Raw genomic sequence first — 56864 nt, forward strand, 5'->3', positions numbered from 1 at the left:
CTGTATGATTAGCACGGCAAATTTTGATAAACGCAGCTTGTTTCTAAATGAGGAAGTAGACGTGGCCATTGATGATGCCGGCTTTACTGCACACGTAGAGGAAAAAATTCGAGAGCACATGGAAGTGTCTGAGCTTATGACAGAGGAGAAATTGACCCAGCGTCCGCTTTTGTCACGTCCGCTGGAATGGGTTGGCGCCATGTTCTCGTACTTTTTATAAAGGAGATGACCTATGCGTTATCGATTTGGTTATGTATCCAATGCCGTCACCTTGTGGGAAGCTTCTCCTGCCAAGTCGCTGACCTTTGCAAGATACAGTAAGCTCTCAAAGGAAGAGAGAGAAGAGGCTTTATTGCGAATAACGAAAGCCAATCTCGTGAATACATTAAGAACGCTCTATTTCGCCATTGCCCATGATATCCCGCTTTACCGTTTTTCAAGTTCGATCGTCCCGCTCGCGACCCATCCCGATGTGCGCTGGGACTTTGTGACACCTTTTCAAAAGGAGTTTCTTGAAATTGGCGAGTTGGTGAAACGGCATGGGCTACGTGTGAGCTTTCACCCTAATCAATTTACCTTGTTTACTAGCCCAAAGCCTTCAATCACAGAAAATGCCGTGATCGATATGGCGTACCATTATCAAATGCTTGAAGCGATGAAGCTCGAAAAGGAAGGCTATATGAACATTCATGTGGGCGGTGCGTACGGTGATAAAGAATCGGCGCTTCAACGTTTTGATGACAATATCCAAAAGCTTCCGGCGCATATCAAGGCGAGAATGACGCTTGAGAATGATGACAAAACGTATACGTCGTTAGAAACCCTTGGTGTATGTGAAAAGCACGGTATTCCATTTGTTTTTGATTACCATCATCACGTTGCCAATAAAGATGACGATGCCGCGCTTGAAGACATCCTGCCAAGAATGTTCGACACTTGGACGAGCACTGGCATTCCGCCTAAAATCCATTTATCCTCACCTAAATCAGAAAAAGCCATACGCAGTCATGCAGATGGTGTAGATATGTCCTTTGTCTTACCGCTTTTTCATGCATTAAAACCGTATGGGCGTGATGTAGATTTTATGATTGAGGCGAAGTTAAAGGATCAGGCACTGCTCCGACTTGTCGAAGAGCTGTCTGCGATAAGAGGCAATAAGCGAACGGGCGGAGGAACCTTTGAGTGGAAATCATAGAGAAAGGTTTATCCCTATGCAAACAGGGGTAACAAAGCTATTGTGAGAAAGTAATTAACAGGAGGATATGAAGATGTCTCAAATCTATTCAATCCAAATCGCTGCGAAAGCATTGAATTTACATAAGCTTATTTCTCTTTATCAAAAATGCCACCAGGCTCAACATCGTCTATATGTGTATTCTAAAAAAACAATGTGCAACATCAAGAACATCGTAGAGCTTGAAACCTTCAGGCTCACTCATTTAGAGTCTGACTACTTAATTGTCGTAGAGGGAAAAAAAGCGCAAGATCTCTTGCAGCCATTTGAAAAAGAGCAGGTTTCATAAAAAAGAGCAGCCCTCAGGCCGCTCTTTTGTTATATCCACTCTTTTGTCAACCAAACTTGTTTTGAAGCTGCATCCATTTTCACTTGTGCCCCGATTGGCATCGTAAGCATCGGGTGTGTATGGGCACAGTCAAAATCTGCGATGAGCGGTCTCTTTGTCTCTCCAAGCACCTCAAGTAAAATCTCGTAAGGTTCTTTTCCCGTTCCCTCATCATCAAACAGCTCATGTTTTCCCAAAAGAATACCTGATACCCGCTCAAACACTCCATTTACTTTCAATAAAGAGAAGTTTTTTTCTACAACCGAAGCGGTTTTCATGCAATCTTCAATAAGGAGGACGTCTCCGTTTTGAATGGCTGGCATGAACTCACTTCCCCATATGCCGTACATGGCATTCAGATTCCCGCCGATCAATCTGCCTTCTGCCTGTCCCTCTATGACGCACAGCCAATCGTTTGGACGCTGCTTTTTATCACGCATCTTTTCTTCCCAATTGATTCGTTCATCCGTCCAAAAAGGTGGTTTTTTGACCTGATAAGGAATGGTTTGAGGCTGCATCAGGATGTCTTCGAACGACTGATATGTATAAGCGGCGAACGGTTCAAACTCTCCAAAAGATGGGACAAGCGCCGGTCCGTAGAATACAGGCAGTCCCGTTTTTTCGTAAGCGGCTAAAAGAATTGCTGTCGCATCTGAATAACCGATCATGATTTTCGGATGTTGCTTCAGCAGCGCAAAATCAAGATAAGGCAGCAAACTATTTGAATTTGTCCCGCCAATCATTGACATGACACACGCCAAGTCCTCTCTAGCCATTAGCTCATTCAGCTCATCGGCTCGTTCTTTAATTGTACCTGAACGGTAGTGATCCTCTTTCCCTGTTAATGATCCTGGTACCACAATGAATCCTTTTTGCTCAAGCCACTTCTTCGCCCGCTGATACCTAAGAGGCGAGGTCGCTGATGCAGGACTTGAAGGTGAAAAAATACCGATCTTATCTCCCTTTTGTAATCGCCGAAGCCCCTTCATTCCATCAGATCCTTCCTACACGAGTTTTTTCTATCCTAACAAAAAAAGCCCTTTATCAAAAGGGCTTTCAGATTTTTGACAAAGGGCTATAATGATCTTTATTTTAGTCCTTTATCTTTTTTCAGCGTGATAGAAAACCTTTGCAGTCTAGGAAGGACGAGCACTGGAGCGGAGCGAATTGAACATTCGTGAGCACCAGAGCGCAGGATTGACAACGAATGCGAGGGTTTGTCTACACGCTGAAAGCCCTTTATCAAAAGGGCTTTCTCTTTCTTCTTAATGACCAAACTGCGCTTCGTGCAGTCTGCTGTATACGCCGCCCATTTGGATTAAGTCTTGGTGGCGGCCTTGTTCTTGAATGCCTTCCTCTGTCACGACGATGATACGGTCGGCGTGTTTAATTGTCGCAAGGCGGTGGGCAATGACGAGCGTTGTCCGTCCGACAGCTAGTTCGCTCAGTGCATCCTGTATGGCTTTTTCTGTTTCTGTATCAAGTGCTGATGTGGCTTCATCTAGAATGAGAATGGACGGGTTTTTCAGGAACATCCGCGCAATCGACAGACGCTGCTTTTGACCACCTGATAGTTTGACGCCGCGCTCACCTATCACGGTATTTAACCCTTCTGGGAAACGCTGAACGAGTTCCTCTAAATGCGCACTTCTTACAGCCTCCCAAATCTCTGCATCACTGGCTTCTAGGTTGCCGTACGCAATGTTTTCACGAATGGTGCCCGAGAATAAAAAGACATCCTGCTGCACAATACCGATCTGCTGCCTTAAAGAAGACAATGTCATAGACTTTGTGCTTACACCATCAATCGTGATCTCCCCTTCATCCACATCATAAAAACGAGGCAGCAGACTGCAAATGGTCGATTTCCCCGCTCCTGAAGGCCCGACAAACGCAACCGTTTCTCCTTGTTTGATCTTTAAATCGATATCCTTTAGCACATGGCTGTGTTCATCGTAGCCAAATGTCACGTTTCGATATTCAATTTCACCTTTCAGTCCGTATACATCACGTGCTCCCTCTGTATCCTTCACATCCGGCTCTGTTTCTAGTAAATCGACATAGCTTTTAAAGCCCGCAATGCCTTTTGGATACATTTCAATGACCGTGTTGATTTTATCAATCGGTCTAAATAAAACATTTGTGATCAGAACAAACGCGATAAAGCCACCTGCCGTTAATTGACCTTGCAGGACAAACCATGTACCTGCGAGAAGGACAAACAGTGTCACAAGACGTGTGAGAATGTAACTGATCGATCCATTGACCGACATAATTTTATAAGAAAGAAGCTTCGCTTTCCGAAAACGGTTGTTGTTTTCAGCAAAACGCTTTTTCTCGAAATGTTCATTGGCAAAGGCTTGAACAAGTCGAATGCCCCCGATATTGTTTTCAACCCTTGCATGAAAGTCTCCAATGTCATTATTGAGCTGTGTAATCGCCTTCGTCATCTTCTTATTAAAATGAAGGGCGAGCCAAATGATGACAGGCATGATGAGAAAGGTTAAAATGGCCAGCTGCCAGTTAATCATCAGCATGACTGCAAAGGCACCGAGAATCGTCATAATCGCTATAAACAAATCTTCAGGACCATGATGCGCCACTTCTCCAATGTACATGAGGTCGTTTGTCATCCGTGACATGAGCTTACCTGTTTTGTTGTTGTCAAAGAATTTAAAGGATAGGCGCTGGAAGTGATCAAACAGCTTCTTCCTCATATCTGTTTCAATATTAATGCCAAGCATATGCCCCCAATACGACACAATAAATTGCATAACTGAGCTGAGGGCATAAATGACAAACAGTGCAAGTGCCGTCCAGACAATGACTGTCCAGTTCCCTGTTGGCAACAAAGTATCAATGAAGTAGTTCACGATAAGCGGGAATCCCAGTTCCATCAATCCAACGGCAACAGCGCAAAAGAAATCTAAAAAGAACAGACCTCGATAGGGCCTGTAATAGGCGAAAAAGCGTTTTAGCATATGTAAAAGAACCTCATTTCCTCTATAATTGATAACCATTTTCAATTATAGAGGAATCCTCTTCAAAATACTAGATTAGGAAATGATTTCTTCGACTGGAAAGCCTCATAGCACACCAGAAAACAACCGAGCAAATGATTCCTTTAATCGCTCTTTTAAGCCTCTTTTATAAAAATGAACAGGCCCCATTTGCTCACATTCTTTCATATCTTCTTCATAATGGGCCATCAGCTGCTCAATGGGCTTTTTCGCGGCTGTAAAGACATTGACCTCAAAATTGAGCTGAAAGCTTCTCATATCCACATTTGCGGTACCGACAGAGGCAAGTTCTCCATCTGCGATCATCACTTTTTGATGCATGAAGCCCTTTTGATAGTGATACACTTTGATGCCCTCTTTTAGGAGCTCAGAAAAATAGGATCGTGTGGCGTATTGTGTGAGAAAGCCGTCATTGATCTCCGGAACCATCACCCGGACATCCACTCCTCTTGTCGCAGCAATTTTTAATGCTGTACGAAGGGATTCATTTGGGACAAAATAAGGTGTCGCAATCCAGACAAATTGTTTCGCATTTGAGATGAGTGCATCATATAAATCACTCATACTTTCTTTCATATCGGGTCCAGTCGGTACAACCTGAATGACATCCTCTCCCGTCACAGAGTGCGGCGTATGATACTTCGGATCATCAATTAATACTTCATCTGATACATACTCCCAGTCGAGCATAAAAACAGAGTGAAGGGTTTGAACAGCCTCACCCTTTAACATGGTATGCGTATCACGCCAAAAACCGATATTTTCATCACGTCCGACATATTCTTTTCCGACATTTAACCCGCCGACAAACCCTGTCTTCCCATCAATGATCACGATTTTGCGGTGATTTCGGAAATTGAATTTTTGATTAAAAAAACCATATTTTAAAGGCAGAAAAGGAGCGACCTTTACTCCTTCCTGCTTCAAGCGTTTAATATCTTTTCGGGAGAAGCGAATGCTGCCAGCCGCATCATAGATGAAGCGAACCTCTACCCCTTCTTTCGCTTTTTCTATCAGAATCTCCATCATCCGGTGCCCGAGGAAATCTGATTTGAACATGTAGTATTCTATATGGATGAACGATTTTGCCTTTTTTAATTCTTCAAATATACGGGGAAAAGTCTCCTCCCCATTCTTTAAAATGTCCATATCACTATTTGTGTTCACATGCATGCCTGTTGCTTTTTCTGTGTAATGAAAAAAAGTCCGCTGATTTTCGGTTAGACGCGATTCATCCGGCTTGCTCTCAAGCTCAGATATTCTGCGTAACTTTTCACGGTTGTACATTCTCTTTGATTTGAATAAATGACCTTTCACATAGAGCTGTCCTGAGAACAAATAAAACATATAGCCAATGATCGGGAAAAAGATCAGCACATACATCCATAACAACGTGTGCTGTGATGTACGGTTTTCTAGCATGAGTGAGATGATACTAAATAAAATAATGGCGATATAAACTGCCGCGTACAGCTGAATGCTCCACGCTGGCACAGGCCACCAATATACCACATATGCCCCGAATATCATAAAATATAAAAATAAAAATTCCAGTCTCCTCTTTTTCACATTCTCCGCCCTCATTCGTTTCTGTCTTTTTCTCTTCCATACCCTTTGCACAGCTTGTATGAAACGCACGGCCTATGCCTTTCTCCTAGCTTTTACAGACTTGGACCATTTGATCCGATATAATGGAGAAATATGTGATGGAAAGGAAGATTTGTTTATGCATACACCCTCTCCTTTAAAAAAGGGCGATCATATTCGTGTCATTGCTCCAAGCCGAAGTGCCAGCATTTTATCAGAAGATGGAATCTCTCAATCAAAAAAACGTTTAGAGACCTTAGGTTTCACTGTCTCTTTTGGAAAACACGCGTTTGAATGTGATCTTCATTCCTCGTTATCCATTGAACACCGCTTGTCTGATCTGCATGAGGCGTTCACAGATGATGAAGTCGACGGTATTTTGACAGCCATCGGAGGCTTCAATTGCAATGAACTCTTGCCTTACATTGATTACGACTTAATTCGTCAGCATCCTAAAGTTCTTTGCGGCTACAGTGATATCACCGCACTCGCAAGCGCCATTACCGCCAAATGTGATATGGTGACATACTCTGGACCCCATTTCTCCAGCTTCCAAATGGAGCAGGGGCAAGAGGAGCAGACCGCTATGTTTCAAGCCTGCTTGATGAGCGGCGGTGAGCCATTTGATGTGATCCCTTCGACAAAATGGAGTGATGATGCATGGTATCTTGATCAAGCGAACAGGCAGTTTCATCCGACGAAATGGGGAATCTATCAGGAAGGAACGGCTGAAGGCACCTTGTTTGGCGGAAACCTTTGTACACTGAACTTACTGCAAGGGACATCGTTTATGCCTCAAATCAAGGATGCCATCTTATTTGTAGAGGATGATGAGTTGGTCTTCCCTGAAATGTTCGCCAGAGACCTCACCTCCCTCATGCAGCATGCAGAATCAATCAAAGGGTTGATCATCGGACGCTTCCAAAAGAAATCCGAGATGACAGAGGAACATTTGAGGTTCATTTTAGATAAACATCCAATGCTCAAACACATCCCAGTGATCTACGATGTCGATATCGGACATACGCAGCCGGTCTTCACCTTACCGATTGGCGGAGACGTGAAGCTAGCGTGTAAAGATGGAGCCGTGCAGCTGCGCATTCTATCATAAAACAGAGCCAAAAAAGCACCCAAATAAACGGTGCTTTTTTCTATGCCACGATCTTTTATAAAATTTTTTCAGAAAAAAGTGATCCAACCCTCCATCCCCTTCGTTAAGTAGATGTAAAAAGAAAAGAGAGGAGGGGGCAACATGTTCTCTGATGTACTTAGTCAATTATTCGATTCTATTTCTAACATTATTAATACGCTTGGGTAATGTTCAACACCTGCTGTCCTTAGAAGATAGCGGGTGTTTTCTTATAAAAAAGCCCCACTCCTATAGTAGAGCGGGGCTTTTTTGTATTACATCTTTTCCGGTGCAGATACGCCAATTAGTTTTAATGCATTAGCAAGCGTGATTTGTGTTGCTTTCATGAGTGAAAGACGTGCTGTTGTTTTTGTTTCGTTTTCTACATCAATAACCTTCTCGGCATTGTAGAAGCTGTGAAGGGCTGATGCAAGGTCATAAATATAGTTCGTCACGCGGTGCGGAATGCGCTTTTCAGCTGCTTCTGCTACAACTTCTGGGAAGCTGCCAATGATTTTGAGAAGATCGTATTCTTTTTCCGATTGAATGTGAGAGAAATCTGCTTTTTCAAGGCTCGGCTCGTAGCCTTTTTCTTCACCTTGACGCAGCATGCTGCAAATTCTCGCATGTGCATATTGTGCGTAGTACACAGGGTTTTCGTTAGACGTAGAGATGGCTAAGTCTAGGTCAAAGTCCATGTGTGTCGCCGCACTTCTCATCGCAAAGAAATAACGAGTGGCATCTAAGCCTACTTCTTCAATCAGGTCACGCATGGTGACAGCTTTTCCTGTACGCTTACTCATTTTCATCTTTTCACCGTTTTTGTAAAGGTGAACGAGCTGAATGATTTCTACTTCGAGCTTGCCAGCTGGATATCCAAGTGCTTGAATCGCCGCTTTCATTCGGGGGATATAGCCGTGATGGTCCGCTCCCCAAATGTTAATGAGCTGGTCAAAGCCTCTGTCTAGTTTGTCTTTATGGTATGCGATGTCTGGAAGCAGGTAAGTGAAGCTGCCGTCTTTTTTAATCAGCACACGGTCCTTGTCATCACCAAAATCAGTTGAACGCAGCCATGTTGCACCGTCTTCTTCAAAGACATAGCCTTTTTCACGAAGTGTTTCCAGCGCTGGTTCGATTTTTCCGTTTTCATATAAAGAGGTTTCTGAATACCATACATCAAATGGAACACGGAAATTCTCAAGGTCTACACGCAATTTCTCTAATTCGTATTTTAATCCGTATTCACGGAAGAACTTCATCCGCTCTTCTTCTGGCTCATGCACGAAACGGTCACCAAATTCATCCGCAAGCTTTTGCCCGATGCCTTTGATGTCTTCTCCTCTGTAGCCGTCTTCAGGCATCTCTTTTTCAAGACCGAGTGCCTCAAAGTAACGTACTTCTACAGATAAAGCGAGGTTATTGATTTGATTCCCTGCATCGTTGATATAGTATTCACGGCTCACATCGAACCCTGCTTTATCAAGGATGTTGCAAAGGGAATCACCTACAGCTGCTCCGCGGGCATGTCCAAGGTGAAGGTCACCTGTTGGGTTGGCTGAGACGAATTCGACTTGCACCTTTTGGCCGCCGCCTGTATTCGTTTCGCCATATGCCTCTTTTGCTTCAAGGACAGCTGGGATGAGCTTTGTTAAATACTGATTGTTCATATAAAAGTTAATGAATCCTGGACCTGCGATATCCAGTTTTTCAATAGAAGCTTTCCCTTTATCAAACGCTTTGACAATGTCCTCTGCGATTTGGCGAGGTGCTTTTTTCGCAATGCGGGCAAGCTGCATCGCCATGTTGGTGGAGTAATCACCATGAGTTTTGTCTTTCGGCACTTCTAAAAGGACATCTGGTACCTGGCTTTCATCAGCAAGTCCTGCTTTGACGACTGCCGCAATGATTTCTTCTTTTAACGCATCTTTGACCTGTTCTGCGATATTCATGAACGTAAATCCTCCTTATACGAAATCGATAATGTATGTAAATGCTTTTGATCTTCCCCTGTCAGCATATCGTACGTAATGTGCAGCAGTCCCTTGTCCACATCGAGATCAATGCCATGTGTGTGTACATCAAGCTGTAGTGTACCGAATGGCATCGTGTAATGTGTGACGGTCGTTTCTCCGATGAGAAAGCGCTGCTTCATTTGAATGGCCCCTGATCTCATGACAAAAATTTCTTTTTCACTCATTTTCACAACGGTTTTTACTTGACCCATTTCATGTTCTTCATGGTAAGTGAGATACGTTTTGTCATCCTTCTCTTGATACGTTCCAGTCGTGCGGAATTCGGTCGTTTCAGCCGGCTCCGTCTCTGGTTTCATCACTGACTTGACATGAATTGAAATTTGGTTTTGCGTCATTTTGCACTTCCTTTGCTAAGACCCGTTTAACTAAAATAGTATACCATATTCATGATCGCCTATCATACCATCATTTCTCTTCTTCACGGCGATTAAACTTCGTTTTTGATCTTCCGCCATCCCTTTAGAAAAAAAGAAACAGGACACTCACTAATACCACCAATCCAGCCTTTACGCCCAAGTCTTTTCTGTTGATTAAATAAAAAAGAGCTTGTACGCCTGAACTTGCCAAAAATACCTAAAAAAAATCAAATGGCACGATTTGCGTCTGCTTACATACCACCTGCATGAATAACGCAATGGCCGTCAGATAGAAAAAGCCTCGATCCTGAAACAGCCCCAACATCTCTTCCTTTGCTTCTTTTTTCGAAGCAAAAACGGGCGGCTCAGCTTTGAGCTCTCGTTTCAGCGTGAGAATGCCTGCCGCTAACACACATAAAGCGAGAAGCACCATCAATATAGAAGAAAACATGAACTGCCTCCTTTTCCATGTAAAAAAAGAGCTTGTCCACATGAGATGACAAGCTCCTCTATCAAGGTGTTATTTCACAAATCCAAGCAGCATTTCGCGTAAAAGCTTGCTCGCTGTATTCGCTGTTTGGTCAGAATGATCATATACAGGTGCTACCTCAACAAGGTCTGCACCGACTACTTGGACATCAGAACCTGCAATCGCATGAATAGATGCAAGCAGCTCTTTTGATGTAATACCGCCAGCATCCACCGTGCCTGTACCAGGTGCATGAGCCGGGTCTAATACATCAATGTCGATCGTCACATAAACTGGACGCCCCTTCAGCTTTGGCAATACTTGCTTCAATGGCTCCAGCACTTCAAATTTAGAAATGTGCATGCCCGCTTCTTTTGCCCATTCAAATTCTTCCTTCATCCCAGAACGAATCCCGAAAGAGAACACATTCTCAGGTCCAATAAGTCCTGTTACTTTACGAATCGGTGTTGAATGAGACAGCGGCTCACCCTCATATTCCTCACGAAGATCCGTATGTGCGTCCATATGAATAATCGCCAAATCAGGGTATTTCTTATGCATCGCACGGAAAACCGGCCAAGACACAAGATGCTCACCGCCCATTCCTAATGGAAACTTCCCTTTTTCTAAAATGCTGTCGACATACTCTTCAATTAAGTCTAAGCTTTTCTGTGCATTTCCAAAAGGAAGTGGAATGTCACCGGCATCAAAGAATGGCACCTCGTGAAGCTCACGATCTAAATAAGGGCTGTACTCCTCTAAACCGATCGATACTTCACGAATGCGGTTCGGACCGAAACGTGAGCCTGGGCGGTAACTGACGGTCCAGTCCATCGGCATGCCGTATAAAATGACTTTTGCATCTTCCCATGTCGGATGACTTCCAATAAACACTTTTCCTGAATAAGCCTCGTCGAATCTCATGCAAGATTCCTCCTTTTACGCTTCAAAAAATGCGCAAACTGTCATTTGCGCATTTCCACTTCGCTTGATTTATTTGATTAAGTCACTCACAAATTTCGGCAGAACGAATGCCGCTTTGTGCAATTCTTTTGTGTAATATTTAGTCTCAATATCAAAGAAACGGCTGTCTTCTACAGCAAGTGGATCATATTTTTTTGAACCGATGGTAAATGTCCAAAGACCACTTGGATACGTTGGAATATTCGCTGTGTAAAGCTTCGTGATTGGGAAAATCTCTTTCACATCGCGCTGTACATTTGTAATTAGCTCAGGTGTGAACCAAGGGTTGTCCGTTTGTGCCACGAAAATACCGTCTTCTTTGAGTGCTTTTGAAATTCCTGCGTAAAATCCTTTAGAGAACAGGTTCACAGCTGGTCCAACTGGTTCAGTTGAGTCCACCATGATGACATCATACTCATTGTCAGCTTCAGCAATGTGCATAAAGCCGTCTCCGACTTTAACATCTACACGAGGATCGTCTAGTTTCCCAGCAATAGAAGGAAGGAATTTCTTCGAGTATTCGATGACTTTGCCATCAATATCAACAAGTGTCGCTTTTTTCACACTTGGATGCTTCAGGATTTCACGAATGACACCGCCGTCTCCTCCGCCTACGACAAGAACATTTTCCGGGTTTGGATGAGTGAAAAGAGGAACATGTGCCACCATTTCGTGGTATACAAACTCATCTTTCTCAGATGTCATCACCATACCGTCTAAAAACAGCATATTGCCAAACTCTTCTGTTTCCACCATTTCTAAATGCTGAAAATCTGTTTGTTCTGTGTGAAGGGTTTTGTTCACCTTCAATGTAATACCAAAATTCTTCGTTTGCTTCTCTGTATACCAAAGTTCGCTCATTGTCCATCTTCCTCTCATCCAATAATAAACAAACATCTATTGTTAGCGCCTTTATCGGCTATGACTATATCGATTGTCCAAGAAAAAAGTATAGTGGATTCATATCAAATTGTAAAGAACCGCATGAGTTCTCTTCAATTTTAATGCACGCTCTTGCAATCATTTGTTTAAAACGGTTTTCTTTGTTCCATACTGATAAAAAACCGTCAAAATGGGGGCTTTGCATGGACACAATCATGAGTAATAAAAAAATCCGCATGACCGTGAAAACGATTCGAGCCTGTTTTTTTATCGGCTTGCTCGCTTTTCTATTTGCAGGCACTGTCTTTTTGACGATTCTTTTAATAGCCAAATGGCAAGGTGCCCCTTCTGTTCAAGTTCCCCAATCCACGACCATTTATGCATCTGATGGTTCAAAGCTTGGAGAATCCAGCTTTGGAGAAAAGAGATATTGGGTGCCATTAAAGGACATGTCCCCTCATATTAGGCAGGCAGCTGTAGCTGTTGAGGATAAAACTTTTTATGAGCATCATGGCTTTGATGTGAAACGGATGGCAGGTGCTGCAGTGGCTGATATTCGTGCCATGGCTAAGGTACAAGGAGCCAGCACGATCACCCAGCAATATGCACGAAATTTGTATTTAGATCATGATAAAACGTGGAAGCGGAAATGGAATGAAGCCTTTTACACGATCCGCTTAGAGCAAAACTATACAAAAGATGAGATTTTAGAAGGATACTTGAACACCATTTATTATGGTCACGGAGCGTATGGCGTGGAAGCGGCGTCCCGTCTGTATTTCGGGAAAAAAGCGAAGAATTTGACCCTCGCCGAATCTGCCTTACTTGCCGGTATCCCAAAGGGCCCTTCTCTCTATTCGCCTTATGTGAATGAAGAGAAAGCCGGTGCAAGAAAGAATATGATTTTGAGGCACATGCAAGAGGACGGCATGATTACGAAAAAGGCAGCCGCTGAAGCCGCGAAAGAAAAACTGTCCTATCGCCCTTTGCAGAAGAAGCAGCTGCAAGCAAAGCAAGCCCCGTATTTTTATGATGATGTAATTCGTGAGTTGAAACAAAGCTTGGGGTTAACTGAGGAGCAGATCGAAACCTATGGCCTTCATATCCAAACGACTTTAAATCCAGAGTTACAGAAAATTGCAGAGAAGACGTTAAAAAGCACAATCTATTCGAAATCAGATATCCAAATCGGTTTTACTGCTATCCATCCCCAAACAGGTCATGTACTCGCCCTCATAGGGGGAAGAGATTATGAGAAAAGTCCATTCAACCGAGTGACACAAGCGAAAAGACAGCCCGGCTCAACAATGAAACCTCTTCTCTATTACATTGCCTTGCAAAATGGGTTTACACCAGCAACCGTCATGCGCAGTGAAGAAACGGTTTTTGAGCTCGATGATCAAGGAAGCGGTGCTGCTTATTCACCAAGCAATTATCATGGCTATTACGCCAATGATGGCATTACCATGCTTCAGGCCTTGGCGCTGTCTGATAATATTTATGCCGTGAAAACCCATCTATTTTTAGGAATGGAGCAGCTTGTACGTGCTGGCAAAACATTTGGCATCAACGAAAAACTAGATCAAGTGCCATCACTTGCCCTAGGCACGTCCCCTGTCAAACCAATTGAAATGACCAATGCTTACGCAATGCTTGTCAATGGCGGAAAACGAGTCAAACCCACCTTTATTACAAAAGTAACGGATGCAAAAGGCAACGTGCTTTTTGAAGAAAAACAAAAACGAGAGCAAGTCCTAGATGAAAAGGCAGCATTTGTTACCACCGATATGATGTCAGGAATGTTCAATGATCAGTTAAACGGCTATACGAGTGTCACTGGCCGCACCATTATGAAGGATCTCACACGAACATACGGAGGGAAATCAGGAACGACAGGAGCGGACAGCTGGATGATCGGCTTCTCTCCCCAGCTCGTCACAGGTGTGTGGACGGGCTATGATAAAGGGCGTACCATTGACTCAGTCGAAGAAACAGCCTATGCAAAAAAGATATGGGCATCCTTTATGGAATCAGCCCTCTCGAAGCAGCCAGCGTCCTCCTTCATGCCGCCAGACGGTGTAAAAGGTGTGTATATCAATCCAAAAACTGGCGATCTTGCGGGTCCAGGGTGTGAATCAAAGGTATTCACCTATTTTATAGAAGGAACGGAGCCGACAGGTGTTTGCTACGGTGCGGAGGATAAATCTTTTGAGGAAGATCCGGTTCAAGATCAAAGGCCAAAGAAATGGTGGGAAAAGTGGCTGAAACGTTAAAAAAAGACATGAAAAACCCCGAGATCTGCATCTCGGGATTCTCCATGTCCTAGCTTTAACACCAGTTTACTCAAAAACCAGCTGGAATTGGTAGCAATTCACCATTCTTCACAAAAATTTCACAATTATTCAGAGACAGACAATCCTTCTTTTAATTCATCTGTGGATGCTTCCCATAGTGCTTCATTATGACTCTTCAAGAAATCAGCCAGCACCTTTTTCGAGACGTCATCCATATGACTGACGACGATTTTTCGCTTCATTGATTTATCCATTAAATTCACATGCTCTGGAAGCGACTTATACCCGCGGCGGATTGAACGGTCGACGGTCATTTCGCAAGCCGTGACACCCGCATAATAAGGGCCTTCTTCTCTGCGGTCAATGGTTACCCATACGAGCCAATACGGCTTTCCGTTCGGTACCTCTTCTTTGCTTTTCAAGAATTTAATCCCTTTTTCCACGGCACTTCTCGCATGCATTGCACCAATATCAATGACCGCTTCCTTTTCCTCTACGTCAATGATCACTGGCGAAATGTTATCTAGGCTGAGCGCACCCGCTCCAAAGCCTCCGTGTCCGTCGGTTGCATCTGTTTTTTTAATGATATTAAAACCAATTGGTTTCTTCTTTTTACCTTCCATTCATTAAACCTCCTAAAGCAGCGGCTTCAAAATAAGTCCAAACCATTGAATGATTTGATCCCGCATTCCGATCAATGGACCAAAAATAAATTGTCCTAGCGGCGTGATCACGAATATGAGAAAAATAATGATCCCATATTGTTCGAATTGCGTCATTTTCGCCCGGATACGAGGGCTGACGACGTCCTCAATAATACGATACCCATCCAGCGGTGGAAGTGGCAATAAGTTAAATAGGAACAAAATGACGTTTAAGTTAATAAAGATTCGGAAGAAATAATCGACTCCCGGCTCAAAGCGCATGAGCGTCTCCCCACCAAATTTCTGAAGAAGCACGTACACGAAAAAGCCTAGAAACGCCAACACCAAATTACTTAAAGGACCAGCAATCGAGACGCAGATTCCTGCTAAGCGCGGGTTTTTAAAATGGTAACGATTGACCGGCACAGGTCTCGCCCAGCCAAACCCGGCGACAAAGATCAAAATCGTCCCAAATACATCAAGATGCTTCAGTGGATTTAATGTGAGTCTCCCTTGGTTCTTAGCTGTCGGGTCTCCGAAACGATACGCAACATATGCATGCGCCAGCTCGTGCATCGTAAATGCAACAACAAGCGTAATGGCGACATATGGAATAAGTTCTAATGGATACACAAGAAATTGGTCCAAAGGCCTGAATCCCTCTTTCTTTCTATACAATGATTTACTTCATTCAGTATACTATAAGAAGTCCCTTAAACTAAAGGGAAGCGTAGCACGAAAAGGAAAAAGGAGGTTTTCGCATTGCCGATTGTCACCGTTCAAATGCTAGAAGGAAGAACTGACGAGCAGAAAAGAGCTCTTGTAGAGAAAGTCACTGATGCTGTTGTTGAAACAACAGGCGCAGGTGCAGAAAAAGTCTCTGTCATTATTGAAGAAATGAAAAAAGAACACTATGCCGTAGCAGGAAAACGAATCAGCGACCTGTAAGCATAAAAAAAGGACAAGCACATAGGGTGTTTGTCCTTTTGTCTCTTATTTTATCTGTACCACGCTTTGTTACGGTTCACTTGATTTTTATGAGCCGCATCAAAGAAATCGACTGTGTAGGAATAATCATAATTCATTAAGCAGACAATGCCGCTGCCTTGAGGGTCATGCGGTAAGCCAAAGTTATGACCGTATTCATGCGTAGCCGCTTTTGCTGTATTCGCTGTTCCTTGATCAAGGTTGACGGCAAATGCACTTCCGCTCGGTGCACTATTGTATACATATGCGATTCCGCCCGCATCAAAGTTTGGATTTGCTGTAAATCCTGTGACAAAATCGTATCCTCTGCCATCAAAGCTGCGCTGAAGGTTTGACAAGATTTGCTCTGCATTTGATCCAGAAGATGTCCAAGATCCTACTGCTTGTACGACAAAGTCTACATCATGGTCACGGTTAAAGGTGACGTCCGCTTGCTCAATAATGCTGACAATCCGCGTCTGCCAGTCACTATATTTCGCACGATACTGCGCATCTGCTACAGCATAGACCGTTACTTTCTGACTGCCTGTACTTGCCTTTGTTGAAATAGAATCTCCTGTATTCGCCTTAAAGGTTCTAGAGCCTACCTGCTTACCAGACTCATCTAATACCTTTGTTTTCACATCTCGTTCAATTGGAGGTGCTTTCGTCAAATCTTTAAAATCGTTTGCCTTTGGCAACCCCTCACTAATATGTGTTTCGAACGGCGCATGACCATGATCATGCCCATGACCAGCACTCGCGACTGGTGCTGAAGCTGAACTTACTCCCGGTAACAAACTACCTACCAATAAAAATGACAAAAAGACTGAACGCTTTTTCATTCCTATCCCTCCTTTGATTTTTACAAGGTTATATATTCACTGAAAATTCACTATTTTCCTTCTATTCAGTCAAAAACAGGGAATTAGATACACAGAAAAAAGTCGAAATACGTCATATTCACTAATTTTTCGGATATTTCAGCACACATTTCATCGAAAAATAGCGCTTTTGGTCTGGGTCTTACAAAACAAAAAAAGCCCTAAATGCTGGGCTTTTGCGAAACTAGTTCAATTCCTTCAATTGATCAATATAAGCAAGCGCATCCTCAAATTCTTCGTCCGTATAGCGCTGCTTGCTTTTAATAGTGAAGACCTTTTCCTTTACCTCATCTTCTGGCAGGTCATCAAAGTATAAAATTGTGGAGACGAGCTCTAGGAAACGAGACGACTGCTCGTTCATCTGCTGCGTCAGTACTTTGAGGTCAGGCATGTCCACTTCACACTGATCGAGAAACTCTTTCCCATTGTCCGTCAGCGAATAGCGATATTGATAGTATCCGCCCTTTTTTTCCTTCATTTCGTCCAAGAATCCAAGGTTGCACAGCTCTTCAATTCTGAGTGTCAACTCCTCTGAATAGGGGCCATAAAAATGAAAATCGTATTTCTCATAAAAAGGCAAATCTAGCTTTTTTGCTATGTAAATCATCTTTTGCAGCTTCTTCCGTCCAACGATTTCCCCTGATTCAGAGAATACCTTCATCAACTTTGCATGCTCTTTCAACAAATTCCCGACATCTCCTTTTTCAGTACTTCCTTATCCCAATCCAAGCAGCTTCATGATCGCCTTCTTTTCTTCAGCTTTTTCCGACATATCTACAATTAAGTCCATCGGGAAATAAAGTTTATGATCGGTTCTTCGTTTACCGGAAATGGCGTCAACAATATCTGACTGTCTCGACAGCTCTTTAATATGACCACTTTGCGTCAAAAGGTGGATCGGCAGTCTCTCTTCTTCCTCCCCTGGTCTGTAGAAGTCGTAGGGCAAGTCAGAGGAAGAGTCGACGACTAAATAATAGTCAGGATCAATGCCTGCCTCCTTGAACAAGGCGGTCAGCTTGAAATATTTCGTCATTTCTTCATTCGGATTAAACTCTGTATATTGGAACAATCGGCGGTTCATAAAACGGCGGCACAAATCAGCCAGCACGTGATCTTCTTCGTCTTCCCACGCCTGAAAATAAAATAAGACAATGGATTCATCCAGCTTAATATAGTCCTCTGTGGTGACATTCCCCTCAAAGATCGAATAAAAATGAACAGGGGCATGTGTGAAAATATAGCCCGTTTCATGCAGCTCTTTTGCACGATGGAGAATTTTCGTTAAAATGACTTCCGCACTGCGTGTCACTGGGTGGAAATAAACTTGCCAGTACATTTGATAGCGGCTCATAATATAATCCTCGACCGCATGCATCCCGCTCTGCTTCATCACAATCTGATCTTCTCTCGGACGCATCACGCGCAAAATACGTTCCATATCAAAATGGCCGTAGCTGACGCCTGTATAGTAGGCATCACGCTGCAAATAGTCCATACGGTCGGCATCAATTTGACTTGAGATCAAACTGACCACCTGCTTGTTTTGATACGTTTTGGCAATCACTTCTGCCACATGCTTCGGGAAATCATCACTAACCCGGCGAAGCACTTCATTGACTTCGGTTTGCCCTAAAATAATATCTCTTGTAAACGATTCATGGTCTAAGTGGAAGACCTTTTCAAAGGAATGAGAAAATGGACCATGTCCGAGGTCATGAAGCAAGGCTGCACTCAGTACCAGCTCGCGTTCTCCCTCATCCCATTCCGGCCGACCTTTGAATACATCATCCACAATCCGTCTCACAATCTCGTATACACCGAGTGAATGATTGAAACGGCTGTGTTCTGCACCATGAAACGTCAAGTAAGTGGTTCCTAGCTGTTTAATTCGTCGCAGGCGCTGAAATTCTCTTGTTCCTATTAAATCCCATATTAATGCGTCCCGTACGTGAACATAACGGTGCACAGGATCTTTAAATACCTTTTCCTCAGATAATTTCCCTTTTGGATACGCCATCGTTTCGTCCCTCTTTTTTTAAGACGTGTTTCTATTATATCGGGTAACTTTCCCCGAAAACATCCTTGAATTTGCTGGTGAATGTGTTCTCAAAGATTGCACGGACGTAAAAAGCCCGACCTGACAGGGACGGACCTCTTTTTAGGTCGACTGAACACATTCAGTGACATTTATTTGACTTTTTTTTGAACCTTTTCGAGTAACTCATCTTCTGTTGGTGCGGATAATGGGCGATTGTTTACAAACGCAAAAGCCTTTTTTCGTCCTGGACCACAATAGGATTGACAGCCAATCTCAATTTTTGCATCAGGGTCAACCGATTTGAGTCGAGGCAGCAACGTCTTTAGGTTCGTCGCATCACAATCGTCACATACGCGAAACTCATTAGCCATGGTCTTACGCTTCCTTTCAATGATGAACTTCATTCTATATGAAACAGTTGGACAACCAAGAGTCATAATATACCACCCAACATTGTACATCGAAGCGGCTGGACTTGCAAGACGCATTGTAACCGCCGATACGCGCTTACATAAAAGCTAGTATTTTCCACTATCCTTTTAGCAAACTTGTATAAACTTTCTTGAACTTGGCTAATCTAATACCATCAAATCATATGGGGGTTTAAACATGTCAAAACAAAGACAAGATGCTTGGTCAGAGGAAGATGATCTCCTTTTGGCAGAAACCGTCTTACGTCACGTCAGAGAGGGCAGCACACAGCTGAATGCGTTTGAAGAAGTAGGAGACAAGCTGAACCGTACCTCAGCGGCATGCGGTTTTAGATGGAATGCTGTTGTAAGGCATCAATATGAAAAAGCGTTAGCTCTTGCCAAAAAACAGCGAAAACAACGGATGCGTGCACTTGGCAATGGCCAGCCTGCAAAGAAACGATTACTTTATCAGCCGCAAGTAGAAGAAACAGTCACGCAAGAGGAATTCTCACAGGAGCTGGAACCAGCGCAGGAAGAAACGTTTGCACCAGCATCTGAAACAGCCGAGCAGCTTCAGTTTGTGGATCAAAGCTACAATGAAGAGTTAGCTAGTTTATCACATTTATTGTCACAAGCTTCTCATGTCGTAGAGAAAAAGCCAGAAGCCAATCCTTTTAGGCAGCAACAGGATTTAACCATCGAAGATGTCATTGATTTCTTGCGCCGCTATGAAGGCGATGGCCAGCAATCATCTGCCTTACGCATGGAAAACAGCCGGTTAAAACGAGAAAACAACGAACTTTCACATAAAGTCACACAGCTAGAAGCGGAAGTGAAAAAGCTTGAAAAGGATCAGCTCACCATTCAAGAAGATTATGAAACACTCGTCAAAATCATGAACCGTGCAAGAAAACTAGTTTTGTTTGAAGAGGACGACACTGCCGCTCCAACCTTTAAAATGGACCGGAACGGCAACCTCGAAAAAATGGCAGAATAACCAAAAGTGCTCCCCATCTGCGGGAAGCACTTTTTAAATACCCAAAAATAACATCACACTAAAAAGGACATTAATTAAAAAGACGAACATAAAAATATACCTGACTTGTCTCACCTGAAAATCACCAAATATAAAAAGATAAAGACCTGCGATGCCAAGTGTCAGTACAGGCTGAAGAAACGGCACCAAAAGCGAAATGCCGTAGCCGGCTCCCATGATGACAGGAAGCCATAGTAAATAGAGGTAACCGCCGTTTTTGGATTTCACCAGAACCCTTCCTTTCTTTTTACGAAAACACCTTTTCATTCCGCTCAATCATCCGCGTCATGTTTTTCTCAAATTCCAGCTGTTCTTCTGCGTTCAGTCCTGACGCTGTCAGCTGATCACTGAGCTTTTGAAGCTCTTCTAGCAAAAGACGCATAAGAAGCGCACAATCAATTGGTTCTCCAGTTAATTCTGATAAAGACGCCATCGTATCTGGCTGTATATCAGGGAATACTGCCTTCACTTCTTCTCGTTTGTCTTTTAAGGCGGCGTCATAAAAACGGCGGATCAAGTCGGCACGTTCCCGCCCGCTTCCATCTGCACACAAATAAATTTGCACAGCGACTCCACCGCGTAATCTACGCTGAGAAATGCCTGCAAATTTCTTTCCATTGATGCTTAGATCATAACTGCCCGGACAATAAGAGCCGACAATTTCATAGGCTTCAATGTCCACTTCATACATCGACAGCATCCGGCGGACCAATTCCACCATCGCATCATACCCGCGGTCAATATCAATGCCCTTCTTTTGTTCTGCAAAGATTAATGACACATTCAAGACACCTTCATCCAGCACCACAGCAAGGCCGCCTGAATTGCGTACAATGACGCGATAGCCCTCTTCCTCAAGCAGTTTCACGCCATCTTGCAGAAATGGAAGTCTTGTATCCTGAATCCCAAGCACAATCGTATTGTGATGTACCCAAGAACGCGCTGTCGCTGGTGAGAGACCCTTCCCAACCGACGCACAAAGCGTATCATCCATCGCAAAGGATTGCTTCGGGTCCACATAAAGACCGAGGCTCGATTGATCTATGATTCGCCATTTCGGCTGTGTCAGTAACTCAATAGGTTCATTTTTCATGTCCTGCATATCCTCTCGTTCATAAACTGTGTTTATTATAACATGGGATGAATGGAGGGAGAATGAGAGAGATATCATCAAAATAGCTCCATGACATTTGGCGTCACAGAGCGTTTCAGTTGGATGATTTGGTTTTACTTTTCAGTGATTCATGCATTCAAGCAGTGTGATCATTCAATGATACATCCCTCACTCACCCATTTCAGCAAGTTTCCAGTCATCAACTCAGCATGCTGAGGGTCCATTACACCAGCATCAACAATCCATACCTTTTTCTCATCTTCAACCAGCCGCATGAGAAGTACTTGTCCGCCGCCATCGTCGCCAATCGCTACATAGCTGCTTGCATACTGATAGACTTCCCACGTTGCATTGCGTTCCGCAATGTCCTCAGTGCCGTATAGTAGGACATCGCCTCCAATGGAACATCCATTTGTCTGTTTCAGCAAGGCCTTATAAGCATGGGGCAGCACCATGTTAGCTGGGATGCTGCCTCTTTGATGTGTTTGTCACTTGCTGGTTCATTCATGTGACTGTTTGGGTTTTGAGGGAAATTGATCATGTTTGAGAGCCTCCTATATTCATGATTCTTTTATACATTCGATAATCTGGAACTATAGACAGCAGTCCAAACTAATACAGCATTTCTTTTAGTAAAATTTCCGCTTTATGCAATTCATCTAGAAAGGGATTTAAATAGTCATTGTAACTATCCAAATAGGCTCTTACCCCTCCAATGATTAAGATCTTTTGGAGATCTCCATTGTTTTGAATAAAAATTTGTGCATCTTTATTTCTTTTGTATATTAATTGGAGAATACCTTGATTTATCTCTTGTGAATATTCTTTTTCTAAAAAGTTTATTAGGGTTTGAATTTGATTTATTAGCTCTTCTTTTTTGTTCATTGAACTCTCCTACTTTTCAGATCAGTCAATGGTACTTTACCGTGATTCATATTGATGGGAAGTTGATGATACATATACGTTACCATATTTCAGCTTAAACTGACCCAGTTATGAACCTTCAGAAATCAGTTTTGCCTATGGTCAACTTCGAGCATTTCACTAACTCATAAATATAAAAAAGCCCTCTTACACGAGGGCTTGAATTTAAAATTCTAAGATGTCAATTGTTATTCATCTGTCAATTTCCATACTATTTGACCATCTACCAAAATCTTATTTGGTGGATCATCATAAAGAGATATCTCAACTAAAGAGCTTTTCCCTTGAATTAACCAATCGTATACACTTCCACTGTTTTCATCGGGATGAGATAGTATATCATTTACTTGGAAAGCGGCAGCAATATATTCTGTAAAATGAATATCATCTTCATCTAACATATTGTTTGTTTCAAAAACTGCATCTAATTTTCCTAATATTTTCAATCCGCTATTCCATTCTAATATCATATCTTTTGTTTCATGCTTTATTAATGTTCCAATCAAAGGATCATAACTCATTTTTTACCTCACCTCATCATTTTATGGTCTCGCTGGTACTATGTGAGCTCCATCTTTTCCATAATGAATCATTCCCTTAGTAGTCTCTTCATACTTTCCAGTGTTTATATCATAGTATTTTCCTATCGCTTGGCCAAAGTCTATCCTTTCTTTATTTTTACCCAATTCTTTGCCTGATCCAGCATATTTATCAAGTAATTCTTGTGCCTTTTTATTATCTCCATAAAAAATGCTTTTCTTTTTTCCATTAGCTACTTCTTGCTTGTAATTTGGTGTTTCTGGAATATGTTTTTCTTGAGCTCCTGATTTTACTTTTGCAGGGAAACCATTTACTTCACAATACGGTCCTTTTGGTACGGATTGTTTACCGTAAGTAGGTGTTTTAACCCTCTTCACCGCATTCTTCCCTTGATCTATCTTAAAAACATATTTCCCAACCTTCACTATTTTCGTGATTGGGATAATAGAAGCTGCGGACAGAGCTTGGTCTGTGCTGCTGATGTTTTGGCTGGTTTCGGGGTCTTTGCCTGTGACGGCTCGATAGCCATCGTAGATGCCGCTGTATTCTAGGATGATGTTTTCGGTGGTTGAGACGACTTCACCGTCTAATATGCGTTTGGCGTTTCCGCAGCTGCGGATTTGATTTTTTCTGTATCAGTTCCTTCAAAATATCCAATCACTTTATCGATTTGTATTGTGCCATCATAAAACTAACTTAGATAGAAAAAAGATGAGCGACATCTCTGTAAACTCACCTTTTCTATCACTTATTCTCATTTATTCTCATTTATTTTGAAAAGAATCTGGTCTGTCCAACTCATATTAGAGGTTTATTTAACGATACATTCAGGTGAAAATTTCACAAAAACAGAGTTTGAACCATCATCCATCATTCTTTTCAATTCCTTACCTAATGAATAATTAGAATTTGGTTCTGTTTGCAATATACAAACAATATTTCCACCCTCCCCTTGAGTTAGGCAGGTTAATTGTAAATATTCATTGTTATCATAAATAAAAGAAACGATGTAATCATAGAAATTATCTTCTATGTTGTCCTTATTTATTTCCTCCTTAAAAACTCTGATTATAGTTCCAGCCCAAATTCGAGTATCGTCTTCAATTTCACGAACAGATATCCAATCATTCCCAATCATTTCTATTACATCCTCTCTACTTAATTTTTAAATTATGACCACCAGATGCATCAGCAGGTTTAGTTTGTTTGAAATCAAAATCAACTTCTCCTTGATGCTTCCCCTTGTTATTTGTTTTTTCAAAACGACCATGCTGCGTATCTACTGAATATAAATCTCCAGTTTTAGGGTCTTTATATACATCCCTACTATTAATCTTACTTAATTTTGAATCTTTTATTAAGCCATTACTTTTAGCAACTTCTTTTACTTTTATTTTTACAGCTGCAACGCGCTCTGCTGGAGGCAATTTCACTAACGACTTTTCAAAATCTTTAGCCCCATTCCTCGCACTTCCAGCACTCTTCTCAACCCTCTTAGCTACCTTCTCCCCTTTAATAATTTTAAAAACATATTTCCCCACTTTAACAATGTTGGTACTTGGAACCATGTACACCCCGGATACTAAACGATCCATATCAGCGACTTTATCACCTGTTACAGGATCTCTTCCTGTAATCGCTCGAATGGCGTCGTTTATTCCTGTAAATTCAACCGCTGTATTTAAGATGTTTTGGGGTTGATCGCCTGTTTTTACATCTGACATCGGTTTAACGCTCTCAATTGTTACTTTGTTCTTTTCAGATATTCGTAACCGATACAGCATTCCGTCTCGCATGACCTCAACCGTTTTGGCATTTTCGAAGTTGATCTTTTTGTACTCATTTATATGATATACTTTTCCATTTAAGGTCACGGTCGTTTGATTGATTTTACTAGACGGCTTTTCGTGGACAACCGTCTCCACATTCGCCCGTTCTTTCTCACTCAGTTTCTTCAGCATGAGCGTCATCGGATTGTCTTTCGGGTTATCTACTTTGTCATTCAATCCACTGATGGTGCTGCTTATTTTTTCTTCTTTTCCATTTTTGAAAATAGACCCTTTTTGATAGGTGGTGATGTCGATTTTTGGGCCGGTGAACATGGTGCTTAACGTGTTGATGTATTGCTTCATTGTTTGAAGGGCGCTTTTTGTTTCTTGTAAAGCGCTTGTCTGCTCTCTGTCAAATGCATGAAGCAGACCAATGGTTCTTGAGGTCTCGAGCCATGCCTTTTGATAGTTTTGCTGAAAAGCTGATTCGTCTACATTTGGCAAATGAACAATATGACTAATGCTACCGATGGCATGGTTTACATCTGTTACAATCTCGGATATCGTGCGCTCTGCTTTTTTTAGTCCTTGATCTAGTTCGTGTTCAATAAATGATTGTGAGATCAAGCCGTGCTGATTTGATTCAAGAGCATGAAGCGCCTGTTTTGTGTTTTTCAGCGCAGTGCTGTATTCCTCAATGACGATCTGAAAGAATTGCAGGAAGGGAATATGACATTCTGTATAAAAGGTGCGGATGGCTTGTCCCGCCTCTCCCTTTAGTGCACCATCGAGTGAAATGATATGATGAATTTGTTTTTCTAAAGAGCTGATTTGTTGTGATTGCTGCTTTAATATATTCAGCGTTTGGTCAATTCCGTTTATTAGCGCAAAGGCGTCAAGGGTTTTCATTGCGTTCTCCTTTATTTTCTTTTACTGCTGGAGGCAAGCGCCTTGTCCGTTTCAATCATGGTGTTCACCGCTTGTTCTGTTTGTACAAGCTGTTTCTGAAGAATGCCTATGTAGGATGTACTTAATTCGTTCAACTGTTGGTTGATTTTTTCTAATGTGTCTGCTGCCAGGAGCTGGTTTCTCCCTTTGATGGTTGTTGGAAGTTTTGCATTCATTTGAGCGCCTGATTGTTTGGCCTGTTGTAAAACTCGATTGATTTCACTGGCATCTATTTTGATTTCTCTACTCATGTGACTTCCCTCTTTTTTCTTCCAATTGTTTCTGCTTTTCTTTCTCTATTTTTCTTTCAACGGAATGGATCTCATGTTCTAACGAATGGATCTCCGATTTTAGGTCACTGATTTTCTCATCAATTCGATTCACTAAATTGGTCAGCTGTACACCTTTTATCTCTTGACTGGCAGATGCCATCTCGTCTCGAATGTCATCAAACGTATCTGCAAGACGGCCAAACCATGTATGTGATGTCAGATCAGGATGAGTGATTTTCTTGTTAGCATCTGCCAGAGCCGATTTTGCTTCTTTTATTTCTTTTCGACACATGTTGAGTTCTATGATTTGTTCTTTTTTTATGGATATGTCTGCCTTTAACGAATACAAGGCTGTTGTATAACCGATGATAGCTCCAGACATCGTCAAACACCTCTATTCCTCAAATAGTCCTCCGTTATGTTACCATTTCCTAGCACAAGAGGCATATGATTGAAAACGAATTCAACGAAAAATGAATCGTAGGTATTGGGTTTTTATACCTATTTCACACGCGCAAAAAAAGCTAGCTTCGTGTGAAAACGAAACTAGCTTTTTTGATCGTAACTATTATCGTGCTTGAGCTGCTGTGATGAGCGCAAGGTTGTAAACGTCTTCGGCATTACAGCCTCTTGAAAGATCGTTTACTGGCTGGTTTAAGCCTTGTAAGATTGGACCTACAGCTTCAAAGTTACCTAAGCGCTGTGCAATTTTGTAGCCGATGTTTCCAGCTTCTAGGCTAGGGAAAACAAATACGCTCGCATCGCCTTTGATGACGGAATCTGGCGCTTTTTTCGCTGCTACTGAAGGAACGAAAGCTGCATCGAATTGGAATTCTCCATCAAGTACAAGCTCAGGTGCCTTTTCTTTTGCAATGCGAACTGCTTCAGATACTTTTTCTGTTTCGTCTGATTTTGCTGAGCCTTTTGTAGAGAAGCTAAGCATTGCCACACGTGGTTCGATGTCGAACATTTTGGCTGTGTTTGCACTTTCGATCGCAATTTCAGCTAGATCTTGGCTGTCTGGTGCAATGTTGATTGCACAATCAGCAAACACATATTGCTCTTCGCCGCGAGCCATGATGAAGACGCCAGATGTTTTCTTTACGCCTTCTTTTGTTTTAATGATTTGAAGTGCTGGGCGCACTGTGTCAGCAGTTGAGTGTGCTGCACCGCTCACAAGTCCGTCTGCAAGACCTTTATATACAAGCATTGTACCGAAGTAGTTTTCATCTAGTAATGCTTTTCTTGCCTGCTCTTCTGTTGCTTTGCCTTTACGTCTTTCTACGAAAGCTTGTACAAGCTCTTCAAAACCTTCATATGTATGAGGATCATACACATCAACACCATCAAGTGTAAGACCTAATTCTTTTGCTTTTGCTTCAACTTCTTGTTTTTTACCTACAACAATTGGCTGCAATACTTTGCCATCTGCTAGTTTTTGAACGGCTGTTAGAATGCGTTCGTCCATTCCCTCAGGAAAAACGATCTTTACTCCTTTACCTGCAACCTTTTCCTGAACTGTTGAAAAAATATCTGCCACTTATATACCCTCCTTGATTTTACAAAAAAAGCGTTCTCTTTTAAGCATACTCTTCTTCTACATAAATTCAAACTACCAACTTACATTATAGCGCTTACAAATTAAATTCTTATTTTTCAAACTAATTTAACCAATTTCCATAAAAGTTGTTTTCGTCGTTCAAGTTTTGATCACATCTTCATTTGGACAAACTATGTTATAGTTGGAACAGATGGAAAACTGTAAATAGGAGTGAAATAAATGAGCGAACAACATACAACCAATGAAGCAGCTCAAACACTGGACGGCTGGTATGCACTGCATGATTTTAGAACCTTTGACTGGACAGCTTGGAAGCTGCTGACAAGTGATGAGCGACAAGCGATTCTTCATGAGTTCACAGGTCTATTAGAAAAATGGAAAACAGCTGAGCACGATAAGGCGGGAAGCCAAACAATCTATAGTATTGTCGGCCAAAAAGCAGATATTATGCTCATGATTTTGCGTCCAACCATGGAAGAACTGGGTGAAATTGAACTTGAATTCAACAAGACACGACTAGCAGAGTTTACGATCCCAGCTTATTCGTACGTTTCAGTTGTGGAACTCAGCAACTACTTAGCTGGAGGCGGAGATGGCGGAGATCCTTATGAGAACCCGCATGTACGTGCGCGTCTATACCCTGAGCTCCCTTCTTCTCAATACGTGTGCTTCTATCCAATGGATAAAAGACGTTCTGGCAATGACAACTGGTACATGCTCTCCATGGATGAGCGTAAATCACTCATGAGAAGCCACGGCTTAATTGGCCGCAGCTATGCCGGGAAAGTAAAGCAGATCATTACAGGCTCCGTCGGTTTTGATGATTATGAGTGGGGCGTCACTCTTTTCTCTGACGATGTGCTTCAATTTAAAAAATTGGTTTATGAAATGCGCTTTGATGAAGTCAGTGCACGCTACGGCGAATTTGGTTCCTTCTTTGTCGGAAACCGATTAGCAAACGAGCAGCTGGCGTCTTATTTTCATGTATGATAAACTCTTAAGGCTTCGGATCTTTCCGAAGCCTTTTTATGTATTTTTTTAGAAAGGTGATCACATCATGAAAAACTTCCCCATCGCTATTTTTGCTTTAACGCTCGGTGCGTTTTCAATTGGCATGACTGAATTTGTCATTATGGGGCTTTTGCCAAACGTCGCAAACGACCTTCATGTATCCATCTCTGCTTCAGGGCAGCTGATTACTGGATATGCACTTGGTGTCGCAGTTGGCGGACCTATTTTAACATTATCAACTGGGAAAATGTCGAGGAAACGTCTTCTCATTCTATTAATGATCCTGTTCGTGGCGGGAAATGCTGTTGCCGCTGTATCGACCACTTACGGTCTATTAATGGCCGCACGTATTTTGACGTCATTTGCTCATGGAACCTTCTTTGGCGTCGGAGCCATAATGGCTGCGCGGCTTGTGCCTAAGGAGAAAAGTGCAAGTGCGATCAGCTTCATGTTTACAGGACTGACGGTCGCCAATGTACTGGGTGTGCCGTTTGGTACCTTCATCGGAAATCAATTTGGCTGGCGTATGTCGTTTCTTGTCATTGCCGTCATTGGTCTCATTTCCTTAATCGGTATCATCAGCTTAGTACCCAATCAATCGAAGGAAGAAGTACTGGATATTCGAAATGAAGTGTCTGTTTTGAAAAAGCCACAGGTACTCGTTTCTTTTGCAATGACGATCTTTGGTTTTGCAGGTGTGTTTACAGCCTTTACGTATATCAGCCCGATCCTGCTGCAAGTGACTGGTTTTCAGGAAAATGGGGTGACGCTCATCCTTGTTCTCTTCGGGCTTGGGGTGACCATCGGGAATTTAGTTGGCGGAAAGCTTGCCGATTGGAAGCTGATGCCGAGTATTATGGTGACACTGATCCTGCTGATGGCTGTCCTGTTATTGTTTACAATCACTTCCGAATTCAAAGTACCTGCTGTGCTGACCATTTTTGTTTGGGGAATCATTTCATTTATTCTTGTTCCTACCTTGCAATACCGCACGATGAACATGGCACATGAAGCACCGACACTCGCATCGACGCTTAGTCATTCTGCCTTTAATATTGGGAATGCTGGCGGTGCAGCGCTTGGCGGTCTCGCCATCGAACTGACACATTTACAGCTTGTTCCGTTATTTGCTGCAGCTGTAACCTTCATTGGGCTCATCATTACGATTATGAGCTATCAGTCAGATAGACGAACAAAAAGGACCTGAGTCAGGTCCTTTTTTATTTCATCACGGTCATTTCTGGCTCTTCTATTTGTTTCACACGTTCCTGTACTGGATGGGAAAAGGAGTGCTCGGATAAGACGATATGAGATACGGTTTTTGTAAACCCAGACACTGCCTGAATAAAGGCTTCAATTTCTTCAAGAGAAGCGACTGACAGCTTAATGAAAAAGCATGACTGTCCTGCCACTCGATAAGCAAAAAAAGCGCGTGGGTGCTGATTCATAAAAGCCACAAAACGTTGATACTCCCCGTTTAGCACTGTGACTTCCAGCAGGCAGTCAATCATAAGCCCTAATTTTTTATAGTTAACCTGAACCGAATACCCTTCAATAATTCCTGCATCCTCTAATTTACGTACTCTTTCTGCTACCGCAGGTGCGGATAAGTTGACTCGTTTGGACAATTCCCTCATAGACAAGCGGGCATCTTCTTTCAATTCATTTAAAATATGCACATCAACATCGGTGATTTTCATTCGTACCTCTCCTATCCGAAAGTCGTTCCATTTGAAAAGTATTTTATGATAATACTTATGATTCGAAATGTAAAATAAAACTAAATAATGGTAGAATTTATTTTAACGGAATTGAATGAAAAAGCAAGTATGGAGGGATCACCTGATGAAAGAATCTTTAGACAGCAAGGCTTCTAAAACGTTTCCCATCACACTTGCCATCGCGCTCACACTTGGCGTCTTTGCGGCGGGATCGGAAGAACTGGTGATTTCACCACTGCTGCCTGATTTATCAAACTCCTTTCAGCACTCTCTTGATATTCTCGCCCTTTCCATCAGCATTTATGGGTTAGCTGTGCTGGTTGGAGCCCCGCTGCTTGTTCCTTTAGGGGACCGGTATTCAAGGGAACTGTGTTTGATCATCGGGCTTTCTTTCTTTTTGATTGGAACCGTGATGTGTGCGGCTGCCCCGAATTTGGCAGTGTTTTTTGCTGGCCGTGCCATTTCTGGGCTGGCGACCGGTGTATTTGTGCCAACAGCCTATGCTCTTGTAGGCGACCGGGTTCCTTACGAATATCGAGGCAAAGTGATGGGGCTCATTGTGTCGAGCTGGTCTCTTTCTCTTGTCCTTGGTGTACCAATTGGCGCCTTCATCGGGCAGAGTTTAAACTGGCGATGGACCTTTTGGATTTTCGCCATCATGAGTCTCATTGTCCTGCTGCTCGTCATCCTTGAATCTCGTAAACAAACCGCCACAGCGAATACAGGAGCACCTCAAGCTAGGGAGAAAGCTGGCTCTATATGGGGCGCTTTGAAAATTGATCGTGTCCCCGCCTATTTGACCGTGACATTTTGTAATATGCTAGGATTTTATGGCATGTACTCGTTCTTAGGAGCTTATCTGCAAAGTCTGTTTTCTGGAGGGCAATCGACGGCAGGACTTCTGATCATGGCTTACGGCGTCGGTTTTTCCATGAGTGTATTTACAGGGAAATTAGCAGACTGGTTTGGCAAAACACGTTCTCTTTTCTTTGTGCTGGGCGGCATTACGCTCGTTCTCGCCTTACTTCCTTATGCACCTTTCTCATGGACATTGCTGATTTTCGCCCTATTTATTTGGGGTGCCATGCAAAGTTTATCTGTCACGCTTTTGAGCACTGTCCTAAGCGACTGCTCCCAAACCCACCGAGGCAAAGTGATGGCTTTTTACAGCCTTGCGTCCAATCTTGCCGTTATGCTTGGTTCCGCTCTTATGGGACCTGTCTATGTCCATTTCGGCTATCATACGGTAGGGCTTGTATGTGCACTCATTACGCTTGTTGGTTTTCTCATTAGCTTCGCCAGCTATAAACGTGAACGAACCTTACAGCAGAAACATAAAAACACATTTGAAACGTAAGCTCATTTCACTGCACATCTCGGTATGTGCAGTTTTTTAGATCAATTTTTAATATCATCATAAAATACATTTTTTATAAATTTTGTTGACAATTGCCAATTTTATTTTTTATAATCTAGTAAAAATTTGAAAAAGATTGGATGGTAAACATGATCTTAAAGAATGATGTTTTTCATTTCAAAGAAGAGCCCATCGTTTCACCTAAGATGTTTACAGTCAATACACTAGGCCCTGAGGGGACAAGCAGTGAATATGCAGCAAAACATTTCATCTCTCATTCCACCACTACACTCGGCACTCATACGAAACTATCCCTTTACGACACGTTCGAAACTTGCATTGAACATACTCTCTCTAACGCACTCCAATACACTCTCGTTCCACACGCATACGAAGGAATCAAACACTTCTACATGAGACCTGACCTGCAGCTTTTACAAATTTTCAGATGTGACACACCCATGTATGGTTTGGCTGTCAGACCAGATTTCCCATTTCAAGAACAAATGCTCCACCATTTAAAAATTGTCTCTCACCCTGCACCTGTCAATTTGATTCAATATTTCATTCACCAAAATGCTGAATTTGAGCTAGTCAATTCTACAAGTACTGCCGCAAAAAAAGTAAGAGACGGCGAATTTGATTTCGCTTTAACTAATGAGGTAGCCAGAGCCACATACGGCCTCACCTTCATTCGAACGTTTAAAAGCATCCCAATGAGCTGGTCCATATTCGGAAAAGGAGAGATATAATATGCAAACTGAACAAAAGACGCAAGAACGATATTTTCCTCAAGCCAAAAAAGTAGAATGGGAGAATGGTGTCACACAATATTCCACGGTCAGAGGTGATACGGAAGTGTTAATTTCATACGTCCCTCCTCACACGATCATAGAACCTCACGAGCATCCCGAAGCACAAATCGGCATCGTATTAAAAGGCGAGCTTCAAATGACGGTCGGCCCATCGACCCAATTGCTCACCCCTTTAGAATCAGCCTATATCGCACCACCTTTTGTCCCTCACGGCGCATCTAACCTGACAGATGAGGAAGCGATCGCCATTGATATTAAGAGATTAAAAGAGGGCGAGGAATATACGGCTCCTCCTACTTATTTCTTAGATATTTTCAAAACACGGGATTTACTCCCTGGCATGGAAGTCACCTTTTTTGTTGAGGATTGGATGGAGCTCATGATTGCCAACATTCCTGGAAATGGCGGTGAAATGCCTTTTCATAAACACCGCAATGAACAAATCGGCATTTGCATCAGCGGAGGTTATGATATGACCATTGAAGGCTTTACAGAGAAAATGGAATTTGGCACCACTTATTTCTGTGATCCAAAGGAAGATCATGGTGCGATAAATCCAAAGCCGGAAGCATCAAAGTCTATTAATCTCTTCTTCCCTCCCCGCTATAATCGGTTGAAGCCAAAAGCGTCTAAGGTGAAGAAATGAACCTCGACGGAAAAGTCGTCCTGATTACAGGAGGTGCATCAGGGATTGGGCTTGCCGCAGTCAAGCTTTTCCTTGAGCATGGAGCAAAAGTAGCAGTGGCTGATATCAATGAACAGAGCGGCAAACAACTCGTCGAATCATTGCCGCACGAGCATCTTGCGTTTTTCAAAACAGATATTACGAATGAGTCTGACTGTCAAAAAACCGTTCAGTTCGTGCTGAACCGTTTTGGAAAAATTGATGTTTTGATTAACAATGCAGGCATCGAAATTGTCTCCCCCGTTCACGAGATGACGCTGGAGGATTGGAACCACATTGTACAGGTCAACCTGACGGGTGTATTTCTTATGAGTAAGCATGCATTGCCGCATATGCTTGAAAAGAAAAGCGGAAGTATTATCAATACAGGATCTGTCGGGGGTCTTGTCGGCTGGCCTGACATCCCTGCATATAACGCAACAAAGGGCGGTGTCATCCAGCTAACCAAATCCATGGCGGTCGACTATGCCGCCCATCAAATCAGGGTGAACTGTATCGCCCCGGGCATTATTGATACGCCATTAAATGAAAAATCCTTTTTAGACAATCATTCAGAAAGTCTTGAGGTTGTCAAAAAAGAAAAAGCAAAGGTGAACCCATTACTTCGTCTCGGAAAACCCGAAGAAATTGCGGGCGTCATGCTGTTTCTCGCCTCTGATCTATCCAGTTATATGACTGGAAGTGTTGTCACAGCAGATGGCGGTTACACCGCTAGATAAAAAGGAGTGCTTTCATTGAGTAAAAAAACCGTACTTGTCATTGCTGATCTGGGAGGATGCCCGCCCCATATGTTTTACGAAAGCGTGGCTGCATCGTATCATATCGTTTCTTATATCCCGAGACCCTTTGCTATTACAAAGGGACACGCTGAGCTAATCGAAAAATACTCCATTGCCGTCATCAAAGATCGAGATTATTTTGACACAAACCCTTCTTTTGAACACCCAGATTCTATTTACTGGGCACATGACGATTATCTGAAATCCGAGGAAGAGGTGGTGGACGACCTAGTTCGTGTGGCTTCCTTTTTCAAAGCGAATGCGATCACCACCAATAATGAATTATTCATTGCACCAATGGCAAAAGCAGCTGAGCGTCTTGGACTGCGCGGCGCTGGGGTAAAGGCAGCTGAATTAGCGCGTGATAAAAGTCAAATGAGGGCTGCATTCAACGCGGCTGGGGTCAAAGCAGTAAAAACTCAGCCTGTCACTACTTTAGCTGATTTCCAGCAAGCCATTGAACATATCGGGACACCGCTTATTTTAAAGCCTACATACTTAGCAAGCTCCATTGGCGTGACCCTTTTTCATGACCGAGCCGGCAGTGATGATCTCTTTTTAAACGTACAATCCTATTTGCAAACCATTCCCGTTCCAAACGCTGTGACGTATGAAGCTCCGTTTGTCGCTGAAACATACTTAGAGGGTGCTTACGAGGATTGGTATCAAGAGGACGGCTACGCTGATTATGTCAGTGTTGAAGGGTTAGTCGTTGAGGGTGAATATATCCCTTTTGTCATTCATGATAAGACCCCTCAAATCGGTTTTACAGAAACGGCTCATATTACTCCGTCGATCCTAGACAATGAAGCCCAGCAACTCATCATTGAGGCAGCAAAGAAGGCAAATGAAGGGCTAGGTCTTGAAAACTGTGCCACTCATACAGAAATCAAGCTCATGAAAAATCGAGAAACCGGATTAATCGAATCAGCAGCTAGATTTGCTGGCTGGAATATGATTCCGAATATCAAAAAGGTCTTTGGGGTAGATATGGCCAAGCTGCTGATTGATGTATTAGTCGATGGAAAAAAGGCTGATTTGCCAAAAGAACTGCTTTCTGGACATACGCATTATTTAGCAGACTGTCATTTATACCCTCAGCATTTCAAAGAGAGCGGACACTTTCCGCCTGAGGTCACACACATCACCATTGATCATGTGCATATTCCGCAGGACACTTTGGTTGGAGATACTGTCATCATCAGTGAATCCGTCCCACCTAAAGGGACCTTTGTGGACCTATCTTTATTTGAAGCATTTAATGGCATCGTGTCTCTTGAATTAAAAGGCTCGTCTTCTCAGGATGTTGCCGCATCCATCCGTAACATTCAGAAGCAGGCAACCATTCAGTTAATGGATGAACTAGTGAAGGGATAGAAAGAGAGGGTAACGTGGTGAAGATCTTACCATCTAACATGATTGAACGGCTGCCAGAACAAAAATTTGGAACCGTATTTGAGAAAATTGCACATAAAACACAAAACGGAGCGAACATTGTGAACCTTGGTCAGGGAAATCCCGATCTTCCTACTCCTGCCCATATTGTGAGTGCCCTTCAAGAGGCAGCAGGCACTTTGCAATTTCAGCAATATGCTCCTTTTAGAGGCTTTGACTTTTTCAAGCAAGCCATTGCAGATTTCTACAGAAAGGAATTCGGCATTGAGGTTGACCCGCAGAAGGAGATTGCCCTTTTCAATGGAGGGAAAACAGGCCTTTATGTGATGAGTCAGTGCCTGCTTGATCCAGGGGACATTGCCCTCGTCCCCGATCCTGGATACCCAGAATATCATTCAGGCATCTTGATGGCGGACGCAAAGCCATACTGCATCCGACTGGAAGAGGAAAATGGCTATTTGCCGAATTTCCCGTCAATTGATCCAGACGTGTTAAAAAAGGCAAAGGTTCTTTTCTTAAATTATCCGAATAACCCTACAGGTGCTGTGGCAAGTGAAGCATTTTTTGAAGAAGCTGCGGAATTTGCCTCAGCTCACGGTCTGCATGTGATTCATGATTTTGCCTATGGTTCATTTCATTATGAGCAAAAACCAGTAAGCTTTCTAAAGGCACCTCTTGGAAAAAAAGTAGGCGTGGAATTATATTCTTTATCCAAAACATTCAATATGGCAGGATGGAGAGTCGCTTTTGCTGTAGGGAATGAGGACATCATTCATGCCATAAACGCCTTCCAAGATCATGTGTTTGTCAGTATGTATGGCGGATTTCAACAAGCCGCCACCATTGCCTTACAAAGTGATGACTGTCATATTCAATCCTTGAAAGAAGTCTACCTTGAACGAATGAATTTCTTCATCCGTCAAGCGGAGAAGCAGCTTGGCTGGACCATTGAACGTCCAGCCGGCGCCTTTTATTTATGGGCTTCGATCCCTGATGATTTCGAGGATTCTCATGCTTTTGCCGACTATTTACTCGAGCATGCAGATGTCGTCGTGACGCCTGGGGGTGTATTTGGAGCACATGGAAGACGTCATGTCCGCATCTCAATGGTGGCGCCAATTGAACAGCTTGCCCTTTTTATCGATCGGCTCCATATACTGCCGATTCGCTTTCATCAAAAAACCCGCATATAGCGGGTTTTTCATGTTATATACTTTTCATTGAACCACCATCGACGGATATTTGCTGTCCGGTGACATAGGAGGCTTCCTCTGATGCGATAAAAGCGGCTAATGAAGCCATTTCACTCGCTGAACCTACTCTTTGCATCGGGATTCCTGACGCAACAGCTTTTACAGCTTCTTCGCGTGATAATGACTGTTGACGCATCATGTTTCCGATGAATTGTTCATACCGATCTGTAGCAATAAATCCTGGGTTTAAACAATTTACTGTGATTCCTGAGGGCGCAAGCTGTGTGGCTGCATTTTTACTAGCATTGATAATCGCTGCATTCATCATACTGTTCGTAAACATTTGGTCACCAGGTTCCTTCCAGAGGTTCCCGACAATTTGAATGATCCGGCCGTATTCATGTCTTTTCATCATCGCTGCCGCACGTTTCATCGTATCAATGTACGCAATGGCTTTCTGAGAAAATGCTGCCAGCATCTGCTCACTTTCACATGAATCAAAAGTATCTGGCTTCCCTCCTGGAATGTTATTAATCAACACATCCAGTCTGCCAAACTCTTTTTCTATTGCCGCAAAGGCCTCAGCTCGCACTCCTTCATGGGACATATCGCCACAGAAAAGAGACACCGGCTCTTTTGTTTCTGCCATACGCCCAATGTGCTGCTGCGCATCTTCTAGTGAGGATTGATTTCTAGAATTGATGATGACTTTTACATGGTCTTGGGCGGCAAGCTTTATAGCAATTGCCTTTCCAATCCCGGTACTTGCCCCTGTGACAAATGCAATTCTTTTAGACAAACTCATCCACATCCCTTTTCTACTCAACTTAGTAAACATACATACAATGACACATATAGAATGTATTTCAACAAAAAAAGACCTTTCTCCTGCGAAAGGCCTCTGTTCTTTATTTAAATGTCGTTTCCCAATCAAATCCGATCGTCTCATCATTCCAAGCGATTCTCTTTTCATCTGGGTTTTTCGGATCATAGGATTCTGTCGTGAAATACACAATTTGCAGCGGCGTCTCGCCTAGTACCCGGTAGCCATGTGCGACACCCTTTGGGATGAGGAGCAGCATTGGATTGTCTTCCCCCATATAATACACGTCGGTTTCACCCTTTGTAGGAGAATCCTCACGCAAATCGTATAAAACGACCTGGGCATGACCTGCTGGGAAAAACCAAACGTCGTCTTGCTTTTCATGATAATGAAAGGCTTTGATCACTCCTGGAAAGCTTTTCGACCACGATGCCTGCCCAAAGCGTTTCAGCATCGGCTCATCATCTCGAATGAGCTCTGCAAAAAAGCCGCGATCATCACAATGTTTCATGAGTTTTTTCGTTTGTACACCATCAATCATGCTGATGCCATCTCCCTTCTTTCTGCAAATATTCATGAAGTGCATCCTTCCAATGTCTTGGTTGCCAGCCTGTGGCTTCAATCGCTTGAAGGTCTAACACAGAATAGGCTGGACGAGGCGTTTGGAAGCCGTACTCTTCCGTGGAAATTGGCTCAATGGTCGTAGACAGGCCGCTTTTTGCGACAATTTCTGACGCAAAGTCAAACCAAGAACAGCTGTCTCGGTTACTGACATGATAAATCCCTGCTTTTTGATCAAACAAATGAATGATTGCCTCTGCGACATCCTTTGTATAAGTAGGTGATCCTACTTGATCGTTCACGATGCGCAAATGATCCTTTGTTTCTGCGAGCCTAAGAATGGTATTCACAAAGTTATGTCCCTCATGTCCGTATAGCCAAGATGTACGGATGATTTTCACTTCGTCTGACACGAGATGAATCAATTCCTCACCAAGCTTTTTACTTTTTCCATAAATGGTTTGAGGATCTGCTTGTGCATCGACTTGGTAAGGGCTGTCTGCTTGCCCGTCAAATACATAATCTGTACTGACATGTAACACATCAGCCCCCACGTTCTTTGCCTCCAGCGCTGTATAATAGGCGCCAATGCCATTGACAAGATACGCCTTTTCCGTTTCTGTTTCACATTGATCAACAGATGTATATGCTGCTGCACTGACAACAATATCAGGCTGAAAGTGTCTCATTGCGTGTCTGACTGCTTGCTGGTCTGCGATATTGAGCATACTCCTCGTTAAGGCAATGACGGTGATATCTTTTTCCTTGAGCTGTCTGCTCAATTCTTTCCCTAGTTGCCCGCCTGCACCGGTGATTAAAACTTTCATCCGTCACCCTTCTTCGCCCTGATCAAATTTGGCACAATACCAATTGATCGTTTTTTCAATACCTGCTTCAAATGACGTCTCCTGCGTCCAGCCGAGCTCCCGTTTCAGCTTACTGGCATCAATGGCATACCGTCTGTCATGCCCTTTTCGATCTTGAACAAACGCAATACGGTCATGACTGATCCCGAGCTGCGTCAGAATGGTCTGGGTCAAATCGAGATTCGTTTTCTCGTTGCCGCCGCCAATATTGTACACCTGCCCAGCTGTTCCGTTTTCAAGGACCCGCTTTACAGCTCTCGCATGATCCTCTACATACAGCCAATCGCGAATCTGCTGGCCGTCTCCATAAATCGGGATCTTTTCACCATTGATCGCTTTTCTAATAATAGTCGGTATTAATTTTTCTTCATGCTGATACGGTCCGTAGTTGTTGCTGCATCGTGTGATCATCGCGGGTAATTGGTGAGTGTGGATATAAGATTTCACAAGCAGATCTGAACTCGCCTTGCTTGCTGAATAAGGATTATTCGGTGAAAGTGGTGTTAGTTCTGTGAAAGCAGGATCATCCAGCTCCAAATCTCCATATACTTCGTCTGTTGAAATATGAATGAGTTTTTTCGCCTTTCCTTTTAAGACTGCCTCCAGCATACGATAGGTGCCGAGCACATTGGTTTGAATAAAGGGCTCAGCCGATTCAATACTGCGATCAACATGGGATTCCGCTGCAAAATGAATGATGGCATCATAGACTTCATCAAATGCTTGATCCAACTCATGCTGAAGGGTGATATCCCCTTGAATAAAACGAAAATGAGACAGCTTTAATAATTCATCCATCTCCTCTGGATGACTGGCATATGTTAACTTGTCAAAAACAGTGAGCCGGACATCGGTTTCCTGAAGCAGCAGCTTCACAAAATTTAGTCCAATAAATCCCGCTCCGCCTGTAATTAAATAAGACTTCGTCATTCGTATCCCTCTTTTTTCTTCATCGTTTCAAACATTTTCGTAGATGCTTGGTGGAGAGATTCATGTGTTCCTGCATCAATCCACCACCCTTTTAACATATCATAGGTCAGCTGGCTATTTGAGATATAGAGATTGTTTACATCTGTAATCTCTAATTCGCCTCGATCTGACGGCGAGATTTTCTCTATATATTGAAAGACTTCTTGATCATAAAAATAGATGCCTGTGACGCAGTAAGATGAACGCGGATGCTCCGGTTTTTCCTCAATTGATAATATCCGGTGGTGAGCGGCATCAATTTCTGCAATGCCAAACCGCTTTGGATCTGCCACTTCTTTCAACAGAACCTTCGCTCCGCTTTCTTGCTGCTGAAAGGCTTCAACAAAAGGGCTTAGCGAATCCTCAAATACATTATCACCTAGCATCAGCACAAATTTCTCCTCTTCTACAAAGGGCTTTGCATAGGATAAACCGTCCGAAATTCCAGAAGCTTCAGGCTGTACCTGATAGACAATGTTCATCCCGAGTTCCTGATCGCCTTCAAGTAGCTTTTGAAACAGCGGGATTTGTTCTTCTTGTGATATGACCATCACATCTAAAATCCCTGCTTCTTTCAGTTTGAACAAAGACCAATAAATCATTGGATATGGACCAACCGGCAATAAATGTTTATTGAAAATCTTCGTTAAAGGTGCCAGTCGTGATCCCTTTCCTCCTGCTAAAATAACTCCCTTCACATCTACACATCCTTATGTTCTTTTTGGTGATGATTCATGAGGTGTATAAGAATGTTTTTCACTCGTTCGGTTCCTTTTCCATCAATGAGTGACCGTCCATTGAGATGAATGCTCCTGCGGAGAAAGTAACTGGCGGATAGTCTTCGAGCAGCACGCCATATATCCTTTTCATCCACAAGGTCACCTAATCCAAGATGGTGGCAGGCTCCCTTTTGTGCAAAACGAGTGGCTGTCACTGCTTGGTGGTCTACTTGCGAAAGGACAATGCTGGGCACCCCGATACAAACTGCCTCATATAACGTCATCCCGCCAGCAACAATCGCCAGATCGGCTTCTGCAAGACGGGCAGGTAATTGATCCGTATGGCGAATGAATTGAATATGCGCAGCCTCGATTTGTTCTTCGATGCGAGAGGCTTTTCCTGTAACCGCTAGAATGTGTAAATGGCCAGCTTCGAAGAGTGCTGATACAGCCTTTGATAACAATCCGCCTGGATCACTGCCTCCAAGGCTGATAACCACCTTTTTGCATTCTTTTCGAACCTCATATGTGTCTTTTAATCTGCTGATCTCGTGATCTAACAATAAATAAGGTGTTCCATAAAAATAGTCCGTTCCATTTACTTGCAGACGCTTTTCGTCCAGACCACCATAAATGCCGTTCACGACAGCATCAGCAAGCTGACAGGCTTCTGCTCTTTCTTCTTCAAATAAGACCAGCCTTGCAGAGCCGGAGGACGCTTTGATCGATCGAAGAAACTGGAGGTCACAATCAAGCACATCAATCAGCAGAAGATCAGGATTCAGCTCTTTTATGTCCTGCTCCATTTGAAGGAATACGTTTGGTTCCTGCACTAAATGAACGTGCCAAGCTGGATGCGAGAGCATTTCTACACAAATCTGTTCATTTGTATAGAAATATAAGTCGTTTCCTTCTTGAAACAATTCTTTTGCCAGCCGTCTCATTCTGGCGACATGCCCCATCCCTCTTAAAAAACCACCGTACACAACAATCATGATTTTTTTATTCATTCAGCATCCTTCTGTCTCACAAATTGATTCAACCGAACAATATCAGGATCTTGTTCACAAATGGAGATAAGCTCAGCCGTAGGCACAGCAATAGATCCACCAGCTTTCTCAAGTAAACGGGTGGCAAATACATAATCTTCTTCTGTATCAATCGTGAATCGATAAGCAGGATATGCGAGTTCTTTGGGCGGTGTGAATAATTGCAGTTGAAATCGCTCAGGATGCTTTCGGATATACAGAGTGACATGCTCACGCTCCGGCTGCGTAAGGGGAAAATTGTCGATTTCACGTAAAATTGATGCGTCGATCATTTCCCCGGAAATACCGAGTGGCGTTCCAGTCGTATACGTGTAATCAGCCTTCTTCTGTCTATGTTCTTCAACCATTTTCGACAAAAGCGCTGGATCTATAAATGGATTATCTCCCGTTAAACGGACAATGGTTTGCGGTTCAAAATGACGGACAATCTGCGCAAATCGCTGCAGTACATCTATCTCACTACCGCGAAATACCTTATAGCCCTTTGATAAACAATATTGAGCCAACAGATCATCCTCTGCCTCGACTGTTGTGGCAATCATGAGGTTCTGGGTTTTGTGATTGTAATGATCTGATTGCTTTACCCGTTCAACAATGAAATCGATCAGTGCCATACCGCCGATCGGTTTCATCACCTTTTTTGGCAGCCTTGTTGAGCCCATTCTAGCTTGTATGACAAAGAGCACATCATTGATCATGCTCGGACTCCTGCATGAGCACATCTTTCCACGAAACGCCTGTATGGGCTGGGATGTCTCTCACAGCCTTGGCACCAAGTAAAATCTCCATGTACCGCGGATGCAGACCTTGGCTTTTTTGTCCTGGACGTAATACGGCTATGTTTTGTGCTGTCAAAGTCTCGCCCTTTGCAATACCTTTTGTTGTAAAAATCCCTCGATACGCAAATTTACGAATCTGCCCTTCAATGGCTGCTGTCGTTTTATAAGAACTGCCAAGGAGCTCCTCTGACACAGAATGAGTGTCTGCTTCTGATTGATTTCGTTCCTTTTCCGCCGCTCGAATATGCTGAACCATTTCCTTTAATTCCTCTGGATCGAGCGCAAAGGAATGATCGGCCCCAGGCAGCGTCTTATCTACCGTGAAATGCTTTTCAATCATGGCTGCCCCAAGCTTCACAGCGGCAACAGGGGCTTCAGTTGGATGCTCACTATGATCAGAAAAGCCAATGACTGCCTCAGGAAAAGCCGAGGCTAAGGTTTGAAGCACACGAAGATTCGTATAAGCTCTAGGTGCTGGATACTTTGCTACGCAATGCATAATGGCGACTTGATGGTTTTGCTCGCTTGTAATCGCCTCATATGCTTCATGAACATCTGCAATAGTGGCTCCGGCTGTTGAGAAAATGATGGGCTTTTGAAAAGAAGCCGTGTGACGCAAAAGAGGCAAATGATTGATTTCATAGGATGCCAGTTTGAAAGCCGGCGGATCGGTTTGATTCAATAGATCCGCAGATTCTTCGTCACACACTGTGCTTAAAAACATCAGCCCTTTTTCCTCGCAGCGCGTCAATAAAGCTGGCAGCCATTCTGGCGGCAGCTCCATTTGTTCGACTAAAGAAAAAATGGATACCTCTTCTCCCTTGGCTGTTTCGTATAAACCCGGTTCCTTTTGATACATCCGATCAGCTTGAAACATTTGAAACTTCACTGCATCGGCACCTGCTTCTTTTGCCACATCAATTAAAGCAAGCGCCTGATCCAGCTTTCCATCATGGTTAATGCCTGCCTCTGCAATGATAAAAACAGGCGCACCATCCCCCACTTTGCGATCTCCAATATAGAAATGCGCCATCTTATCTCTCTCCTTTTTTCGGCCATACATGGTAATACAAGAAGGCATTTGTTGTTCTAAAGCCCATCTTTTCGTAAAGCTGAATGGCGGTTGTGTTATGCAGCTGTGTTCCGGCAGAAATAAATCGATGCCCTCTCTCATAAGAGACCTTCATCATCTCGATAAACAGTTTTTTCCCAATCCCTTTTCCTTGTACATCCGGTCTAATCGCAAACAGCTCAAGCGCCATCTCATCGCCCTTGGTCATCCCTTGTATCAAGCCCACGACTTCATCGTTCACCTTTGCCACGAGATTGATATCTGCACGTCCGAGCAAATTGTTTCTCATCCATTCTTGATAGAAATGCTGGACGACATTCTGGTCTAAAAATGGATCGAGTGCATACCGGCTTTTCACAAAAGCCTGATGACCAAGTGAAACCGCCTCATCGTATTCCTTTTCATCCGGCAGACTTATCACCACATCTTCACCTGTTAATGGCACCTCCATGTGAACCGGCGGCGCCTCAAGCCGAGTGAGACCGCCCACATAGTACACATGTGACAGCCTTTGGACGATGCGGTTTTTTTCAAGATCAGCCGCTTCAAGACGTAAAAAGAAAAAATCGCATTTTTCTGTTCTCATCCAATTGATGAAGCGCTCCATCAATTCTTGAAAAGCAGATGATGACTCAGCTTCCGCAAACTTCACATGAAAAATATGCTGATCAAATATGCCGCTTTCCCATTTTGACCAGTCGAATAACAGCACCGCTTTGAGCTGGGCGCCACTGACAAGACCAAACTGCTTGAAGCCTTTCATTTGTTCAGCTTGTTGGCCGTATTTCTCCAGCCAAGCGGACAGCACCTGATCGTCTATTGCATGAACGGCCTTCATGAAGATGCCTTCTGATCTTTTAAAATAGACAACACCGCAGTGATGACATCCTGCACATCTTCATCGGTCATACTTGGATAAAGAGGCAGTGAGAGTGTCCGCTTGTAGTAAGCGAGTGACTCAGGGAAATCCTCTGGTGAATAGTGGTAGGTTTGTTGATAGTATGGATGCAAATGAACAGGGATAAAGTGAACACTCGTGCCGATTTTATACTCCTTTTGCAGCTGATCAATCAGCTCATCGCGTGTGATGAATGCTTCTTTTGGATCCACTTGCAGTACATACAAATGCCATGCATGTCTTCCCTCATGATGGACAGGCGGCAGGATCAGCCCTGCTTCTTTTTGAAATGCCTGATTGTATGTTTTCGCAATTTGTTTTCTCCGTGCCTGCATATCATCCAGACGACTTAGCTGGACAAGCCCTAATGATGCCTGCACATCAAACATGTTCATTTTATAGCCAGGTTCCTCGACCTCGTAGTACCACGTTCCTTTTTCTCCATAACGATTCCACGCTCCCTTGCTCATCCCATGGAGTGCTAGTCTTCTGATTCGTGCGGCAAGTGCATCATCATTTGTCGTCAGCATGCCGCCTTCTCCAGTCGCTATGTTTTTCGTCGCATAAAAACTAAAGGCAGTCGCATCACCAATCGCTCCAATGGGCTGGCCATGGTACGTTGTATACAGAGCATGAGCGGCATCCTCGAGCACAAATAGATCGTACTTTTTGGCAATGGCTAAAATCCGGTCCATATCGCACGATTGACCAGCAAAATGAACAGGGACAATCGCTTTTGTATGTGGTGTAATCGCCGCTTCTAGTTTCTCTGCATCGAGATTGAGAGTCGCTGGGTCAATATCGACAAATACAGGTGCTGCCCCTGTATGAATGATCGTATTGGCTGTTGCGCAGAATGTCAGAGGCGTTGTAATCACCTCATCCCCATTCCCAACCCCTCTAGCCTTTAAGGCTAAAAATAAAGCAGCCGTACATGAATTGACAGCGATCGCATGTTTTGCACCGGTCAGCTGCCGAAACTCTTCTTCAAACTGTCTTACTTTTGGTCCGGTTGACAGCCAGCCGGATTTTAATGTTCCAATGACTTCGTCAATTTCTTCCTGCTCAATCAACGGCAGGGCATAAGGAAGAAATTGCGCTCTCTTTTTTTCCATATCGCTTGCACACCCCTATCTTCATCTCTGAAAATCCACACCTGTTTTTGTTTTAAGCAGAGAAAGCAGAACATCGGTCGATCGCGCATGCGGATAATGTTGTTTAATGAATTGAGCTCCTTGCTGCTTTGCCAGCTTCATCTCTTGATCATCCGACAAAATACGAATGGCTTTCTCAGCCAGTTCAACAGGGTTTTCCATATGATAGCTGCCAAGCGACTCGTAATAAGGGTATCTTCTGCCTTCTGTCATTTTCCCGATCAGCACACTCTTTTCAAAGAGCATTGCTTCAAGACCGACGGTTGATGTGAGCGTAATGACCATATCCATATATGGCAGCAGGTCATATAAGTCGATATCTTTTTTAATCAATCTCACATGATTTCCAGCTCGTTCAATGGACACATACTCATTTAATCGGTTTCGGGCAATTTCCCACGGATGCGGCTTCATGATCAACTGAATGTCTTTCCGTTTTGCAATCGTTTTAAGAACATCACCATAGAAGGCTTCTGAGAACGGCTGCGTTGCCACAAGCACGGTCTTTTTGGCAGGATTGAAGTTCAATTTACGAAAGATGAGTTCCTGTTGAAGCGGCGTTCGATCCTTCACCAAATCAAACCTCGGATGACCTGTGATCTCCACCTGTTCCGGCTGACAGCCTTTGTCTACATACCAGTCCTTTTCATACTTTCCAAACACCCCATGGCACGTCGTGAAAATCGGCAAAAAGGCTTCGTCTCCCATAAGTGCGCCGTGCTGAAGACAGATACTCGTGAGCTGGCGTTTCACTGTTTGCAGTGCCAGTACGCGGCTGTAAGCATCCTCCGTCGTCCCCACAATGACGGCTGCAATTGGCTCCATCTGAAATAGAACTTCTGTCTGGTCAATCACATCAATAAATTGCACAATGTCCTTCCGAAGCTTTTCTCTAAAAAAGACATTGCCAAAGACGGGGTGCTTTGCGTAAGGTTTAAGGAGAGCATTTGCTTTTTCAATATATTCAGCATGGGCTTCTTTATTAACCTCTCCGGCTAATTCCGGCTTGCTGATGACAGGTAAACCGAAATAATCTGCCTTCTTCCAGCGAGCGAGCACCACCGTTTGACTCGGATGGAACCGCGTGTAATTTTGTTCAGTAAAACGCAGATGTTCAAAGTGAAGCAATACCTTTCCATTCGCCGGACGATAAGCAATTCGCTTGATCTGCTGTTTATGTTGATCAAAAAATGGCTGAATCTCTTCCGGCAATGGACAATCGGTTGTCAATTCTTGACCGAATGCTTCATCCTCCATGCGTTCCCTTACTTCAGGACTGATATATTGATAGAAATTGCTGATCAACCCAAGAGGAATTTGTTTATAGGACAAATCCTTCATGAGATTCACATACTCAAAGTACACCTGCCAATAATGATGAATATAGTGCGACACTTCAGGTCACCTCCCATGTCTTTGTTTTAATATGTGGCGGAGCTCCCAGCAGGTAGACTGCTCAGGAAGTGCTTGAATAAAGGCACTTTTCTCTTCTTCTGCCAGCTGATAGTGAATCGACTGTTCTGTGATGTAATTTGTATCTAAAACTTCATCAAAGGGATAGAACGGATAAAAATGATTTAATCGAAAAAAGAACCGGGCATCTCCTATTCGATAAAAATGCGGACTCTCGTCCCAGTAAGACCCAAATTCAGCTTGAATCTTTGATAAAATAGATGCACGATGAACGACCGAGCAATGATCTATGGCACAGGGTGCATTCCATTGCACCGTTTGCGCAGGTCGAATCGTTTCCTTTACTGGCTCTTTTTTGCTATTTAAATAGATTACTTTCGATGCAGAATAGACAATATCCTCACCTGGTCGTGCATCTAGATAATGAGTGAGCTTCTCTAAACGGTCCGGGGCATAGACATTGTCATCTGTGGCATAGGAAATATACTCGCCCTTTGCCAGTTCTAATGCTTGATTAATCAGGACGGCGTATCGGGTTTTCACTGTTCTCTCCTCCAGCGATTTGACACCGCTTTGGATAAAATGAACACGGGGATCTTTGCGAAAGGGCTCAATCGCAGCAAGGGTTTTTTCGTTTGAACCATCATCCATGATAAATAGTTCAAAGTCTGAAAGCGTCTGCTGCAAGACCGCTTCAATCGATCTGCCGACGTAAGCCGCCTTGTTGTAGCTCGTCATAATGACAGTTACTTTTGTCAAAGTTTTCACCTCGGTCTCTTTCAAACTATGTTTATCATATGTGTCTCCTCTTAAAGAGACTGTAGAGTGACCTATTTTTTATAAAATTGTATTTTTTTATTGATCTATCTTTGAAAAACGCGAACTTTTTGGTAATATAAGTAATCATTTATGTGTATTAAAGGAGTAAAGAACATTGGAAGCTATGAAGAATGATCACTCCCAAGAAGAGGAAGCAAAAGGTTTTTTTCGATTTTTTAAAATTTTCGTCGCAACAAAAACGATTATTCGCTCATATCAACATTCCTCTATTCCAATTTGGCTGATGATGCTCCTTGCAAGTATCGCTGGTACAGGCTGGGTCTACGAAGGTTATTTTAGCGAGTATATGGGCAATCATATTCCGTTCCCTTTTATTCTGTTACAAGGAGCGGGATATGGTATTCTTGCAGGCAATCTGGTTCTATTTTTCGGTGTACTCATCCTAAAGTGGTTAGGGCATCTTTTTTCTGGCAGTCAAACAGCATATCGAGATGTGCTCAAAGCCTGCACGCTGACGATCTTTTTCCCTTCCGCTTTATTTTCACTCAGTTGGATTTTCACTATTGGAATGCTTGGTCCGTATACGTTTGTCAAAATCTCACCTTATTTAGATCAGCATTATGAAGTTTGGTATTATCTCGATCTTTTGACACTGATTGATGCTTATGCAAAGACGTGGATATTTGGAATGACTGTTTTAGGCATTGTCGCTGTGATGAAGCTCAGATTATGGCAAGCCTTTCTCATTGTGATCACACCGCTTGCGGCATGTTTTCTTATCATTACACTTTTATTTGGTGTCCAGCGCGCTGTAAATTGGATGATGTAAGGAAGGTTGAGCATCATATTCGTGAGCAACGAAACGCAGACCTGACAAAGAACGCGAGGGTTTGCCCACGCCTAAGGAACTGCACAGCAGTTCCTTTTTTTCGTTCAATGTACATATTCTGCCCTCCTGTCTCATAGTGTGAAAGAGAGAAAGAATGCTATGGAAACAACAGGTGCTTAAGCGCCTTCTGTTTAGAACACCATGAGGAAAGAGGAGGAACGTTATGAAATTGAAAAATCAATTTGGGCAAGGTTCGGGTTTCGAAGGTCAAGATTTTCGCCAGCAGCAATATGGAGCAAATCCGTATCCTGCGCAGCAGATGGGTTATTCAGTCCCTCCCCAAACGCAGGGTCAAATGCAAGGACAAATGCAGCAGGGGTTTTCGCCAATGCCATCTACCGGCACTTCACAAGGAGGCCAAGGAACGCAGGGCGGCGGGCAGCCATATCAAATTCCTTCTGGACCGATTTATCAGCAGAATGTCACCGGACAGCTGCCTATTGAGCAGTCCTATATTGAAAATATTTTACGATTGAACCGCGGCAAGGTAGCCACGATTTATATGACATTTGAGGCAAGTAAGGAATGGAACTCGAAGATTTTTAGAGGCGTCATTGAAGCTGCAGGACGTGACCACATTATCATTAGTGATAACAAGACAGGAACACGATACTTACTATTAACGATCTACCTTGATTACATTACATTTGATGGGGAAATTCAATACGACTATCCATACTCCATGTCCACGTATTCTCCGAGATAGATAACGCCACATATAGCAAAAGCAAGGAGCAGGCGCCCTTGCTTTTTTTTGACTAGGTTTTTGACACACCTCTAGGGCGCTGGTCATAAGATGCCTAGTAGTTTTTATCAAACGCCTAGAGGTGACATCAATGACTGTTGAGCTGGATTATACATCACCGAATGTTAAATATTCATACGATCTGAATCAAAGCCCACTTGTGAAATACGATCAGCATAACCTGATTAATGTTTTAGGAAAAAAACAATTAAACTCGTTGGATCAAGTATCCCTGCTGGATATATATTTGAGTAAAAGCAAAGTCGTAGAGCCTCATTATCATCAAAATGCCGCAGAGCTTGTTTATTGTATAGCCGGTTCTGCTGCCGTCTCGATGCTGAATCCATTTACAAAAAAACTGCACACCTATACCATCACCCCTGGACAGGTGGCAAACGTACCTCAAGGCTGGTGGCACTACGAAGTTGCCCTTCAAGACAGAACTCATTTGTTAGCCATTTTTAACTCATCTACGCCAGAAGTGATCCTAGGCTCAGACCTTCTCACCCTCACCCCTCCTCACATCATGGCACATACGTATTGCATGAACGAAACACAGTGGAAGCAGGCGACGCAGCCTGTGAAGCCGAGTGTGTTTATCGGACCATTTTGCCACAGAGAAGAGGAGGCACAAACGCATCCTGTCCCTCCGTCTCACTACATCCCTTATTATCAAGCACCGCCAAACTATGCCCCTTACTGGAATTAAGAAAAAAACCGATGCCCCTCTCAGAGCATCGGTTTTTTGGCTTATAAATTTTTTGCTGCTGCAATGACAAGCATGATCCAAGAAGCGATAAACGCCACTCCGCCAATTGGGGTAATGGCACCTAGAATCTTCACCTGTGTCAATGCCAGCACGTAAAGGCTTCCTGAGAAGAAAAGGATACCTGCAAGCATCACCCAGCCAGCGGTTGGAACTAGAGAAACACCTGACAGCTTATCTGCAAGAAAGGCGACAATAAATAATCCAATCGCATGGAACATCTGATATTGAACCCCTTTGTTCCATATGTCTATATACTTTTCAGGGATTTTCCCTTCCAGACCGTGCGCACCGAAGGCTCCGAGTCCAACAGCTAGCATGGCATTAATCGCACCTAAAATGAAAAATAGTTTCATTCGTCATTCTCCTTATCTCGTCAATTATGTTTATCATAGCGCGGGTGACAGACGACATTCAACTTTCCCTTTACGTTGACACGAGATTGTCGGATTTCTTTTTCTTTCGTAACAGGACTTGATCGACCGCGATCGCAATGAGTGTACCTAGAACAAGACCATTGCTTAATAATGAAATGAGCACAGGATGCATGCCTTTCAAGGCTCCCTGCGGTACAAACATCGCCCCTACACCTGCTAAAACGGCAATCCCTAGGACAAAGCGAATCCGCGGAATTTCTTCTTTCTCATACTGATCAAACTCAGACATCGCAATCCCAATCATCGAGGAGAACACCACAAAGTTTACAGCAAGCCCCACAGGTGATGGCAGTGCGGAGAAAAAGCTCATGAGCAGCGGGAACAAACTAATGAGTACAATGAGCAGACTTCCTATGAAAAATGGCTTTCTCGATGGAATTTTCGTTGTCTGTATAAATCCTGCTGCCCCGGAAATAGGTACAGGCGCAATGGCACCGATCAATCCGCTCAGTAAGTGACCAAATGCTGCGACAAAACCAGCCGGCCGAGCTCTCTTCCGCTCACGCAGTTCACCAAATGCCTTCACTGAACTTTCCACAATTCGAATACTTGCCAGCATGTTCACAATGAGTAAGATCGTAATGAAAAAGGACGTGACAAGTAGTCCACTGTCAAAGACCGGCATGCCGAATGGGAACAGCTTCGGAAACTCGATGATTTTTTCTGGAATTCGAACCGGCTTTGCCAACCCGAGTAGAGCGAATAACAGCCAGCCTCCTGCAAGGGCAAATAACACAGAAAACTGCCTTAAGTACTGCCATTTTGAGCGGCTGATCATGAAGGTAAGGATAATAATCAAGATCGATAAGCAAAAGACAAGCCCGTCCACCTGATTTCCTCGATAGCCGATGCCCATCAGCCCTTTCATGATCGGCTGACTTAACTGCACAACTAGCAGCAGCAAGTAAATGCCTGTGACGACTGGCGTAAATAAAGACGCGAGCCAATTAATGATTTTAAATAAACTAAAAATAAAAAAGAAAGCGGCACTAAAAATTAAAGCCCCCTGTAAGGCTTGCAGGGTTTCAGGATACGTCGCAAAAATTGTTCCTGTCATGCCTGCATAAAGGGTATACACACCCCACCAAAGCCCTGCTGGACTTTCATTGATCGGCAGCATATGGCCGCATAAACACTGCACCATCGCCACAAGACCAAGTGAAAAGAATGTACTTTGAATCAGCTCCGCTGACTGCACTTGGTTCAATTCAAACGCTTGTGCAATCGCAATAGGTACGGCAATAGAAGCTGCGATAAAAAATGCCATCCACTGAATGGCGCCCAAAAATAGTTTCAAACCGATCACCTTCCCTTTGTCGTGACAAGACCATTAAAAATCAAAGATAGAGTCGCCATTCCCATCCTTCTCTTTTTGCCCCTCTTCTTGATGCTGAAATTTCTTCGCACCACTCGCACCCATCAGTTTCTCAAGCATGGCTTGATCTGAGGATACGGGCGGCGCAGACGGTGTCTGTATCGAAGAAGGTGGAGAGATAACCGGCGACTGCGGCATTTGCACCTGTGATGGTGCATCGAGAATGACCTCACATAGTGAAGAAATCGCTGCCACATGACGTTTCACCTCTTCATCATTTCCACTTTGTTTCGCCTTTTGAACCGCTTCCTCCATTTTTTGAAGCAGGCTTGATATATGAATATTCAAGGGTAGACCCTCCAATCTAAAAAAGTCTCTTTTCAACATTATTTTACCAAATGAACAAACGAAATGGGTTCATTTTTTCAAAGCAGTGCGCTCCCGCCTCTCTTATTTGACCCGTCATAGCCCTTCACACATAATAAAAGGAACAAAATCGTCTATGAAAGGATTGAATAATGGACAAACTCACTGCTCTTTTTCAGAAACAAAAAGTCTTTCAAAAGCCGCCGGTTCAAGAACGCATCCGCCTCCTTAAAGACTTAAAAGCAGAAATCAAACAGCATGAAAAGGATATTTTACAAGCCTTAGCCCATGATTTACATAAATCCGAACAAGAAGCCTATACAACAGAGATTGGGATGGTATATGAAGAAATCAATCATACCATCAAGCATCTTCACAAATGGGCAAAGCCAACACGCGTGCGAACACCTCTGACTCATATCGGATCGAAAAGCATGATCATCAAAGAACCTTACGGCAGTGTGCTCATCATTGCCCCTTGGAACTATCCTTTCCAATTGGCTCTTTCTCCATTAGTCGGAGCTATTGCTGCGGGTAATGCCGTCATCTTAAAACCGTCTGAGCTGACGCCGCAAGTCTCACAAATAATCAGCGCAATGGTGGAACGTGTATTTCAAGAAGACCATGCAGCTGTCGTAGAAGGCGGTGTAGATGTCAGTACAGAGCTGCTGAAACTGCCCTTTGATTATATCTTCTTTACAGGAAGTGTGGCAGTCGGCAAAATCGTCATGGAAGCCGCCGCAAAGCATTTGACACCTGTCACACTTGAGCTTGGCGGAAAAAGCCCTTGCATCGTCATGCCTGATGCAGACATCAAACTAGCGGCGAAGCGAATCACTTTCGGCAAATTCACCAATGCAGGGCAAACATGCATTGCGCCAGACTATTTGCTCGTTCATGAGTCCATTAAAGAGGTCCTTTTGCGGGAAATGACAGCTTGTATCCGGGACTTTTATGGTGAACACCCTGAAACACATCCGCACTTTGGGAAAAATGTCAGCCAGCGTCATTTTGACAGACTCTCACAATTCCTCTCAAATGGAACGATTGTCACGGGTGGACAGCGCAATGAACACGAGCTCAAAATCGCTCCGACCATTTTAGACCACATCACATGGGAAGATCCCGTCATGCAGGAGGAAATTTTCGGACCGATTCTGCCTGTCATGACCTTTGATTCTCTGCATGAGGCAGCGCATATGATCAAAACAAGGCCGAAGCCGCTTGCTCTTTACTTATTTACAACAAGTAAAGAAACAGAATCCTATATCCTAGACCATCTCTCATTTGGCGGAGGATGTATCAATGACACGCTCATGCATGTCGCTACTCCTTACCTGCCATTCGGAGGCGTGGGCGAAAGCGGCATGGGACGATATCACGGGAAAGAAAGCTTCTTTACTTTTACACATGAAAAAAGCGTCCTGCGCCAAACCAATCGCTTCGATTTTTCCTTCCGTTATCCAAATGCGAAAAACGGACTCGACTTGGTTCGAAAATTTTTAAAATAAACAGGACGAAGGGGCTCTCCCCTCGTCCTCTTTTCACTCAATACCTTGGATACACCAGTTGATTTCTTCGATCCCCATTTGCTTTAAATACGCGTTTACCTTTGAAAACGGACGACTGCCAAAAAAGCCGTTTCTTGCAGAAAAAGGACTTGGATGAGGTGACTCAATGATGTAATGCTTGTTTTGATCAATGCGTTCTTTCTTATTTTGAGCATGTCTTCCCCATAACACAAAAACGACGGGCTGATCACGTTCATTCAGCACATCAATGACACGGTCTGTCACACGTTCCCAGCCCTTGCCTTTATGCGAGTTCGCCTCGCCCTTTCTCACGGTCAGCACAGTGTTTAAGAGCAGCACACCCTGCTCTGCCCAGCTCACAAGTGAGCCATGATTTGGAACAGGACAGCCAAGATCATCCTTTAGCTCCTGAAAAATATTTCTCAATGATGGCGGATGCTTCACGCCAGGCTGAACAGAAAAGCTTAATCCATGTGCCTGACCTGGGCCATGATAAGGGTCTTGTCCCAAAATCACCACTTTGACCTCTTCATAAGACGTCAAATGAAGCGCACGATAAACGTCATCCGGTTTCGGAAAAACGGTCTGCGTGCGATATTCTTCCTTCATCCATTCACGTAATTCCTGATAATACGGCTGTTCAAATTCACTTTTCATCACAGCCCACCAGCTATCATTTAAAAATGGCTTCATTGGGGTTTTCCTCCTTCTATCTGCTGCGTTAGTCTGGAGATCATCGGTTTTCCATCCCACACAATCTCACTCTCTGATTCTCGTTTTTTCATCGCTGGTTCTTCTAATAAGACAGCAAAGTTAGCTGTCGGCAGGTCACCCAGCTCATGCTTTTCACTTAGATCATCTAAGTAGTTCTTTCTTGTTTCACCAAGATCACTAGACTGATTCCCACCGCCGTCAAAAAACGCATAGATCACGCTGGCAGCTGGCACTCGTTTGACACGAGCATGCTGTGATACACGCAAAAAGAAGTCCCAGTCCCAATAATGATGCATCGCTGGATCAAAGTAGCCAATCTCATCGTGTATACAGCGTTTGTACATACTGCCGGAAGGAACATAGGTAGAAAAAACACGCATATCCTCAATAGCTGCTGTATAAGCAAATAAACGTCTCGACACCGGGAAGCGGGTCGCGCCTTTTTCTTCAAATGACACAATTTCTGCATCAGAAAAGACAAAATCGGCGTCCTCCAGCGCCTTACTCATACGTTCAATATGACAAGGTGTAAAGTAATCATCGTCGTCACTCAGCATGATGACATCGCCTGTCAGCTCCCGCACCCCCACGTTTCTAGCATTCACATGCTGGACATTCTCATCTAAATGGATCAAGCGGATCGGAAGTTCAGAGTAGAGTTCCTGGATGATGTCGACTCGCTCTCCTGCATCATTCACGACCACAATTTCAAAAGGCTGTACAGTTTGTCTCGTAATGGATTCAAGCAGCTCACACAGTGCGCTGAGCCGGTTATGTGTCACAATTAATAAGGAAATCTTCATATTCAGCTTACTCCTTTAATAGATTCGTCTTTTTCCATTAAAACATAAAATGACGTTCTTCTCATGATATAAAAGGCGGTTTGATGTGACGGGAAAATGGGAATTTTTGATGGAAAGGAGTGATCACGATGGAATACTTCACAGTAGAAAATAGCAAAGAAGCCAAACAGACCATTGAACAAATACGTTCAGCAAAGGATGATATTTTCGTTTTTGCGTACGATCCAGAACGCTCTGATACCGTCACAGAGCATACGAATGCCAAAAGCATGACAGCGGTCGATCAAGGGATTTTAGATCAAATCGCCAATGTCATCCGCACCCGGGATGACGAGCTCATGGCCAAAATGATGTCGGTTGGCGCGGATCAGGAATTAGCCTTAACACTTTTAGACGAACTGAAAAAAGGAAAATTGGTGATTTGTAAAAGGTAAGGAGAAAGGCGTTCCTCCTAGGGTGGAACGCTTTTTTATGTCGTTTCATTGTGATAAATGGAAAAGCTGATTATAATAAGGGATAGAACAGTAACTGTTACACATCACATTGGAGGTTCAGCAACTATGTCTATGAATAAAGCACTCACCATCGCAGGGTCGGATTCAAGCGGCGGTGCAGGTATCCAAGCAGATTTAAAAACGTTTCAAGAAAAAAACGTCTACGGGATGACAGCTTTAACCGTTGTCGTTGCAATGGACCCTCATAACCATTGGGATCATCAGGTGTTTCCAATTGATACGGCGACGATTCGTGCGCAGCTCTCTACCATTGTAGAAGGCATTGGGGTAGATGCACTGAAAACGGGTATGCTCCCAACGGTCGACGTGATCGAACTTGCAGCTGACACCATCAAAACATACGACCTAAAAAATGTCGTCATTGATCCTGTTATGGTTTGTAAGGGTGCGAACGAAGTCCTTTACCCAGAGCACGCTGAAGCACTGCGCGAAAAACTCACACCACTGGCAACCGTCATCACGCCTAACCTTTTCGAAGCAGGTCAATTAAGCGGAATCGGTGAGATCAAAACGATTGAACAAATGGAAGAAGCGGCAAAACGCATTCACGAACTTGGTGCCAAGTATGTGGTCATCACGGGAGGCGGTAAGCTAAGCCAAGATAAAGCGATCGATTTGCTTTATGATGGACAAACCTTCGAACGCCTTGAAACAGATAAGATCGACACAGAATACACACACGGCGCAGGCTGCACATTCTCAGCAGCAGTCACAGCTGAACTAGCAAACGGCTCAGACGTGAAAGAAGCCATTTATGCAGCAAAAGAATTCATCACAGCTGCCATCAAAGGCTCTTTCCAGCTAAACGAATACATCGGACCAACAAAGCATTCTGCTCATCGTGTTGACAAATAGAACAGAAAAACCCGATTCGCCTTGTTAATGGGCGAATCGGGTTTTGTTTTTAACATGTTTTCTCTAGATCGTTCAATTGATTGGTGAAACCAGAATGATCTACCTGTGGTGCAATGTTTTCTAGAAAGCGAATGAACTCACGACCAGAATCAATGAAATGACGCACAAATTCTTTATAATCGGCAATCAAAATTTGATTTTCAAGCGATAACATCACTTCATGATCAGATTTTTTTTCTAACTGTATCTCTAATGGAACACTCGGATAATATATTTTTCCATACCCTCCTTCCACATATTCCTCAAAAATATTTGTGTAATAATGCCACAACTCTTCTATGTAATCAGGATTTTCAAAATCCTCAATTCTTCCTTTTTTTCCATGATCGAACGTGATTGTCCCTTCTAAATTAGTAAACCCTTGTTCCATAAAATCTTCTTTCTTAGCAACGAATTTCTTGATACTCTCAATGTCACGAATTGA

General features: G+C 43.3%; 64 protein-coding genes and 1 pseudogene (2 of these 65 only partly in view). 21 read left to right on the plus strand and 44 right to left on the minus strand.

Annotated features, from left to right (window positions below; all coding sequences use genetic code 11):
• The 3 genes from cls (C6Y02_RS02975) to C6Y02_RS02985 all read left to right on the plus strand — a co-directional run.
• Window positions 1-220 carry the 3' portion of a cardiolipin synthase gene (gene cls, locus C6Y02_RS02975; protein ID WP_034660318.1) on the plus strand. The gene continues 977 nt to the left of window position 1, outside the view, so only the last 220 of its 1197 coding nucleotides appear in the window; the start codon falls outside the window, past its left edge; its stop codon occupies window positions 218-220.
• Between the two features lie 12 nt (window positions 221-232).
• On the plus strand, window positions 233-1195 hold the full coding sequence (gene uvsE, locus C6Y02_RS02980) for a UV DNA damage repair endonuclease UvsE (protein WP_095285674.1): 963 nt from the start codon (window positions 233-235) through the stop codon (window positions 1193-1195).
• A 73-nt stretch (window positions 1196-1268) separates the two neighbouring features.
• Window positions 1269-1523, plus strand: coding sequence for a general stress protein (locus C6Y02_RS02985; RefSeq protein ID WP_095285673.1), 255 nt, complete (start codon window positions 1269-1271; stop codon window positions 1521-1523).
• A 29-nt stretch (window positions 1524-1552) separates the two neighbouring features.
• Here the strand turns inward: C6Y02_RS02985 and C6Y02_RS02990 are convergent, their stop codons facing one another.
• From C6Y02_RS02990 to cls (C6Y02_RS03000), 3 genes are all read right to left on the minus strand, one after another.
• Window positions 1553-2551 (minus strand): S66 family peptidase, encoded by a 999-nt coding sequence (locus C6Y02_RS02990; RefSeq protein ID WP_106030617.1) that lies wholly within the window; start codon window positions 2549-2551, stop codon window positions 1553-1555.
• A gap of 276 nt (window positions 2552-2827) precedes the next feature.
• The gene (locus tag C6Y02_RS02995; RefSeq protein WP_034660728.1) at window positions 2828-4543 is read right to left on the minus strand and encodes an ABC transporter ATP-binding protein; all 1716 of its coding nucleotides are present in this window, start codon (window positions 4541-4543) and stop codon (window positions 2828-2830) included.
• Between the two features lie 105 nt (window positions 4544-4648).
• Window positions 4649-6151, minus strand: a complete 1503-nt coding sequence (gene cls / locus C6Y02_RS03000) for a cardiolipin synthase (RefSeq protein WP_223249923.1) — start codon at window positions 6149-6151, stop codon at window positions 4649-4651.
• Between the two features lie 157 nt (window positions 6152-6308).
• On the opposite strand from cls (C6Y02_RS03000), the gene C6Y02_RS03005 reads away from it, so the two are divergent.
• A complete protein-coding gene (locus C6Y02_RS03005) occupies window positions 6309-7280 on the plus strand; it encodes a S66 family peptidase (RefSeq protein WP_106030618.1) in 972 nt (323 codons plus the stop codon).
• A 293-nt stretch (window positions 7281-7573) separates the two neighbouring features.
• On the opposite strand, the gene argS is transcribed toward C6Y02_RS03005, so the two are convergent.
• The 5 genes from argS to speE all read right to left on the minus strand — a co-directional run bounded on the left by argS (window position 7574) and on the right by speE (window position 11980).
• Window positions 7574-9247, minus strand: a complete 1674-nt coding sequence (gene argS / locus C6Y02_RS03010; RefSeq protein WP_106030619.1) for an arginine--tRNA ligase — start codon at window positions 9245-9247, stop codon at window positions 7574-7576.
• The gene (locus C6Y02_RS03015; RefSeq protein ID WP_106030620.1) at window positions 9244-9666 is read right to left on the minus strand and encodes a YwiB family protein; all 423 of its coding nucleotides are present in this window, start codon (window positions 9664-9666) and stop codon (window positions 9244-9246) included. Before C6Y02_RS03015 ends, argS begins: the two co-directional genes overlap by 4 nt.
• 238 nt (window positions 9667-9904) lie before the next feature.
• The gene (locus C6Y02_RS03020; RefSeq protein ID WP_223256474.1) at window positions 9905-10138 is read right to left on the minus strand and encodes a hypothetical protein; all 234 of its coding nucleotides are present in this window, start codon (window positions 10136-10138) and stop codon (window positions 9905-9907) included.
• A 69-nt stretch (window positions 10139-10207) separates the two neighbouring features.
• Window positions 10208-11080 (minus strand): agmatinase, encoded by an 873-nt coding sequence (speB, locus tag C6Y02_RS03025; RefSeq protein ID WP_106030621.1) that lies wholly within the window; start codon window positions 11078-11080, stop codon window positions 10208-10210.
• A gap of 69 nt (window positions 11081-11149) precedes the next feature.
• The gene (speE, locus tag C6Y02_RS03030) at window positions 11150-11980 is read right to left on the minus strand and encodes a spermidine synthase (RefSeq protein WP_012011597.1); all 831 of its coding nucleotides are present in this window, start codon (window positions 11978-11980) and stop codon (window positions 11150-11152) included.
• A 224-nt stretch (window positions 11981-12204) separates the two neighbouring features.
• On the opposite strand from speE, the gene C6Y02_RS03035 reads away from it, so the two are divergent.
• A complete protein-coding gene (locus tag C6Y02_RS03035; protein ID WP_106030622.1) occupies window positions 12205-14274 on the plus strand; it encodes a transglycosylase domain-containing protein in 2070 nt (689 codons plus the stop codon).
• A gap of 125 nt (window positions 14275-14399) precedes the next feature.
• Here the strand turns inward: C6Y02_RS03035 and C6Y02_RS03040 are convergent, their stop codons facing one another.
• Together C6Y02_RS03040 and C6Y02_RS03045 are read right to left on the minus strand one after the other, a co-directional pair.
• Window positions 14400-14918 (minus strand): YwhD family protein, encoded by a 519-nt coding sequence (locus tag C6Y02_RS03040; RefSeq protein WP_060597510.1) that lies wholly within the window; start codon window positions 14916-14918, stop codon window positions 14400-14402.
• 12 nt (window positions 14919-14930) lie between these two features.
• Window positions 14931-15587, minus strand: coding sequence for a site-2 protease family protein (locus tag C6Y02_RS03045; RefSeq protein WP_189318230.1), 657 nt, complete (start codon window positions 15585-15587; stop codon window positions 14931-14933).
• Window positions 15588-15701: 114 nt separating this feature from the next.
• Between C6Y02_RS03045 and C6Y02_RS03050 the strand changes: the two genes are divergently transcribed.
• Window positions 15702-15887: a 2-hydroxymuconate tautomerase gene (locus C6Y02_RS03050; RefSeq protein WP_012011601.1), complete on the plus strand. Its 186-nt coding sequence runs from the start codon at window positions 15702-15704 to the stop codon at window positions 15885-15887.
• A 50-nt stretch (window positions 15888-15937) separates the two neighbouring features.
• Here the strand turns inward: C6Y02_RS03050 and C6Y02_RS03055 are convergent, their stop codons facing one another.
• From C6Y02_RS03055 to C6Y02_RS03070, 4 genes are all read right to left on the minus strand, one after another.
• Window positions 15938-16750 (minus strand): zinc-dependent metalloprotease, encoded by an 813-nt coding sequence (locus C6Y02_RS03055; protein ID WP_060597512.1) that lies wholly within the window; start codon window positions 16748-16750, stop codon window positions 15938-15940.
• A gap of 223 nt (window positions 16751-16973) precedes the next feature.
• Window positions 16974-17474, minus strand: a complete 501-nt coding sequence (locus tag C6Y02_RS03060; protein ID WP_012011603.1) for a YwgA family protein — start codon at window positions 17472-17474, stop codon at window positions 16974-16976.
• Window positions 17475-17504: 30 nt separating this feature from the next.
• Window positions 17505-18806 (minus strand): HD domain-containing protein, encoded by a 1302-nt coding sequence (locus tag C6Y02_RS03065; protein WP_007497716.1) that lies wholly within the window; start codon window positions 18804-18806, stop codon window positions 17505-17507.
• 170 nt (window positions 18807-18976) lie between these two features.
• Window positions 18977-19198: a YuzB family protein gene (locus tag C6Y02_RS03070; RefSeq protein ID WP_003215259.1), complete on the minus strand. Its 222-nt coding sequence runs from the start codon at window positions 19196-19198 to the stop codon at window positions 18977-18979.
• A 238-nt stretch (window positions 19199-19436) separates the two neighbouring features.
• Between C6Y02_RS03070 and C6Y02_RS03075 the strand changes: the two genes are divergently transcribed.
• Entirely contained in the window at window positions 19437-20237 is an 801-nt protein-coding gene (locus tag C6Y02_RS03075) for an RsfA family transcriptional regulator (protein WP_034660339.1), read from the plus strand.
• Window positions 20238-20270: 33 nt separating this feature from the next.
• Here C6Y02_RS03075 and C6Y02_RS03080 read toward each other — a convergent pair whose 3' ends face one another.
• The 11 genes and pseudogenes from C6Y02_RS03080 to pta all read right to left on the minus strand — a co-directional run bounded on the left by C6Y02_RS03080 (window position 20271) and on the right by pta (window position 27383).
• Window positions 20271-20504, minus strand: coding sequence for a DUF5970 family protein (locus C6Y02_RS03080; RefSeq protein WP_034660341.1), 234 nt, complete (start codon window positions 20502-20504; stop codon window positions 20271-20273).
• 19 nt (window positions 20505-20523) lie between these two features.
• Window positions 20524-21369 (minus strand): octanoyl-[GcvH]:protein N-octanoyltransferase, encoded by an 846-nt coding sequence (gene lipL, locus C6Y02_RS03085; protein WP_060597514.1) that lies wholly within the window; start codon window positions 21367-21369, stop codon window positions 20524-20526.
• Window positions 21370-21539: 170 nt separating this feature from the next.
• Window positions 21540-21845 carry an SMI1/KNR4 family protein gene (locus tag C6Y02_RS03090; RefSeq protein WP_223253279.1) on the minus strand — a complete coding sequence of 102 codons (306 nt, stop codon included), beginning with the start codon at window positions 21843-21845 and terminating at the stop codon, window positions 21540-21542.
• Between the two features lie 157 nt (window positions 21846-22002).
• Window positions 22003-22275 (minus strand): hypothetical protein, encoded by a 273-nt coding sequence (locus C6Y02_RS03095; protein ID WP_106030624.1) that lies wholly within the window; start codon window positions 22273-22275, stop codon window positions 22003-22005.
• A gap of 227 nt (window positions 22276-22502) precedes the next feature.
• Window positions 22503-22835, minus strand: a complete 333-nt coding sequence (locus C6Y02_RS03100) for a hypothetical protein (RefSeq protein WP_106030625.1) — start codon at window positions 22833-22835, stop codon at window positions 22503-22505.
• Between the two features lie 21 nt (window positions 22836-22856).
• A pseudogene (locus C6Y02_RS19410) lies at window positions 22857-23471 on the minus strand (polymorphic toxin type 50 domain-containing protein); the annotation flags it as partial.
• Between the two features lie 194 nt (window positions 23472-23665).
• Entirely contained in the window at window positions 23666-23992 is a 327-nt protein-coding gene (locus C6Y02_RS03110; RefSeq protein WP_034660349.1) for a hypothetical protein, read from the minus strand.
• A 16-nt stretch (window positions 23993-24008) separates the two neighbouring features.
• Window positions 24009-25532: a T7SS effector LXG polymorphic toxin gene (locus tag C6Y02_RS03115; protein WP_106030626.1), complete on the minus strand. Its 1524-nt coding sequence runs from the start codon at window positions 25530-25532 to the stop codon at window positions 24009-24011.
• An 11-nt stretch (window positions 25533-25543) separates the two neighbouring features.
• Window positions 25544-25822 carry a YwqI/YxiC family protein gene (locus C6Y02_RS03120; protein ID WP_106030627.1) on the minus strand — a complete coding sequence of 93 codons (279 nt, stop codon included), beginning with the start codon at window positions 25820-25822 and terminating at the stop codon, window positions 25544-25546.
• Window positions 25815-26225: a YwqH-like family protein gene (locus tag C6Y02_RS03125; protein WP_106030628.1), complete on the minus strand. Its 411-nt coding sequence runs from the start codon at window positions 26223-26225 to the stop codon at window positions 25815-25817. The genes C6Y02_RS03120 and C6Y02_RS03125 overlap by 8 nt, the downstream gene beginning before the upstream one ends.
• A gap of 186 nt (window positions 26226-26411) precedes the next feature.
• The gene (gene pta, locus C6Y02_RS03130) at window positions 26412-27383 is read right to left on the minus strand and encodes a phosphate acetyltransferase (RefSeq protein WP_034660357.1); all 972 of its coding nucleotides are present in this window, start codon (window positions 27381-27383) and stop codon (window positions 26412-26414) included.
• Window positions 27384-27623: 240 nt separating this feature from the next.
• Here pta and hemQ point away from each other — a divergent pair, with 240 nt between their 5' ends.
• Both hemQ and C6Y02_RS03140 read left to right on the plus strand, forming a co-directional pair.
• A complete protein-coding gene (hemQ, locus tag C6Y02_RS03135; protein ID WP_003215092.1) occupies window positions 27624-28394 on the plus strand; it encodes a hydrogen peroxide-dependent heme synthase in 771 nt (256 codons plus the stop codon).
• A 67-nt stretch (window positions 28395-28461) separates the two neighbouring features.
• Window positions 28462-29622 (plus strand): MFS transporter, encoded by a 1161-nt coding sequence (locus C6Y02_RS03140; RefSeq protein ID WP_106030629.1) that lies wholly within the window; start codon window positions 28462-28464, stop codon window positions 29620-29622.
• A gap of 13 nt (window positions 29623-29635) precedes the next feature.
• On the opposite strand, the gene C6Y02_RS03145 is transcribed toward C6Y02_RS03140, so the two are convergent.
• Window positions 29636-30115: an Lrp/AsnC family transcriptional regulator gene (locus C6Y02_RS03145; RefSeq protein WP_041816025.1), complete on the minus strand. Its 480-nt coding sequence runs from the start codon at window positions 30113-30115 to the stop codon at window positions 29636-29638.
• A gap of 145 nt (window positions 30116-30260) precedes the next feature.
• On the opposite strand from C6Y02_RS03145, the gene C6Y02_RS03150 reads away from it, so the two are divergent.
• The 6 genes from C6Y02_RS03150 (at window position 30261) to C6Y02_RS03175 (ending at window position 36360) form a co-directional block, all read left to right on the plus strand.
• On the plus strand, window positions 30261-31493 hold the full coding sequence (locus C6Y02_RS03150) for an MFS transporter (RefSeq protein WP_060597520.1): 1233 nt from the start codon (window positions 30261-30263) through the stop codon (window positions 31491-31493).
• Between the two features lie 149 nt (window positions 31494-31642).
• Window positions 31643-32245, plus strand: a complete 603-nt coding sequence (locus tag C6Y02_RS03155; RefSeq protein WP_060597521.1) for a type 2 periplasmic-binding domain-containing protein — start codon at window positions 31643-31645, stop codon at window positions 32243-32245.
• Window position 32246: 1 nt separating this feature from the next.
• Entirely contained in the window at window positions 32247-32954 is a 708-nt protein-coding gene (gene bacB / locus C6Y02_RS03160; RefSeq protein WP_106030630.1) for a 3-((4R)-4-hydroxycyclohexa-1,5-dien-1-yl)-2-oxopropanoate isomerase, read from the plus strand.
• Entirely contained in the window at window positions 32951-33712 is a 762-nt protein-coding gene (locus C6Y02_RS03165) for an SDR family NAD(P)-dependent oxidoreductase (RefSeq protein ID WP_106030631.1), read from the plus strand. The genes bacB and C6Y02_RS03165 overlap by 4 nt, the downstream gene beginning before the upstream one ends.
• Window positions 33713-33727: 15 nt before the next feature.
• Window positions 33728-35149: an alanine--anticapsin ligase gene (gene bacD / locus C6Y02_RS03170; protein WP_106030632.1), complete on the plus strand. Its 1422-nt coding sequence runs from the start codon at window positions 33728-33730 to the stop codon at window positions 35147-35149.
• Window positions 35150-35166: 17 nt separating this feature from the next.
• A complete protein-coding gene (locus tag C6Y02_RS03175) occupies window positions 35167-36360 on the plus strand; it encodes an aminotransferase class I/II-fold pyridoxal phosphate-dependent enzyme (protein ID WP_189288288.1) in 1194 nt (397 codons plus the stop codon).
• A 13-nt stretch (window positions 36361-36373) separates the two neighbouring features.
• Here C6Y02_RS03175 and C6Y02_RS03180 read toward each other — a convergent pair whose 3' ends face one another.
• The 12 genes from C6Y02_RS03180 to C6Y02_RS03235 form a co-directional block, all read right to left on the minus strand.
• Entirely contained in the window at window positions 36374-37165 is a 792-nt protein-coding gene (locus tag C6Y02_RS03180) for an SDR family oxidoreductase (protein WP_269202091.1), read from the minus strand.
• Between the two features lie 103 nt (window positions 37166-37268).
• A complete protein-coding gene (locus C6Y02_RS03185; protein ID WP_060597527.1) occupies window positions 37269-37724 on the minus strand; it encodes a dTDP-4-dehydrorhamnose 3,5-epimerase family protein in 456 nt (151 codons plus the stop codon).
• Complete coding sequence (gene rfbD, locus C6Y02_RS03190) at window positions 37717-38571, minus strand: dTDP-4-dehydrorhamnose reductase (protein WP_060597528.1); 855 nt, start codon at window positions 38569-38571, stop codon at window positions 37717-37719. The genes C6Y02_RS03185 and rfbD overlap by 8 nt, the downstream gene beginning before the upstream one ends.
• A 3-nt stretch (window positions 38572-38574) precedes the next feature.
• Window positions 38575-39540: a dTDP-glucose 4,6-dehydratase gene (gene rfbB / locus C6Y02_RS03195; protein WP_034660376.1), complete on the minus strand. Its 966-nt coding sequence runs from the start codon at window positions 39538-39540 to the stop codon at window positions 38575-38577.
• Window positions 39537-40277, minus strand: a complete 741-nt coding sequence (locus C6Y02_RS03200) for a sugar phosphate nucleotidyltransferase (RefSeq protein WP_034660377.1) — start codon at window positions 40275-40277, stop codon at window positions 39537-39539. Before C6Y02_RS03200 ends, rfbB begins: the two co-directional genes overlap by 4 nt.
• 2 nt (window positions 40278-40279) lie before the next feature.
• A complete protein-coding gene (locus C6Y02_RS03205; protein WP_034660379.1) occupies window positions 40280-41308 on the minus strand; it encodes a PseG/SpsG family protein in 1029 nt (342 codons plus the stop codon).
• Window positions 41305-42045, minus strand: coding sequence for a cytidylyltransferase domain-containing protein (locus tag C6Y02_RS03210; RefSeq protein WP_034660381.1), 741 nt, complete (start codon window positions 42043-42045; stop codon window positions 41305-41307). The genes C6Y02_RS03205 and C6Y02_RS03210 overlap by 4 nt, the downstream gene beginning before the upstream one ends.
• A complete protein-coding gene (locus C6Y02_RS03215) occupies window positions 42035-43159 on the minus strand; it encodes an N-acetylneuraminate synthase family protein (protein WP_095285657.1) in 1125 nt (374 codons plus the stop codon). The genes C6Y02_RS03210 and C6Y02_RS03215 overlap by 11 nt, the downstream gene beginning before the upstream one ends.
• 1 nt (window position 43160) lies before the next feature.
• Window positions 43161-44036: a GNAT family N-acetyltransferase gene (locus C6Y02_RS03220; protein ID WP_106030633.1), complete on the minus strand. Its 876-nt coding sequence runs from the start codon at window positions 44034-44036 to the stop codon at window positions 43161-43163.
• Window positions 44033-45211: a DegT/DnrJ/EryC1/StrS family aminotransferase gene (locus C6Y02_RS03225; RefSeq protein WP_106030634.1), complete on the minus strand. Its 1179-nt coding sequence runs from the start codon at window positions 45209-45211 to the stop codon at window positions 44033-44035. Before C6Y02_RS03225 ends, C6Y02_RS03220 begins: the two co-directional genes overlap by 4 nt.
• Before the next feature lie 21 nt (window positions 45212-45232).
• On the minus strand, window positions 45233-46645 hold the full coding sequence (locus C6Y02_RS03230; RefSeq protein WP_106030635.1) for a capsular polysaccharide export protein, LipB/KpsS family: 1413 nt from the start codon (window positions 46643-46645) through the stop codon (window positions 45233-45235).
• 6 nt (window positions 46646-46651) lie between these two features.
• The gene (locus C6Y02_RS03235) at window positions 46652-47422 is read right to left on the minus strand and encodes a glycosyltransferase family 2 protein (protein ID WP_066031799.1); all 771 of its coding nucleotides are present in this window, start codon (window positions 47420-47422) and stop codon (window positions 46652-46654) included.
• Window positions 47423-47597: 175 nt separating this feature from the next.
• Here C6Y02_RS03235 and C6Y02_RS03240 point away from each other — a divergent pair, with 175 nt between their 5' ends.
• The 3 genes from C6Y02_RS03240 to C6Y02_RS03250 all read left to right on the plus strand — a co-directional run bounded on the left by C6Y02_RS03240 (window position 47598) and on the right by C6Y02_RS03250 (window position 49786).
• Window positions 47598-48272, plus strand: coding sequence for a YIP1 family protein (locus C6Y02_RS03240; RefSeq protein WP_106030636.1), 675 nt, complete (start codon window positions 47598-47600; stop codon window positions 48270-48272).
• A 223-nt stretch (window positions 48273-48495) separates the two neighbouring features.
• Window positions 48496-49038 (plus strand): spore coat protein GerQ, encoded by a 543-nt coding sequence (gene gerQ / locus C6Y02_RS03245; protein WP_034660388.1) that lies wholly within the window; start codon window positions 48496-48498, stop codon window positions 49036-49038.
• Window positions 49039-49168: 130 nt separating this feature from the next.
• Window positions 49169-49786 (plus strand): cupin domain-containing protein, encoded by a 618-nt coding sequence (locus C6Y02_RS03250; protein WP_106030637.1) that lies wholly within the window; start codon window positions 49169-49171, stop codon window positions 49784-49786.
• Window positions 49787-49827: 41 nt separating this feature from the next.
• On the opposite strand, the gene C6Y02_RS03255 is transcribed toward C6Y02_RS03250, so the two are convergent.
• The 3 genes from C6Y02_RS03255 to C6Y02_RS03265 all read right to left on the minus strand — a co-directional run bounded on the left by C6Y02_RS03255 (window position 49828) and on the right by C6Y02_RS03265 (window position 51943).
• Window positions 49828-50199, minus strand: coding sequence for a DUF423 domain-containing protein (locus tag C6Y02_RS03255; protein ID WP_060597537.1), 372 nt, complete (start codon window positions 50197-50199; stop codon window positions 49828-49830).
• A 70-nt stretch (window positions 50200-50269) separates the two neighbouring features.
• Complete coding sequence (locus tag C6Y02_RS03260) at window positions 50270-51577, minus strand: purine/pyrimidine permease (RefSeq protein ID WP_106030638.1); 1308 nt, start codon at window positions 51575-51577, stop codon at window positions 50270-50272.
• A 33-nt stretch (window positions 51578-51610) separates the two neighbouring features.
• Window positions 51611-51943, minus strand: coding sequence for a YwdI family protein (locus C6Y02_RS03265; RefSeq protein ID WP_034660391.1), 333 nt, complete (start codon window positions 51941-51943; stop codon window positions 51611-51613).
• A 170-nt stretch (window positions 51944-52113) separates the two neighbouring features.
• Between C6Y02_RS03265 and C6Y02_RS03270 the strand changes: the two genes are divergently transcribed.
• Complete coding sequence (locus C6Y02_RS03270; protein WP_106030639.1) at window positions 52114-53472, plus strand: aldehyde dehydrogenase; 1359 nt, start codon at window positions 52114-52116, stop codon at window positions 53470-53472.
• Window positions 53473-53505: 33 nt separating this feature from the next.
• On the opposite strand, the gene C6Y02_RS03275 is transcribed toward C6Y02_RS03270, so the two are convergent.
• Both C6Y02_RS03275 and C6Y02_RS03280 read right to left on the minus strand, forming a co-directional pair.
• On the minus strand, window positions 53506-54186 hold the full coding sequence (locus C6Y02_RS03275; RefSeq protein WP_034660393.1) for a uracil-DNA glycosylase: 681 nt from the start codon (window positions 54184-54186) through the stop codon (window positions 53506-53508).
• Entirely contained in the window at window positions 54183-55010 is an 828-nt protein-coding gene (locus C6Y02_RS03280) for a glycosyltransferase family 2 protein (RefSeq protein ID WP_066031574.1), read from the minus strand. Before C6Y02_RS03280 ends, C6Y02_RS03275 begins: the two co-directional genes overlap by 4 nt.
• 128 nt (window positions 55011-55138) lie before the next feature.
• Between C6Y02_RS03280 and C6Y02_RS03285 the strand changes: the two genes are divergently transcribed.
• Both C6Y02_RS03285 and C6Y02_RS03290 read left to right on the plus strand, forming a co-directional pair.
• Window positions 55139-55444, plus strand: a complete 306-nt coding sequence (locus C6Y02_RS03285) for a YflT domain-containing protein (protein ID WP_003214888.1) — start codon at window positions 55139-55141, stop codon at window positions 55442-55444.
• Between the two features lie 126 nt (window positions 55445-55570).
• Window positions 55571-56380 (plus strand): bifunctional hydroxymethylpyrimidine kinase/phosphomethylpyrimidine kinase, encoded by an 810-nt coding sequence (locus C6Y02_RS03290; RefSeq protein ID WP_034660396.1) that lies wholly within the window; start codon window positions 55571-55573, stop codon window positions 56378-56380.
• 49 nt (window positions 56381-56429) lie between these two features.
• Here the strand turns inward: C6Y02_RS03290 and C6Y02_RS03295 are convergent, their stop codons facing one another.
• Window positions 56430-56864, minus strand: the 3' portion of a protein-coding gene (locus C6Y02_RS03295; protein ID WP_106030640.1) for a hypothetical protein. 48 nt of this gene lie beyond the right edge of the window; 435 of the gene's 483 nt are visible here — the last part of the coding sequence; its start codon lies off the right edge, out of view — the gene reads right to left on this strand; it ends in the stop codon at window positions 56430-56432.

Origin of the sequence: Bacillus sp. NMCC4, from assembly GCF_002998555.1 — a bacterium.
Taxonomy (GTDB): domain Bacteria; phylum Bacillota; class Bacilli; order Bacillales; family Bacillaceae; genus Bacillus.

Bases quoted from the DNA above. Each gene is read 5' to 3' on its own strand.
- C6Y02_RS03075 (WP_034660339.1), top strand. From the start codon at position 19,437: ATGTCAAAACAAAGACAAGATGCTTGGTCAGAGGAAGATGATCTCCTT.
- C6Y02_RS03280 (WP_066031574.1), bottom strand. From the start codon at position 55,010: ATGAAGATTTCCTTATTAATTGTGACACATAACCGGCTCAGCGCACTG.
- C6Y02_RS03020 (WP_223256474.1), bottom strand. From the start codon at position 10,138: ATGTTTTCTTCTATATTGATGGTGCTTCTCGCTTTATGTGTGTTAGCG.
- C6Y02_RS03165 (WP_106030631.1), top strand. From the start codon at position 32,951: ATGAACCTCGACGGAAAAGTCGTCCTGATTACAGGAGGTGCATCAGGG.
- speE (WP_012011597.1), bottom strand. From the start codon at position 11,980: ATGAGCGAACTTTGGTATACAGAGAAGCAAACGAAGAATTTTGGTATT.
- C6Y02_RS03115 (WP_106030626.1), bottom strand. From the start codon at position 25,532: ATGAAAACCCTTGACGCCTTTGCGCTAATAAACGGAATTGACCAAACG.
- C6Y02_RS03145 (WP_041816025.1), bottom strand. From the start codon at position 30,115: ATGAAAATCACCGATGTTGATGTGCATATTTTAAATGAATTGAAAGAA.
- C6Y02_RS03210 (WP_034660381.1), bottom strand. From the start codon at position 42,045: ATGATCAATGATGTGCTCTTTGTCATACAAGCTAGAATGGGCTCAACA.
- C6Y02_RS03220 (WP_106030633.1), bottom strand. From the start codon at position 44,036: ATGAAGGCCGTTCATGCAATAGACGATCAGGTGCTGTCCGCTTGGCTG.
- C6Y02_RS03150 (WP_060597520.1), top strand. From the start codon at position 30,261: ATGAAAGAATCTTTAGACAGCAAGGCTTCTAAAACGTTTCCCATCACA.
- C6Y02_RS03290 (WP_034660396.1), top strand. From the start codon at position 55,571: ATGTCTATGAATAAAGCACTCACCATCGCAGGGTCGGATTCAAGCGGC.
- C6Y02_RS03205 (WP_034660379.1), bottom strand. From the start codon at position 41,308: ATGAATAAAAAAATCATGATTGTTGTGTACGGTGGTTTTTTAAGAGGG.
- C6Y02_RS03225 (WP_106030634.1), bottom strand. From the start codon at position 45,211: ATGGAAAAAAAGAGAGCGCAATTTCTTCCTTATGCCCTGCCGTTGATT.
- C6Y02_RS03250 (WP_106030637.1), top strand. From the start codon at position 49,169: ATGACTGTTGAGCTGGATTATACATCACCGAATGTTAAATATTCATAC.
- lipL (WP_060597514.1), bottom strand. From the start codon at position 21,369: ATGAAAAATGAACCTATTGAGTTACTGACACAGCCGAAATGGCGAATC.
- C6Y02_RS03285 (WP_003214888.1), top strand. From the start codon at position 55,139: ATGGAATACTTCACAGTAGAAAATAGCAAAGAAGCCAAACAGACCATT.
- C6Y02_RS03110 (WP_034660349.1), bottom strand. From the start codon at position 23,992: ATGATTGGGAATGATTGGATATCTGTTCGTGAAATTGAAGACGATACT.
- C6Y02_RS03120 (WP_106030627.1), bottom strand. From the start codon at position 25,822: ATGAGTAGAGAAATCAAAATAGATGCCAGTGAAATCAATCGAGTTTTA.
- rfbB (WP_034660376.1), bottom strand. From the start codon at position 39,540: ATGACGAAGTCTTATTTAATTACAGGCGGAGCGGGATTTATTGGACTA.
- C6Y02_RS03035 (WP_106030622.1), top strand. From the start codon at position 12,205: ATGGACACAATCATGAGTAATAAAAAAATCCGCATGACCGTGAAAACG.
- C6Y02_RS03055 (WP_060597512.1), bottom strand. From the start codon at position 16,750: ATGAAAAAGCGTTCAGTCTTTTTGTCATTTTTATTGGTAGGTAGTTTG.
- C6Y02_RS03125 (WP_106030628.1), bottom strand. From the start codon at position 26,225: ATGTCTGGAGCTATCATCGGTTATACAACAGCCTTGTATTCGTTAAAG.
- C6Y02_RS03185 (WP_060597527.1), bottom strand. From the start codon at position 37,724: ATGATTGATGGTGTACAAACGAAAAAACTCATGAAACATTGTGATGAT.
- gerQ (WP_034660388.1), top strand. From the start codon at position 48,496: ATGAAATTGAAAAATCAATTTGGGCAAGGTTCGGGTTTCGAAGGTCAA.
- C6Y02_RS03040 (WP_060597510.1), bottom strand. From the start codon at position 14,918: ATGGAAGGTAAAAAGAAGAAACCAATTGGTTTTAATATCATTAAAAAA.
- C6Y02_RS03180 (WP_269202091.1), bottom strand. From the start codon at position 37,165: ATGAGTTTGTCTAAAAGAATTGCATTTGTCACAGGGGCAAGTACCGGG.
- C6Y02_RS03140 (WP_106030629.1), top strand. From the start codon at position 28,462: ATGAAAAACTTCCCCATCGCTATTTTTGCTTTAACGCTCGGTGCGTTT.
- speB (WP_106030621.1), bottom strand. From the start codon at position 11,080: ATGAGATTCGACGAGGCTTATTCAGGAAAAGTGTTTATTGGAAGTCAT.
- C6Y02_RS03065 (WP_007497716.1), bottom strand. From the start codon at position 18,806: ATGGCGTATCCAAAAGGGAAATTATCTGAGGAAAAGGTATTTAAAGAT.
- argS (WP_106030619.1), bottom strand. From the start codon at position 9,247: ATGAATATCGCAGAACAGGTCAAAGATGCGTTAAAAGAAGAAATCATT.
- C6Y02_RS03070 (WP_003215259.1), bottom strand. From the start codon at position 19,198: ATGGCTAATGAGTTTCGCGTATGTGACGATTGTGATGCGACGAACCTA.
- C6Y02_RS03090 (WP_223253279.1), bottom strand. From the start codon at position 21,845: ATGGTGCTGCCCCATGCTTATAAGGCCTTGCTGAAACAGACAAATGGA.
- C6Y02_RS03270 (WP_106030639.1), top strand. From the start codon at position 52,114: ATGGACAAACTCACTGCTCTTTTTCAGAAACAAAAAGTCTTTCAAAAG.
- C6Y02_RS03005 (WP_106030618.1), top strand. From the start codon at position 6,309: ATGCATACACCCTCTCCTTTAAAAAAGGGCGATCATATTCGTGTCATT.
- C6Y02_RS03015 (WP_106030620.1), bottom strand. From the start codon at position 9,666: ATGACGCAAAACCAAATTTCAATTCATGTCAAGTCAGTGATGAAACCA.
- C6Y02_RS02995 (WP_034660728.1), bottom strand. From the start codon at position 4,543: ATGCTAAAACGCTTTTTCGCCTATTACAGGCCCTATCGAGGTCTGTTC.
- C6Y02_RS03100 (WP_106030625.1), bottom strand. From the start codon at position 22,835: ATGAGTTATGATCCTTTGATTGGAACATTAATAAAGCATGAAACAAAA.
- C6Y02_RS03255 (WP_060597537.1), bottom strand. From the start codon at position 50,199: ATGAAACTATTTTTCATTTTAGGTGCGATTAATGCCATGCTAGCTGTT.
- hemQ (WP_003215092.1), top strand. From the start codon at position 27,624: ATGAGCGAACAACATACAACCAATGAAGCAGCTCAAACACTGGACGGC.
- C6Y02_RS03215 (WP_095285657.1), bottom strand. From the start codon at position 43,159: ATGGCGCATTTCTATATTGGAGATCGCAAAGTGGGGGATGGTGCGCCT.
- uvsE (WP_095285674.1), top strand. From the start codon at position 233: ATGCGTTATCGATTTGGTTATGTATCCAATGCCGTCACCTTGTGGGAA.
- C6Y02_RS03095 (WP_106030624.1), bottom strand. From the start codon at position 22,275: ATGAACAAAAAAGAAGAGCTAATAAATCAAATTCAAACCCTAATAAAC.
- C6Y02_RS03155 (WP_060597521.1), top strand. From the start codon at position 31,643: ATGATCTTAAAGAATGATGTTTTTCATTTCAAAGAAGAGCCCATCGTT.
- rfbD (WP_060597528.1), bottom strand. From the start codon at position 38,571: ATGAAAGTTTTAATCACCGGTGCAGGCGGGCAACTAGGGAAAGAATTG.
- bacB (WP_106030630.1), top strand. From the start codon at position 32,247: ATGCAAACTGAACAAAAGACGCAAGAACGATATTTTCCTCAAGCCAAA.
- C6Y02_RS03275 (WP_034660393.1), bottom strand. From the start codon at position 54,186: ATGAAGCCATTTTTAAATGATAGCTGGTGGGCTGTGATGAAAAGTGAA.
- C6Y02_RS02985 (WP_095285673.1), top strand. From the start codon at position 1,269: ATGTCTCAAATCTATTCAATCCAAATCGCTGCGAAAGCATTGAATTTA.
- C6Y02_RS02990 (WP_106030617.1), bottom strand. From the start codon at position 2,551: ATGAAGGGGCTTCGGCGATTACAAAAGGGAGATAAGATCGGTATTTTT.